Raw genomic sequence first — 56,909 nt, forward strand, 5'->3', positions numbered from 1 at the left:
GGGCTGGAAAGCTATTACCAACACCGCAGCGAAGCCTCGGCCAACCCCGAGGCGCTGCCCGTGCAATTGGTGGACGAGCTGGCGCTGTACGATCGCGCCGATGTGCAAAAACCCTTTGTCCGCCATCAAGGCGACCTGGCCGAAACCACCTTGCTGATGGAAGGCATCAGTTGCGCCGCCTGCGGCTGGTTGATCGAGAAACACCTGCGCAGCCTGCCTGCGGTGGCCGAAGCGCGATTGAACCTGTCCAACCACCGCCTGCACGTGCGCTGGGCCGATGGGCAATTGCCGTTGAGCCAACTGCTCAGCGAGCTGCGCCATATCGGTTACGCCGCCCACCCTTACCAGGCCGACCGCGCCGCCGAACAATTGGCCAGCGAGAATCGCCTGGCCCTGCGACAACTGGGGGTCGCCGGCTTGCTGTGGTTCCAGGCCATGATGGCAACCATGGCCACCTGGCCGGAATTCAATATTGACCTGAGCCCGGAGCTGCACATCATCCTGCGCTGGGTCGCAATGTTTCTCACCACGCCCATCGTGTTCTACAGCTGCGCGCCGTTCTTCAAAGGCGCCCTGCGTGACCTGCGCACCCGCCACCTGACCATGGACGTGTCGGTGTCCCTGGCGATTGGCGGCGCGTACCTGGCCGGCATCTGGACCGCGATCACTGGCGTAGGCGAGTTGTATTTCGATGCCGTGGGCATGTTTGCCCTGTTCCTGCTGGCCGGACGCTACCTTGAGCGCCGCGCCCGGGAGCGTACTGCCGCAGCCACCGCCCAACTGGTCAACCTGTTGCCCGCCTCCTGCCTGCGCCTCAAGGACAATGGCCAGAGCGAACGCATCCTGCTCAGCGAGTTGGCACTGGGTGATCGTGTGCTGGTGCATCCCGGTGCGGTGCTGCCGGCGGATGGGGTGATTCTCGACGGCCAATCCAGCATTGATGAATCCCTGCTGACCGGCGAGTACCTGCCGCAACCTCGGCGCACGGGTGAGAGCGTCACGGCCGGCACGCTGAATGTCGAAGGCGCGCTGACCGTCCAAGTGCGCGCCCTGGGGCATGACACGCGCCTGTCCGCCATCGTGCGCCTGCTGGAGCGCGCCCAGGCCGAGAAGCCGCGCCTGGCGCAGATCGCCGACCGCGCTGCGCAGTGGTTCTTGTTGTGCTCGCTGATCGCCGCCGCACTGATCGGCCTGCTGTGGTGGGAGCTGGACCCCACCCGGGCGTTCTGGATTGTGCTGGCGATGCTGGTGGCGACCTGTCCGTGCGCCCTGTCGCTGGCCACGCCCACCGCCCTTACCGCCGCCACCGGTACATTGCACAGTCTCGGGTTACTGCTGACCCGCGGCCATGTGCTGGAGGGCCTGAACCAGATTGATACGGTGATTTTCGACAAGACCGGCACCCTCACCGAAGGGCGCCTGGCGTTGCGCGCCATCCGGCCCCTCGGCGCGCTGGACAGCGACCAATGCCTGGGCCTTGCCGCCGCCCTGGAGAACCGCTCCGAACACCCGATTGCCCGTGCCTTCGGCCGTGCGCCGCTGGCCGCCGATGAAGTGCTGAGCACGCAAGGCCTGGGCCTGGAGGGTCGTGTGGGAGAATGTCTGTTGCGCATCGGCCAGCCGGGTTTTGTCTGTGAACTCAGTGGCTGCGCGATTCCCGCCTCGCCGGACGAAGCCGGGCAATGGCTGCTGCTGGGCGACCGCAGCGGGGCGCTGGCCTGGTTCGTACTCGACGACCGTCTGCGCAGCGACGCCCCCGCCTTGCTGGCCGCATGCAAGGCGCGGGGCTGGCGCACGCTGTTGCTCTCCGGCGACAGTTCGCCGATGGTAGCCAGTGTCGCCTCTGAGCTGGGTATCGACGAGGCCCACGGCAGCCTGCGCCCTGACGACAAGCTGCAGGTACTGCAAAACCTGCACAAGGAAGGTCGCAAAGTGCTGATGCTGGGCGATGGGGTCAATGATGTGCCGGTGTTGGCTGCTGCCGATATCAGTGTGGCGATGGGCTCGGCCACCGACCTGGCAAAAACCAGCGCCGATGCGGTGCTGTTGTCCAACCGCCTGGATGCGCTGGTGCAGGCCTTCAGCCTCGCGCGGCGCACCCGCCGAGTGATCATCGAGAACCTGTTGTGGGCCGGGTTGTACAATGGCCTTATGCTGCCGTTCGCCGCCCTGGGTTGGATCACTCCGATCTGGGCGGCCATCGGCATGTCCCTCAGTTCGTTGACCGTGGTACTCAACGCGTTGCGCCTGACTCGCCTGCCGAGCGCGCAAGCCCCGGGTACCGCCCCAGCAACCCGCCCGCTGCCGGCCTGAGCCGCGTGGGCATGGAGTACAGATGCCAGCTCTCTATGTGATGATTCCGGCAGCACTGCTGTTAGTGGGCGTGGCCATCTACATCTTCTTCTGGGCCGTGGACAGCGGCCAGTACGAAGACCTCGATGGCCCGGCCCATAGCGTGCTGTTCGATGACCAGGACCCGAACCACCTGGCCGCCATCGATGAAGCCAACAACCCCGAGCAACCGCCCAAAGAGCCCCCTCATGCTTGAGCTGATGCCCTTGCTGGTCTCGGCGCTGATCCTCGGCCTGCTCGGTGGTGGCCACTGCCTGGGCATGTGCGGTGGGTTGATGGGCGCGCTGACCCTGGCGATTCCCAAGGAACAACGCAGCCGCCGTTTTCGCCTGCTGCTGGCGTACAACCTGGGGCGCATCCTCAGCTATGCCACCGCCGGTTTATTGATCGGCCTGGCCGGCTGGGCGGTGGCCAACAGCCCGGCAGCGATGTTCATGCGTGTGCTCGCCGGCCTGCTGTTGGTCTGCATGGGCCTGTACCTGGCCGGCTGGTGGAGCGGCCTCACCCGTATCGAAAGCCTGGGGCGCGGCCTGTGGCGGCATCTGCAGCCAGTGGCCAACCGTTTGCTGCCGGTGGCCAGCCTGCCCCGCGCGTTGTTGCTGGGTGCGCTGTGGGGCTGGTTGCCGTGCGGGCTCGTCTACAGCACCCTGCTATGGGCGGCGAGCCAGGGCAATGCACTGGACAGCGCCTTGCTGATGCTGGCGTTCGGGCTGGGCACCTGGCCGGTGCTGCTGGCCACCGGGCTGGCCGCCGAACGGGTGACGGCGTTGTTGCGCAAGCGCAGCGTGCGGGTGGCCGGCGGGGTGCTGGTGATGATCTTCGGCCTCTGGACCTTGCCCGGCCCCCATCAGCACTGGCTAATGGGGCATTAACAGGCCCTGTGGCATAGCGCCGCTCCCCGTTGATGCAAATCAACATGCCTTGCCTGCCCTGCCCCTAGACTCGGCCCACTAGCCAATCCGGGGGACCGCCCGCATGCTCGACGCCATTCGTTGGGACACAGATCTGATTCACCGCTACGACTTGGCGGGGCCGCGCTACACGTCCTACCCCACCGCCGTACAATTTGACAGCCAGGTCGGCACCTTCGACCTGCTCCACGCCCTGCGTGACAGCCGCAAGGCAGTGCGGCCACTGTCGCTGTACGTGCATGTACCCTTCTGCGCCAACATTTGCTACTACTGCGCCTGCAACAAGGTGATCACCAAGGACCGGGGGCGCGCCCAGGCCTACCTGCAGCGCCTGGAGCAGGAGATCCAATTGGTGGCCTGCCACCTCGACCCGCAGCAACCCGTTGAGCAACTGCATTTCGGCGGCGGTACGCCAACGTTTCTCAGCCACGATGAACTGCGCCAGGTGATGACACGCCTGCGCCAGCATTTCAATTTGCTGGATGATGACTCGGGCGACTACGGCATCGAAATCGACCCGCGCGAAGCCGACTGGGCCACCATGGGCCTGCTACGCGAACTGGGCTTCAACCGCGTGAGCATCGGCCTGCAAGACCTCGACCCCGAGGTGCAACGGGCGGTCAACCGCCTGCAAAGCCTGGAGGAAACCCGCGCCGTGATCGATGCAGCGCGCACCTTGCAATTTCGCTCGATTAATATCGACCTGATCTACGGCCTGCCCAAGCAGTCGCCGTTGAACTTTGCGCGCACCGTGGAGGAAGTTATCCGCTTGCAGCCTGACCGCCTGTCGGTATTCAACTACGCGCACCTGCCGGAACGCTTCATGCCCCAGCGGCGGATCAACACCGACGACCTGCCCTCGCCGGCAGAAAAACTGCTGATGCTGCAAACCACCATCGAACAACTGACCCAGGCCGGTTACCGCTACATAGGCATGGACCACTTTGCGCTGCCGGACGACGAACTGGCGGTGGCCCAGGAAGAAGGCAAGCTGCAGCGCAACTTCCAGGGTTACACCACCCACGGGCACTGCGACCTGATTGGGCTGGGGGTGTCGGCGATCAGCCAGATCGGCGACCTGTATTGCCAGAACAGCAGTGACCTGAACCAGTACCAGAATGCCTTGGCGGGCGCGCAACTGGCGACCAGCCGCGGCCTGGTCTGCACTACGGACGACCGATTGCGACGGGACGTGATCCAGCAGTTGATCTGCAATTTCAGCCTGGCATTCGAGGGAATCGAACAGGCGTACAACATCGATTTTCGCGGCTATTTTGCCGAGTTATGGCCGCAATTGCAGACAATGGCCGATGATGGCTTGATCGAACTGGACGCCCAGGGCATTCGCGTGCTGCCAGCCGGGCGCTTGTTGGTGCGCTCGGTGTGCATGGTGTTCGATGCCTACCTGGAGCACCAGAACAGGCAACGGTTTTCGCGGGTGATTTGATTACATCGCCAGGGAGGCAGCTTTCATCGAATCCTCGGCACTCATGCCTTTCATCGCCTTGGCCAGCGACGTCTGAGCCGACATCAGGCCAGCCTGCAGCGAACCGATCTCGGTCTGCAGCGCGCTGGCCTTGGCACGCGCCTCTTCAGGGGAAAGATTACTGTCCGCGGCCACCGCCGCCAGTTCGGCCTGTTTTTCGGCGATCTGTTGCTTCAGTTGGCGGATCATTTTCAATACCTGTTTGACGTTGTCTTCCAGGCCACTGTCATCGATGTCCGCATTGCTGCGCTGCTCCACGCCTGCCGCTTTGAATGCCGCAGCGGAAATAGTCACTGTCACACCTTCCACGACCTTGGTTTCAGAAGATTTTTCAAGGGTGGGACCTTCGTCCTTGAGCACAGTAACCGGCTTCGCGTCAGGCACAACAGGGATGCGAATAGCCGGGTTGTAGGCCGCTATAACAGACATGATCCGAGCTCCGTCTAAGAGATGTGCTCTCTGTATCGACCTCAAGCAACAAATCTTTATACCTGTGCAGGTTTTCTGTACACGCTGGCCTCGCTGCCCCCCAGTGCGTTACCCTTACGTCTTATGTGTGTTTTCCCACAAGGATTTAAGAAATGTCCGAGCCAGTCAAACTGCGCGCTCACAGCCAGGCCCATTGCAAGGATTGCAGCCTGGCCCCCCTCTGCCTGCCACTTTCGTTGAATCTGGAAGACATGGATGCGCTGGACGACATCGTCAAACGCGGCCGCCCACTGAAAAAAGGCGAGTTTCTGTTTCGCCAGGGCGACAAGTTTGATTCCGTCTATGCAGTACGCTCGGGCGCGTTGAAGACCTTCAGCCTCAGCGACGGCGGCGAAGAGCAAATCACCGGTTTCCACCTGCCAAGCGAGTTGGTCGGGCTGTCGGGGATGGACACCGAGATTCATCCGGTGTCGGCCCAGGCCCTGGAAACCACGTCGGTGTGCGAAATTCCTTTCGAGCGCCTGGATGAACTGGCCCTGCAACTGCCGCAATTGCGCCGCCAGTTGATGCGCGTGATGAGCCGCGAGATTCGTGACGACCAGCAAATGATGCTGCTGCTGTCGAAGAAAACCGCCGACGAGCGTATCGCCACGTTCCTGGTCAACCTGTCGGCGCGCTTTCGCGCCCGTGGGTTCTCGGCCAACCAGTTCCGCCTGAGCATGTCGCGCAATGAGATCGGTAATTACCTGGGCCTGGCAGTGGAGACCGTGTCCCGCGTGTTTACCCGTTTCCAGCAGAACCAGTTGATTGCCGCCGAGGGTAAAGAAGTGCATATCCTCGACCCGATCCAGCTGTGTGCATTGGCTGGCGGTTCGCTGGAGGTCTGATCCAGGCTGCGGCCGCGCCAATCGGCGAGGCCGCAGGTATACTTCGAGTCCGTTTTCCGCTCTGGACTCCTCGACGATGACTTTTGATTCGTTCGACATCAAATCCCTGATTCGCCCCGTTATCGACTTCCCCAAGCCGGGTGTGATCTTTCGTGACATCACGCCGCTGTTTCAATCGCCCCGCGCCCTGCGCCTGGTGGCCGACAGCTTTGCCCAACGCTATGTCGAAGCCGATTTCACCCATATCGGTGCAATGGATGCCCGTGGCTTCCTGATCGGCTCGATCATCGCCTACCAACTCAACAAGCCGCTCATCCTGTTCCGCAAGCAAGGCAAGCTGCCGGCGGACGTGCTGGCTGAGGGTTACCAGACCGAGTACGGCGAAGCGTTCCTGGAAGTGCACGCCGACAGCCTGTGCGAAGGCGACTCCGTGCTGATGTTCGATGACCTGATCGCCACCGGCGGCACCCTGATTGCGGCGGCGAACCTGGTGCGGCGCATGGGGGCAAAGATCTTTGAAGCCGCGGCGATTATTGATTTGCCGGAGCTGGGTGGCTCGCAGCGCTTGGCAGACATGGGGATTCCGACGTATTGCCTGACGCAGTTCGGGCTGACTGAGAGATAAGCGTCGTCAGTACTGACGCCATCGCGGGCAAGCCCGGCTCCCACCTTGGAATGCATTCTCCTGTGGGAGCCGGGCTTGCCCGCGATGAGGCCGAAAGAACACCCCGGCTTACAACCCCATCTGCTTACTGATGATTTCATTCATCACTTCGCGCGTCCCGCCACCAATCGACAAAATCCGGTTATCGCGATACAGCCGCTCCACCAGACTGCCACGCATATATCCCTGCCCGCCCAATATCTGCACCGCGTCATACGTCACCCGATCAGCGGTATCGGTGGCCAGATTCTTGGCCATGGAAATCTCTTTGATTACGCTCTTGCCGGCGGCCATCTTCGCGGCCTGGCGATAGGTGAACTCGCGGGAAACCTCCACGGCGGTAGCCATTTCCGCCAGGCGATGCTTGAGCACCTGGAATTTGCCGATGGGTTTGCCGAATGCTTCGCGCTGGGCGGCCCACTGGAGGCTTTCCTCCAAGGCCAGTTGCGCGGTCATGTTGGCCATGAGGGCCAAGGCCAGGCGCTCGCTCTGGAAGTTGCCCATGATGCAGGCAAAGCCCATGTTCTCGACACCGACGAGATTGCCCACAGGCACGCGGCAGTCATCGAAGAATAACTCGGCGGTGTCCGACGCCCACCAGCCCATCTTCTTCAGTGGCTGGCCGACGGTAAAACCGGGCGTGTCTTTTTCAATCAGCAGCAGGCTGATGCCACCAAAGCCCGGCCCACCCGTGCGCACGGCCACGGTGTAGAAATCAGCGCGAATGCCGCTGGTGATAAAGGTCTTGGCACCGCTCACGCGGTAATGCTCGCCTTCACGTACGGCGCGGGTTTGCAGGTTGGCTACATCTGAGCCGCCGCTGGGCTCGGTGACCGCCAGGGCGATGATCTTCTCGCCGGCGAGCACCAGAGGCGCTATGCGCTCACGCACGTCGGGCCGGGCCCATTTGACGATGGGCGGCAGGCCGATATCCAGGGAGCCGAGCCCTGCCACCACGCCGCCGGAGCCGCAGCGCATCAGCTCTTCGCTGGCGGCGACCTTGGCGAACAGATCGCCTTCGTGGCTGCCACCCAGCGTTTCGGGGTAGCCGATGCCCAGAATGCCCGCCGCACCGGCCTTGAGGTAAAGCTCACGGGGAAAGCTCTCAGCTTCCTCCCAGTGCTCGATGCCCGGCAGCATCTCGCGCTCGACGAAGCGGCGCACGCTGTCGCGGACCAATTGGTGGCTGGGGTCGAAGTATTCCTGATAGGCAGACATCGGCAAGCTCCATGGCGAGATGGAGCGAACTTACCAAGCGCTTGCTTGGTTATCAAGTCATGTGTCTGCGCTAACCCTGTAGGAGCGAGCTTGCTCGCGAAAACCGTCAACGATAACGCGTGCTTCCTGCGTGAACACGGCGCCTATTGGTTTTTCGCGAGCAAGCTCGCTCCTACAGAGTTAGGAAGCTCCAGATTGCAGTGGGTCTTAGAGGGCGATGGGTTTGCGGCCTGCGAACGAGTGCGCCAGGGTGCCGCCGTCCACCAATTCCAGCTCGCCCCCCAACGGTACGCCATGGGCGATCCGTGAAGTAATCAAACCTTTATTGGTCAGCAACTGGGCGATGTAGTGCGCGGTGGCTTCACCTTCCACCGTCGGGTTGGTTGCCAGGATCACTTCGGTAAAGGTGCCCTGCTCTTCGATTCGCGCCACCAGTTGTGGAATACCGATGGCTTCCGGCCCCAAACCGTCGAGCGGCGACAGGTGGCCCGTGAGCACAAAGTAACGCCCGCGGTAACCGGTTTGCTCCACGGCGTACACATCCATCGGCCCTTCCACCACGCACAGCAACGTGTCGTCGCGACGTGGGTCGGCGCATTGCGGGCAGAGTTCTTCTTCGGTGAGGGTGCGGCACTGGCGGCAGTGGCCCACGCCCTCCATGGCCTGGCTCAGGGCCTGGGCCAGGCGGGTGCCGCCGCTGCGGTCACGCTCCAGCAGTTGCAGCGCCATGCGCTGGGCAGTTTTCTGGCCAACGCCGGGCAAGGTGCGCAAGGCGTCGATCAGTTGGCGAATCAGGGGGCTGAAGCTCATGGGCGAAGGGTCCGACAAAACAACGAGACGCGGTTTATACCCGCGCCCCGGATTAGCGTCAAATACTCAATCCTGCGCGACGCGCACCACCAACTTGCCGAAGTTGCGCCCTTCGAGCAGGCCGATAAAGGCTTCGGGCGCCTGCTCCAGGCCGTCGACCACGTCCTCGCGGAACTTGATCTTGCCCTCGCGCACCCAAGGCGCCATGGCACTGAGGAACTCCGGTTGGCGGTCGCCGTAGTCATCGAACACGATAAAGCCCTGGATGCGCACCCGCTTGGTCAGCAAGGTGCGTTGCAGGGCCGGCAAACGGTCAGGGCCGCTGGGCGCTTCATGGGCGTTATAGCCGGCAATCAACCCGCACAGCGGCACGCGCGCTTTGGGGTTGAGCAAAGGCAGCACGGCATCGAAGACTTTACCGCCGACGTTTTCGAAATAAATGTCCACGCCTTTGAAACAGGCCAGGGCCAGCTCATGGGCGAAATCTTCGCTCTTGTGGTCGATACAGGCGTCAAAGCCCAACTCACCCACCACGTAGCGGCACTTGTCTGCGCCACCGGCAATGCCCACCACGCGCAAGCCCTTGAGCTTGGCCACTTGGCCCACCACCGACCCCACCGCGCCAGACGCAGCCGCCACCACCAGGGTTTCCCCGGCCTTGGGCTGGCCGATATCCATCAAGCCCATATAGGCCGTCATGCCCGGCATACCCAGTACGCCCAAGGCCATCGACGGACTCGGCAGGCCCTTGGGCAGCGGGATCAGGTTATGGCCTTCGCAAATGCAGTGGCTTTGCCAGCCGGTGGCGCCGACCACCAGGTCGCCCACTTCGAATTTCGGGTTGCGCGATTGCTCGACACGGCTGACAGCCCCACCGGTCATCACCTCGCCGATTTCCACGGGCGCGGCGTAGGAAGGCGCGTCACTCATGCGTCCACGCATGTAAGGGTCCAGGGACAGGTACAGGGTCTTGAGCAACACCTGACCGTCTGCCAGGTCCGGCAGGCTCACACGTTCCAGGCGAAAGTTTTCCGGCGTGGGTGCGCCTTGAGGGCGTGAGACCAGAACGATGCGTTGGTTGAGCGTCATTTCTTGAGGCATCAGCGGGGCTCCTTTATCGGTGAGTGGTTTCAACGGTATAGGGTGCAGACCATCGGTGAAGGCCTGGGGTTCGATGTTTCGACCGGCCAAAAAAATGCCAGGCGCGATGCCTGGCATTTGAGTCTAGCTAAAGCGTGTATCAGAACGGCAGTTTCATGCCCGGTGGCAGTTGCATGCCAGCGGTCACGCCGGACATTTTGTCCTGGCTGTTGGCTTCGATCTTGCGCACAGCGTCGTTGACGGCTGCGGCGAACAGCGCTTCGAGCATTTCCAGGTCATCTTCACCCACGCCCGGCAATACGCTTGGGTCGATGCTGACACGCTTGATGTCGTGACGACCGGTCATCACCACGCTGACCATATCGCCACCGGCTTTACCGGTGACTTCGGCGTTGGCCAGCTCTTCCTGCATCTTGGCCATTTTTTCCTGCATCTGCTGCGCCTGCTTCATCAGGCCGGCCATGCCACCTTTCATCATGGGAATCACCTCAAAAGTACGTGGATCAATGAGTAGCCCGGTGTCATGACGCTTGGGGCACCGGGGCTTCGACAGGTTCAATAGTATCGTGGCGGACGACCGCACCGAACTGTTGCATCATTTGTTGGATAAGCGGATCTGCGTGGATCGAGTCCTCGGCCTCGCGCTGGCGGTTAAGGCGCCGACGGGTCGCTGCCTGGGCCGGGGTTTCCTGCTCGGGCTTGATCAGCTCGATGGCGATGGTCAGCGTGCGCCCATGGTACTGGTTGAGTGCGTCGTTGAGCCGGCGCTGCTGGGTGGCGTTGAACAAGGCGCTATGGGCCGGGTCCAGGTGCAGCAGCCAGTGGTCGCCTTCGATGGAAATCAGGGTGCAGTTGGCGGCGATACTGCCGGTCATGCCGGAGATCGGCAATTTCGGAAACAATTCCAGCCATTGCAGGGCCAGGCCGGTAGCCGGGGCCGCGGCAGGTTCTGCCTCGGGCTCGGGCGCAGGTTCCGCGGTGTGCTCACTGGCCAAATCGTCCAGGTAGCTGTAGGCCGAATCCATGTCCGGCTCGATGTAGTCTTCGTCCAGCGGCGGTTCGTCGTCCAGGTCAATGCCGGGAGTGGCCGCGTCGACCTGGGCGACCGTCGGTTCAGGAACGGGGGCCGATACCCACTCAGGGGCATCCGGCACCACGCTGTCCGGAGTCGGCGCAGGCATCGGCGTCAGCTCGGGTTGCTCGCCGGTGGTTTCCAGCACGGGCTCCACGGCGGGCTGTTGCTCGGGCTCTACTTGCGCTTCGACCGGGTCATTCCAAGGCAAGTCGACCACGGGCTCGGGCTCGACCACCGGTGCGACGGCAACCGGCGCAGGTTCAGGCTCAGGTGCCGGCGCAACCGGCTCAGGCACAGCAACCGCAGGCGCAGTAACTACTGGCGCGACAACGGCCGCGCCAGCCACTGGTTTGGCGGAATCAACTGTGGCCTGGCTGATCCCCACTGGCTTTAGCGGCTGTCTCGGTGCGTCTGCCGAATCTGCCGGCCGGAATGCCAGCATGCGCAGCAGCACCATTTCAAAGCCACCCCGAGGGTCGGGTGCCAGGGGCAGGTCGCGGCGACCGATGAGGCCCATCTGGTAGTAGAACTGTACGTCTTCGGCCGGCAAGGCCTGGGCCAGGGCCAATACGCGATCTCGGTCGCCATGGCCGTTGTCCACGCCTTCCGGCAGGGCCTGGGCGATGGCGACGCGATGCAATACGTTGAGGATTTCCGAAAGCACGCCATTCCAGTCCGGGCCTTGCTCCGACAGGTGGCGCACCGCTTCGAGCAACGCCTTGGCGTCTCCTTCGATCAGCGCGTGCAGCACGTCGAACACCTGGCCGTGGTCCAGGGTACCGAGCATGGCGCGCACGTCGGCGGCCATGACCTTGCCTTCACCAAACGCGATGGCCTGGTCGGTGAGGCTCATGGCATCGCGCATCGAACCATCAGCGGCGCGGCCCAGCAACCACAGCGCGTCGTCTTCGAACGGTACGTTCTCGACGCCCAGCACATGGGTCAAATGCTCGACCACACGCTCGGGGGTCATGTTTTTCAGGGAGAACTGCAGGCACCGCGACAAAATCGTTGCCGGAAGTTTCTGCGGGTCGGTGGTGGCCAGGATGAACTTGACGTAGGGCGGCGGCTCTTCCAGGGTTTTCAACAAGGCGTTGAAGGAGTGGCTGGACAGCATGTGCACTTCGTCGATCAGGTAGACCTTGAAGCGGCCACGGCTCGGCGCGTACTGCACGTTGTCCAGCAGCTCGCGGGTGTCTTCGACCTTGGTTCGGCTCGCGGCATCGATCTCGATCAGGTCGACGAAACGCCCTTCGTCGATCTCACGGCACACCGAACAGGTGCCACAAGGCGTCGAGGTAATACCGGTTTCACAATTCAGGCACTTGGCGATGATGCGCGCAATCGTGGTCTTGCCCACCCCACGCGTACCGGTGAACAGGTAGGCATGGTGCAGCCGTTGGCTGTCCAAGGCATTGATCAGAGCCTTGAGCACATGGGTCTGGCCGACCATTTCGCGGAACGAGCGCGGGCGCCATTTACGTGCAAGAACCTGATAACTCATCGAAAACCGTCGCAACTGGGAAGCAGAAGCCGGTAATGCTAGCGGAGCAAGGGGGAAATTGCATCCGGCACGCTCTTCTAATCTGACGAAGCTTGTTCGATTGGCCTCCCGGAGGGCACCTGCGGGCGTTTTGCTGGCACCTTGGGGCGCCAATTCCCTTCCAGACTGATAGCGGCGACACTTGCCAGCACGATCACCGCGCCCAGCATCACCTGCAGGGTGACGTGTTCGCCAAGCAGCGTGGCGGCCATCAGCATGGCAACCGGTGGAATCAGGTACATCGCCACCGACGCACGACTGACCTCGACGTGCTTCAACACGTAACCCCAGGCCAGATAGGCCAAGGCACTGGGAAAAATGCCCAGCACCAGCACGGCAAGATTCTCCACCATCGGTGCCTGCACGATGGCGACGGGCAGGCCCGGCAGGTTCACGCACAGCATCAGGGTGCCGGACCACACCATGTAGCACGCCATCGTCAACGGGCTGTAGCGATGGGCGTAATGTCGCTGAATGGCGAAGTACACACTCCATGAGCAAGCCGCCAACAAGATCAGCAAACCCCGTGGGTTGATATCGCCTATGCCCCGGTCGCCCCAGATCACCACCACTACGCCGGCCAACCCCAACAGCACGCAGCCCCAGCGCCAGGCGCTGACCTGCTCCTTCAAGCACAAAAACGCAATCAACACACTGAACAACGGCGCCGACTGTGCCAACACACTCGACGCTGCCGCCGTCACCCATTGCTGCCCGTAATTGAGACTGGTGTGGTGCAGGAACACCCCGAAAAAGCCCAGCACCAACAACCACGGCAGGTCGCGCAATGGTGGCCGTCCAATTCCCAACACCGAGGCCACGCCGCCCATGAATACCGACGCGATCAAAAACCGCAGCAGCGCCAATTGGCCGGGGCTGTAACTGTGCAGCCCCATGTGCACGCCGATGGGGGAATACGCCCAACAGAGGATGACGCTGGCAATGACTAGCGTAAGCTTCAGAGGTGACGGAGTATTCATCGACAGCATCCACGCAAAAGGAATGCTGCCAGTCTTGGCCCAGGCAAGGCATAGGACAATTAAGCGTTTCTGACTTCTGAAATCATTGGAACTGAGCAATGGAACTGGCCCAACTGAAAATGGTGCGAGCCGTGGCGCAAACCGGCAGCGTGGCCCAGGCTGCGCTGCAATTGCACTGCGTGCCGTCCAATATCACCACGCGCATCAAGCAGCTGGAAAGCGAGTTGGGCACACCGCTGTTTATCCGTGCTGGCCGAGGGCTGGCGATCAGCGCCGCGGGAGAGATCTTCCTGGATTACTGCGAACGTATCCTGGCCTTGGTGGATGAATCCAAACGCGCCGTGGATGCCAGCGCCATTCCCCGTGGCACCTTGCGCATCGGTGCGGTGGAATCCAGCGCCAGCGGGCGCTTGCCGCCGCTACTGGCGGAATACCACCGGCGTTATCCCGATGTCAGCCTGGAACTGGTCACCGGTGCCTGGGCGCAACTGCTGGACGACCTGCAGCACCACCGCCTGGATGTGGCGCTGGTGGCTGCCGGCGGCAAACGCACGAAGCTGGAACAGAGCGTGGTCTACAGCGAGCGCCTGGTGCTGATCGCCAGCGCGTGCAGCGCACCTATCAACAGTGCCGAGGACCTGGCCGGCCGAACCCTGCTGGTGTGGCCGCCGGGCTGCCCTTATCGCGCCGCCCTGGAAAACTGGCTCAAGCCCCATGACATCAAGCCAGCAATCGCCAGCTACGCCAGTTGGGGCACGATCATCGGATGCGTGAGCGCGGGGATTGGCGTGGCGTTGGCACCCGAGGGGATCCTGGCGCGCTATGAACAGGCCAATCAACTGGCATCGTATCGCTTTGAAGCACTGGCGCCCGTGGACAACCTGTTGTTCTGGCACACGGACACCCAGCGGCACCTGGCGCGAGATGCGTTTGCCGGGCTACTGCGCGAGACCTTTGGCTGACACAGTCCTAAATGTGCGACGAAAATCGCCCTGATACCAAGTAGGAGCGAGCTTGCTCGCGAAAAAATCACAAGCGCCGCGTTTATTCAGGAGGCACGCGTTATCGTTGACGTTTTTCGCGAGCAAGCTCGCTCCTACAATTCAGGGCTTCGGCGCAGCCAACCGTGCGTACTGGCCCTGGCTGATCCAGCCTGTGAACGAACGGTCATCAGCGTTGATGAACTCCACCTGCGCCCAGCCGTCCTTGAACGCCAGTACGCCCACCACGTCATGCTTGACGATGTAAGGCCGCTTTGCCGCTTTGGCGCCCGGCGTTTTCAGCAAGTAAGCCTTGTCGGCAGACACCGTCACCAAGCCGATCCATTGTTTGCTGGCGGTCTGGCTCAGCTCCAGGCCGGTGGCGATTTCCGGCATCAGCACATTGATGCAGCCGGGGTGTTGACGGCCCTGCGCCACGGTCAGGGTCACCCCGTCGGACGCCGCTGCCACACTGCCTGGGTAGGCAGCGTCCAGCCAGGTGGTGAGCGCTTCGGGCTTGCCTTGCAAGTAGAACGTGCAACCACGTGCCACACCCTCGCCCATCGATTCCTGGTAGAAACCCTCCACCTGATGCCCCGGCGTCACCGCCAGCATCAGCCCTTCATATTTGCCTGAATGCAACGCCGCCGAGCCGGCCAACGCAGGCGCCACGGCGCACCACGACAACACTCCCATCGCCAGATAACGAATCATCTTATTTCTTCCCTTCAAAGGCTTCGTAGGCTTGTTTCATCAGGACGTCATAGTTGCCGTAATCATCGCCGTTATAGTTTCGGGCCATGGCGGTAAAATCCTTGTTTTTCATGGCGCTCAATAATGCCGAGTTGTGGCTGCAAAGGCTGAGATAGGCTTTGAGTTGGTTACCGGCATTGATCTTTAATGACGCCACGAACTCAAACACCGTCTTGAATCCGCACGCAGCAAAATTGAACCCCATGATTTGAAACATGCCCCAGGAGGCCGACATCAAGGCGGCTTCCTGGTCCAGCGCAAAGGCGGTGGCCATGGTCTCCCAGGCCTTGACCTGATCCTTATTGTTCGTCTGCCATTGCGGGCCGGCTTTTTTCTTGTAGATATACGACAGCAACGGCTGCGACTGGTCGTAGATGTGCTTGGTGTACTTGCGAAAGTGGTGCCCTTCAAAAGCGATGATCGGCAACTTGGCGGGCCCGAACCCCACCTTCCCGCCCGACTCCACCGTGGCGAACGCCTTGACCACATTCACCGAAATGCCGTTGCCCAATTGCTTGGCGGCGTTCTGGAAATCCGTGTCGCTCAATGTCGTCCCGCCATCGCAGGTGGACTGCATCATCAACTGCCGGTTACGCCGCTCGGCCTCGATCACCGCACGCACGCGGTCCAGGTACACATTGACCGTGGCCTGTACCGCATCGACGTTGTTATTGCCGAAAATGTTGAGAAACGTCGGAATGCGCGTATTGGGAAAAGCCCGCACCGGTACCTTCAGCGCCTCTTCGATCAGACTGTTGAACGTCCGCCCGGTGGGGTCGATCACGCCATCGGGATGGGCGTACTTGAGATGGCGAAACTGATACTGGCTGATGCATTGCACCAACTGGCCATCGCACTTGCCGTTTTCCAGCAAGGCAAACCCCATCTTGGGAATGATCAAATTGAATAAATACTGGATGCACTGAACATCGGCGGGCAAGTTGCGGGCTTTGCCGGGCGTCCCTACCGACGCGCTGATAAGACGAGGCAACCCTTGCAGGCTTTTCATGACAGACATCCTTGTGAGTGAAAGAAGCGATAGCACTTCAATATCAAATCCAAGCCCTTGTCATATTCTGAAACAAGTGGCCGGCGCAAGCTAACAAGGCGGTCTGCGGATTGTCCAGAGGACGTTATGAAAGTTGTGAAACAGCCGGATTAAATCCGTCAGTAACCGTGGGATTCACGGGTCTTTTGATACTTGTGGTAGTCGAGCCACTCGACCACATCGTAGGGCAGGTACAACTGCACCCTGGCCCGTGAAATCGCGATATACACCGCACAGAGTCGTTGATCGAACGCGTAAGCGTCCTGGAACTTCACATTGGTCAACAATTCCGGGGTGAGCAGTACCCGGTCGAACTCCATGCCGCCCGCATCCTGCGCCAGCATCAACAGGACGCGCTCGTCCGGATGGCCAATCAACCTGTTCAAACGCGTGACATCCGCCACGTTAAAGCCTTTTTCCAGCTCGGCCTCGACCCACAGAAACGCCTCATCGAACTGGCAGGCTTCGCGCACCTGCTGCCAATCGGCCATGTCGCTGAAAAACGCATGGGGGCCGAGGTCATTGAACTCATTGCTATAGAAATCGGGTTTGAACAACGCGATAACCGTGTCCATGAAATGCTTGAGCGACTGCTGGGCCTCTTTGCTCGCGAGGCCGAACGCACAGCGGGCGTGGCTCAACTGGATCGCCCACTGCATGGTGTCCCAATGGGAAGCGGTCAACACCACGCAACCTTGCGGGGGCACGAAACCCTGCGGATAAAACTCAATGCCGACATCGGCATCGCGCGCGCCCTCGAAAAGCGATTTGCTTTTTTCCGAGTGCAAGCTGATCAACGGGTTGACCAGGCGCTCGACATTGCGCCCGGAACGCACGGAGTAGCACACGTCGGTATGGCGAACCTCACGGGCACGCTTGACCACGCCGCCACTGGCCTGCTGATATTCATCCCCCAAAGTGATCAGCACCTGGCGCCCGCGCTCGATGATTTGCAACAGCGGCGCCGGGATGTCCTGGCTCTCATCGATGAGCACGTGGGTATAGCGCTCGGGCACCACGCAGCCTGCAAGGCTGGCGCGCTTGATCATCAACAAGGCTTCAAACCCGGTATGCCGGCCCCAGGCCGGGTTAGCCTCTAGGTAGCCCCATAACCGGCTGGCATATTCGAGCAGCGCCCTGGCATCGACGCCGGCGAGCGGTTGCTTGAAATGCGGCAAATGCTGGGCCGACAAGCTGTACTCCCAGGAGCGGCAGTAGGCCTCAAGCACCTTGAGGCACACCTCCACCACCGCTTGCCCTTCCAGGCGGCGGAAACCAAAGATATTCAGTTCTTGAGCGAGCGCCTGCTTGGTCGGCACCCTCACCGGCGTATTCAGCGGCTTTGGCCTCGGGCCATGCAATAGAGCATGGGCGAAGTCCTGGAAGGTATGCCCGGCCTTACGCTCCCGCGCTCCCACCATGCGCGCACGCAGGGTTTCGAGTTTTGCCGGGGTGCGTGCCAACAGTAAGGTCTTTTCCGGGCGCAGGTGCTCCAGCAAGGCCACCAGCAGGTGACTCTTGCCAATGCCTGCATAGCCTTGAACATGCAGGTCTTCGTTCAGGTTGGCGCGGAAGGTTCTGAGCAGCTTGTCTTGCTCGGCGCTCAACCAGCGCTCGCGATGCCTGGGCGTGATTACCTGCTGGCTGAACGGATCATTGGCCTTGAGGTGGCGGACTTTATACTCGACGTCCCATTTGCCACTGGGCAACAGATAGTCCCGAGCCTGTACTTCCTCCTCCAGCAGAAAGCGCAGCTTCAGGCTTTTGACCACATTGAGGCCGAAGTACAGCTTCCTCTGATCGAACAGCCGCTGCGCTTCAGAGAGCAGGGACACACTGGCCGAATGGCTGGCATCGACTGCCCAGTCAACCAGTTTGGCCAACACTTTTTCAGCACCATTGGCGCTCAGCTCGCTTTCCGGCACCTGCGCCAGGTTCTGGATCACCAGCACCGCCGCCAATTCGGGCTCACTCAGGGCTACAAGCGCATCGAAACCCTCGCCGCCCAACAAACCCGCACAGGTGTGCTCGGTGATCGGCAAGAATACGGGGCTGGATAAGTCGAAATGTTCCGAGTGCATAGAGCCTCGTAGCCTGGGGAAGAGACGCTTGGGAGTATGCCACTAGACGCGAAATGACCGTCATGCACTGTGCAGGAAGCATCACAGATGACTGGCTGAAAATAACTTGAGTTTTAGAAGGGACTGCAGGAGGGAGCGTTATGGAGGCAACCCCACCAGCCACACCCCGGCACACAATGTTCCCGCTGTGGCTGCTGCCTTCCGGCTCTGACCAGGTTCACGGGTAATCGTTGCGGGGGGACCGATGGGGTCACCATAACGACGCTGCCTCTCGGCAAGCCGCGCCATTGTACCCATCTCATCGGAAGTTACAACCGTTGGTTCCGGATTAAAAAATGAGAAGGCTCAAGCACTTGCCATAACCCCATCGGCCCTGCCGCCCTCTTCCTGGATGACCAGGTGAATAAAGTGCAGCTTGGCAATCACCGCGGGCGGCAGCACGAAGGGGTAGAAATCCGGCTGGCCCATGGCGCGGGACAGTTCGTTGAGCATGCCGGCCAGTTCGATCCAGGCATTGACGAAGCAGAGGAATGCCGGGCCGCCAGGGTGTTGCGGGTCGTAGAGCGTGGTCAGGGGGAATGGCTGGTAATCCAGGTCCATCTCGCGGGCGCTCATACCAAAGCCCAGGGCCGTGTCCACGGCGTCCATCATGTGCAAGTAGTGGGCCCAGGTTTCGGCCCAGTCTTCCCAGGGGTGCATGGTGGCGTAGGCGCTCACGCAGGTGAGTTGCCAGTCCGGGCGCGGGCCGTTCTGGTAGTGCCGGTCGAGGGCCTCGGCATAACTGGCACGTTCATCGCCGAACAGGTTGCGAAAAGGTGTGAGCCAGTGACTGTTGGCGATCAGGCGATCCCAGTAGTAATGGCCGACTTCATGGCGAAAATGGCCAAGCAAGGTCCGGTATGGCTCGCGCATCTGTACACGGACTTTTTCGCGGTGGGCGTCATCGGCTTCCTTGATGTCCAGGGTGATCAGCCCATTGGCGTGGCCAGTGGTGGGCGCGCTGCCTTCCAGGTCGATACCGATAAAGTCGAAGGCCAGGCCAGTCTCTTCGTCAACGCTTTTGGGCACCACTTGCAGGCCTAGACTGATCAGTTGCGCCACCAAGCGGCGCTTGGCGGTTTCAACCTTGCGCCAGCGTTCGGGGTTTTCCGGAACCGAGAGATCAGGAATGGTGCGGTTCAGGCTACAGGCCACGCACAACGGCGCGGTGCTGTGGGCAGGAATCAGCCAGTTGCAGGCGGCGGGTGAATCGAGGTTTGCACAGCGCCGGAATGCGCCGGCATCGAGATTATCGTCCGCCAGCCAAGTACCGACCGCCGGCCCAGGTTGCAAGGACGACAAGCGGCTTTGCTGCGGCTGGTAACCCAATGCCGCCTGGCAGGCCAGGCACTGGCTGTTGCGAAAAAACAGCGACTGGCCACACCGGCATTGCCACACCTTGCTGTTGCGCGAGGTTTCGGCCATGAACGGAGCGGCGATGCGCGTGCTGAGTTGCTCGAAGTAGCGGAACATGGCGATCTCTCCCTGGGTGACAGAGACTAGATCATTTCTCGCTCGGGATCGTTCAACTGCTCCCTGTAGGAGCGAGCTTGCTCGCGAAGATCGTCAACGATAACGCGGGCTGCCTGGTTCACAGCGGCGTCCTCCGGTTCTTCGCGAGCAAGCTCGCTCCTACAGTGTTGAGAGATCGTTCCCACGCTCCGCGTGGGAATGCCGCCTTGGACGCTCTGCGTCTGCGCGAAGGCCGTGACGCGGAGCGTCACAGGATGCGTTCCCACGCGGAGCGTGGGGACGATCAATCAGACGGTGATGTTGTGCTTGGCCAGGAAGGCGACGAAGGCCTCTTCGTCCAGTACTTTCAGGCCCAGCTCATTGGCCTTGGCCAGTTTCGAGCCAGCGCCCGGTCCCGCCACCACACAGTGGGTTTTCGCCGAAACGGAACCGGCCACCTTGGCCCCCAGGCTTTCGAGCTTGTCCTTGGCCACATCGCGGCTCATCAGCTCCAGGGAGCCCGTGAGTACCCAGGTGTGCCCGGCTTCGGGCAAGCCTTCAACGACCTTTTTCTCGCTCTGCCAATGCATACCAAAGTCCTTGAGCTGCTGCTCGATGGCCAGGGCATGGCTAGCGTTGTCGGCATTATCGAAAAAGTCCCGCACAGCCTTGGCTTGCTTCTCGGGCAGCGCCTGGCGCATATCGAGCCAGTCAGCCTTGATGACGCCTTCCAGCGAACCGAACTTGTCCGCGAGTTTCTGCGCAGCACCTGGACCCACCGACGGCACGTGCAGCTTGTCGAGCAAACCGCCCAAGGTGGTGCTGGCGGCGAATTCCGCGCTGAGTTCGCCCTGCTCCTGCAATTGCAAACCGCATTCGTCCGGTGACAATAGCGCGCCAATCACCTGCTGGTTGTGCCCGTCTTCAAAGAAGCTATGGATCTCATGGGCCACTTCCAGACCTACATCCGGCAAGTACGTCAGCACCTCTGGCAACGCCTTTTGAACGCGCTCCAGGGACGCCAGCGAGCGCGCCAGGACCTTGGCCGTCTCCTCGCCCACATCGGGAATGCCCAAGGCGTAGATAAAGCGTGCCAGGGTCGGGGTCTTGCTGTTTTCGATGGCACTGATCAGCTTCTTGCTGGAGATATCGGCAAAGCCTTCCAGGTCGATGATCTGTTCATATTTGAGTTTGTAGAGATCGGCCGGCGAACCAATGAGCTGTTCATCCACCAGTTGCTCGATGGTCTTGTCGCCCAGGCCGTCGATGTCCATGGCCCGGCGCGAGACGAAATGAATGATTGCCTGCTTGAGTTGCGCACCGCAGGCCAGGCGCCCGACGCAACGGTACACCGCGCCTTCGCTGACGGTTTCCTTGCCCTTGCTACGCTTGACCAGTTGCGTGCGCTCCACATGGGAACCGCACACCGGGCAATTCTGCGGGATCTGCACGGCGCGGGCGTTTTCCGGGCGGCGCTCGGTGACCACCGAGACCACCTGCGGAATCACATCACCGGCGCGGCGGATGATCACGGTGTCGCCAATCATCAGCCCCAAGCGTGCCACTTCGTCCATGTTATGCAGGGTGGCATTGGACACGGTCACGCCGGCCACCTTGACCGGCTTGAGGCGCGCCACCGGCGTGACCGCACCGGTACGACCGACCTGGAACTCCACGTCGAGCAGCTCAGTGAGTTCTTCCATGGCCGGGAATTTGTGCGCGATCGCCCAGCGCGGCTCGCGGGCACGGAAGCCTAGTTCACGCTGGTAGGCAATGCTGTTGACCTTGAACACCACGCCGTCGATTTCATAGCCCAGCGCATTGCGGCGCTCGCCGATGTCGCGGTAGTAGTCCAGACATTCCTGGATACCCTTGGCCAGCTTCAATTCGTGGCTGATCGGCATACCCCACTTCTGCAACTGCTTGAGGTTGCCGATATGGGTGTCGCTGATATCCGCGGTCACCTGGCCGATGCCATAGCAGCAGAATTCCAGCGGGCGACTGGCGGTGATCTTCGAATCCAGTTGGCGCAGGCTGCCCGCCGCGGCGTTGCGCGGGTTGGCGAAGGTCTTGCCGCCCACTTCCAGTTGCGAGGCGTTCAACCGCTCGAAACCGGCCTTGGACATGAACACTTCACCGCGCACTTCCAGGGTGGCTGGCCAGCCCGTGCCGTGCAGTTTCAGGGGGATATTGCGCACGGTGCGCACATTGACGCTGATGTCCTCGCCGGTGGTGCCGTCGCCCCGGGTGGCACCGCGCACCAGCTCGCCATCCTGGTACAGCAGGCTGACCGCCAGGCCATCCAGCTTCGGCTCGCAGCTGTATTCCACCGCCGCGCCAGCGCCAAATAGATCGCCCACCGGCAGATCAAGGCCCTCGGTGACCCGGCGATCAAACTCCAGCATGGTGGTTTCATCGAAGGCGTTGCCCAGGCTGAGCATCGGGATCTCGTGTTTGACCTGGGTGAACGCCGACAATGCCGCACTGCCGACCCGCTGCGTCGGTGAGTCACGCGTCACCAGTTCCGGGTGCTCGGCCTCCAGGGCCTTGAGCTCGTGGAACAGGCGGTCGTATTCGGCGTCCGGAATGCTCGGCTCGTCGAGGACGTGGTAGCGATAGTTGTGCTGATCCAGCTCAGCGCGCAGTTCGAGGATGCGGGTTTGGGCGGCGGTCATGGGTGTTCTCTCATAAAGCAAAAGAGCAGCCGAAGCTGCTCAATATGTTAGTGCACGGATTCTACAGACAACGCTTAAGATCGATCCTCAGCGTTTCTGTGTCAGGGCGCGACGCTCGAACTCGACGATGCGCTGACGGTAGTGTTCGATGGTCTGGGCGGTGAGCACGCTGCGCTGGTCGTCCTTGAGCTCGCCGTTGAGCTCCTGGGACAGCTTGCGGGCAGCGGCCACCATCACGTCGAACGCTTGTTTGGGGTGACGCGGGCCTGGCAGGCCAAGGAAGAAACTCACCGCCGGGGTGCTGAACAGGTCGATATCGTCCAGATCGAACGTGCCCGGCTTGACCGCGTTGGCCATGGAGAACAGCACTTCGCCGTTACCGGCCATGCTTTCGTGACGATGGAAGATATCCATCTCGCCAAAACGCAGGCCGCTTTCGAGAATGTTCTGCAACAGCGCAGGGCCCTTGAAGCCACCGGCATCGCGGCAGATCACGCTGATGACCAGGACTTCTTCGGCAGCCGGCTGATCGTTGACCGATTGGCGCGCCGCACTCTTGGCGGACGTCTCGTCCGGGAAATCGTCATCGCGGCTGCTGAAGCTCGGGCCATCATCGACGTCGAGGTTCAGGTCGCCCTGGTGCGGCTCGGCAACCGCCGCGCTACCGCGCTTGCCACGCTTGGACGACGGCTCGCGGGCTTCACGCAGCGGGGCGCTCATCGACGGCAGGTCGTGCTCGTCCAGTTGCGGCTCTTTATGGGTATCCAGCACACGGGGCGGCCCCAGCAGCTCGGCGGCGCCGTCGTCATCAGGCAAGTTGGACAGGTTTCGGTCCAGCCGGAACTTGAGCTTGCCCTTGCCACCGCGCATGCGGCGCCAGCCATCAAAAAGAATACCGGCAATGACAATAATGCCGATGACGATCAGCCACTCGCGCAGACCGATTTCCATGTAATCCCGTGCCTCTAATAAAAAATGCTGAAAAATAAGGGGTTTAGCACCGTGCAAACCGCTTTAAAACGTGGCGCCAACTCTATGTTCTGACTGACGTTTTGCCCACGCACACGAAAAATTGACATTAAACTAGCACGACCAAAGATAACTTTACACCGTCTGTCAAAATGCCTTGAACAAATATGTCCATTTGCCACTTTCCCCAGACCGGTAAATCGCCCTACAGCGTGCTGTAAATTCTCTCTCCCGGCGTGGCTCAGGATTCCACCATCGCCATCGCCTCTTCCACATCCACCGCTACCAATCGCGAACATCCAGGCTCATGCATCGTCACCCCCATCAACTGGTCGGCCATTTCCATGGCGATCTTGTTGTGGGTGATATAGATGAACTGCACGGTCTGGGACATCTCTTTGACCAACCGAGCGTAGCGTCCAACGTTAGCGTCATCCAGCGGCGCGTCAACTTCGTCGAGCATGCAGAACGGCGCCGGGTTCAACTTGAAGATGGCAAATACCAGGGCCAATGCGGTCAGGGCTTTTTCGCCGCCAGACAATAAATGGATGGTGCTGTTCTTCTTGCCCGGAGGCCGCGCCATGATCGTTACCCCTGTATCGAGTAGATCTTCGCCCGTCAGTTCCAAGTAGGCGCTGCCACCACCGAAAACTTTTGGGAATAACGCCTGTAAACCGCCATTAATCTGATCAAAGGTATCTTTGAAGCGGTTGCGGGTTTCCTTGTCGATCTTGCGGATCACGTTTTCCAGGGTGTCCAGGGCTTCAACCAGATCGGCGTCCTGGGCATCCAGATAACGTTTACGCTCGGACTGCTGCTGGTACTCATCGATAGCGGCGAGGTTGATCGCGCCCAGGCGTTGAATACGTGCGGCAATCCGTTCAAGTTCTTCTTCGGCGTCTTTCTCGTTGGCCTGGGCGGTCAGGGTGTTGAGCACGCCGTGCAGGTCATAGCCGTCTTCCAGCAATTGGTCTTGCAAGGTCTTGCGGCGCACGGTGAGGGCTTGCCATTCCATACGCTGTTGTTCGAGCTGGCCGCGGATCAACTGCGATTGCTGCTCGGCCATGGTGCGACGCTTTTCGGCGTCGCGCAGTTCACGGTCGGCGTCTTCCAGGGCGATCTGGGCGGTCTTGAGTTCGACATCGACGGTCATGCGCTTGTCGAGCAACTCCTCAAGCTTGAGGCGCAGCTCTTCCAGCGGCGCCTCGCCCTCCTCCAGGTTGAGGCTCAGTTGCTCGCGCTTTTCGGTCAGGCGTTCGGACTGCATCTCCAGGCGCTCAAGGGCCTGGCGCGTGGAATCATGCTGGGCGCGCAACGAGCCCAGGCGTACGGCCAACTGATGGGCGTGGTCCTTGTGCTGCCGGGCTTCCTGGCGCACGCGGTCAAGGCGCTCGCGCAGGCTGTCGCGCTGGGCCAGCAGCAACTCGCGCTGTTCGGTGTCCAGGGCCATGCTGTCGAGGGCCTCCTGCAAGTGCAGGCGCGCTTCACCGATCTGTTCATGTTCCAGGGCGCGCTGTTCGCCCATCTCGGCCACTTCTTCGTCAAGACGGGTGCGGCGCAGGGTCAATTGCTCGACCTTGGCCCTGCTCGCGGAAAGTTGGGCTTTCAACTCGCCTTGCTGGCGCGCTTCGTCCTGCAACAGCCGACGCAGGTGTTCGCGGCCGGTTTCCTGCTGGCGCTGGGTAGCGCGCAGGGTTTGCAGTTCGGTTTCCAGGCTTTCCAGTGTGGCTTCGCGTTCTTCACGCTCGGCGCTCAGGTTGACGATTTCCTGGCCACGGGCCAATACGCCACTTTCCGCCTCACTGGCGCGGCGCACGCGCAGGAAGTGGCGGCCGACCCAATAACCATCGCGGCTGATCAAGCTTTCGCCGGTCGCCAATTGGCCGCGTTGGGCCAAGGCTTGCTCAAGGGTCTCCACGGGCCTGACCTGGCCCAGCCATGGCGACAGATCCATCGCCGCCTCGACCTTGTCCAGCAAGCTGCCCGGCACCCGTGCACCCTCGGGCGCCGGGCTGAGCAGGCGCAAATCGCCCTGGGCAAACCCGACCAGGTCGAAACCCGCAAAATCATCCACCAGCACCGCTTGCAGATCGGCACCCAACACGGTTTCCACCGCCAGTTCCCAGCCGGCTTCGACTTTCAAGCCTTCAGCCAGGCGCGGGCGCTCGGCCAAATGCTGGTCGCGCAGCCATTCGGCGGTGCCGGTGCCTGGGTCGAGCGCGGCCTGCTGCAAGGCTTCCAACGAAGCCAACCGACCATTGAGCCGCTGCAAGTCGCCCTGGGCTTGCTGCTGCGCCTGGGTCGCGGTGTGCAATTGCTGGCGCAGTTGCTCCAGGCGCTCCACTTGCTGTTCTTCGCTGGCCTCCAGCTCTTCCAGGGTCATTTCGCTTTCGGCCAGCTGTTCGCTCAGCGCCATGATCGCCGCGTCTTCCGGATCGGCAGCGAGCAATACGCGCTCCTCCTGCAACCGACGCTGGCGCTCGGCCAGACGTTCCATGCTGGTTTCCAACTGCTGGATGCGCGACTGCTGCACCTCGGCCTGGCGGCGTGGCTCGGCGGATCGCAGGTTGAAGGCGTCCCACTGTTCCTGCCAGCCGTGCATGGTGGCTTCGGATTCTTCCAGGGCGGCGGCGGCTTCTTCGGCGGCGGCGCTGGTGATTTCCTGCTCGGGGGTGAGCATGTCCAGCTCTTCGCCCAGGGTCAGCAGCAAGGTACGGTCATGGCCCAGGTGCGACTCGGTCTCCAGGCGTGCGCGCTCGGCTTCCTTCAAGTCATCCTGCAACTGGCGCAAACGCTGCTGGCCGTGCTGGATACTCTGCTCGACCCGGGCAATATCACCGCCCACCGAATAGAAGCGGCCTTGCACCAGATTGAAGCGTTCGGACAACTCATGGTGGCCGTCACGCAGGCGCTCAATGCTGGCGTCGGCATTACGCTGCTCGGCCACCAGCGCTTCAAAACTGACTTCCTGGGTGCCAATAATCGCTTCGCGCTGGCCCACCTGGTCATTCAATGCTTGCCAGCGCAGCGCCGACAATTGCGCCTTGAGCTGGCGCTCTTCACCCTTGTATTCCTGATACTTCTCGGCGGCCTGGGCCTGGCGGTGCAGGCGTTCGAGCTGGCGCTCCAACTCTTCGCGCAGGTCGGTGAGGCGGGCGAGGTTTTCATGGGTGCGGCGAATACGGTTTTCGGTCTCGCGGCGGCGCTCCTTGTACTTGGAGATACCGGCCGCTTCTTCGATAAAGTTACGCAGGTCTTCGGGCTTGGCCTCGATCAGCTTGGAGATCATGCCCTGCTCGATGATCGAGTAGCTGCGCGGGCCCAGGCCAGTGCCAAGGAAGATATCGGTGATATCGCGACGGCGACACTTGGTGCCGTTGAGGAAGTAACTGTTCTGGCTGTCGCGGGTGACTTTACGACGGATGGAAATTTCCGCGTAGGCTGCGTATTCGCCGATCAGGGTGCCGTCGGAATTATCGAATACCAGTTCGATACTGGCCTGGCTCACCGGCTTGCGGCTGGTGGAGCCGTTGAAGATGACGTCGGTCATCGACTCGCCGCGCAGGTTTTTCGCCGAGCTCTCGCCCATCACCCAGCGCACGGCGTCGATGATGTTCGACTTGCCGCAGCCATTGGGCCCCACCACCGCCGCCATGTTGCTGGGGAAGTTGACGGTGGTCGGGTCGACAAAGGATTTGAACCCCGCCAACTTGATGCACTTGAGCCGCACGCTTAGGCGTCCGCCAAGGCTGCGATGACCAGCGAACTGCTGCGCTGGCAATAGGCTGTGAGCACCAGGCGAATCTGCACCAGGTCACGGGCCAGTACTGCGGCGAGCAATTGCTCGAACAGCGCCAGGAACTCGCTCATGGACGCCTTGCGCTGATCCAGCGCCAGGTAATAGGCGCGGTTCATCGCCGGTTGCAGGTTTTCGACGGTTTCCTGCAAATACGGGTTGTTGGCGAAGGGGTACGCAGCGCGCATCACATTGAAGCTTTCTTCGACGAAAGCGCGGATGTCCTCACGCTCCAGGCTCAATTGAAGGCGTTGCTGGATCTGCAGAAACGGCGCCATGTCGGCCTGGGTCTGCCAGCCTTCGGCAACCGCATTGCCGAGCAGGATGTACATCTCGCCCATCAACGTACACAGGCTCTGCACCTTGTGCGCGGTGAGTTCGGTGACGTGGGCGCCACGGCGCGGCAGGATCGCAATCAGATGGCGGCGCTCAAGGATCAGCAAAGCTTCGCGCACGGAACCACGGCTGACGTTGAGCGCCAGCGTGACTTTCTGTTCCTGGATTCGCTCCCCAGGCATGAGATCGCCGCGAATGATACGTTCGGCGAGGTGGTGAGCAATTTGCTCGGCGAGACTGTCCGGCGCCTTGAACGTCATGTTTTCCCTTCGAAATCTGCTATCGGTACAAGCGCGGCAGTGTAGCGCATTGGCCCGCTGATGGCGCTACGCCCACCTTGGCGAATTTGGCACGAAATAAGCAACGTTGAAAGCCTGTAAGCCGCCAAAAACGCCGGTTCCAGAAGACTGGACCATAATTGAAAGTGTTGTGATCGTATTTTCTTGACCCTTAGGTCAGAAAACCATTGACCGAAAAGTCAGACATGACTAGATTCGGCGCAAAGCGGTTAACAACAATAATGAGTCTGCGAGGCCTTCCGTGATCCAGTTTTTACTTAACCAGGAACTCCGTAGCGAGCACGCCCTGGACCCCAACCTGACCGTGCTCAATTATCTGCGCGAGCATGTGGGCAAATCCGGTACCAAGGAAGGTTGCGCCAGCGGCGACTGTGGCGCGTGCACCGTGGTGGTCGGCGAGTTGCACACCGACGAGCAAGGCGTCGAGCAGATTCGTTATCGCAGCCTCAATTCCTGCCTGACGTTCGTGTCGTCACTGCACGGCAAACAACTGATCAGCGTCGAAGACCTCAAGCACCAGGGCCAACTGCACAGCGTGCAACAGGCCATGGTCGAGTGCCACGGTTCGCAGTGCGGCTTTTGTACCCCAGGTTTTGTGATGTCGCTGTTTGCCCTGCAAAAGAACAGCGATGCACCCGACAGCCAGAAAGCCCATGAAGCCCTGGCCGGCAACCTGTGTCGTTGCACCGGTTATCGCCCGATCCTCGCCGCCGCCGAACAGGCCTGCTGCAACAAACCCCAGGATCAATTCGACAGCCGCCAGGCTGAAACCATCGCCCGCCTCAAAGCCATCGCGCCGACGCAAACCGGTGAACTCAACAGCGGTGACAAGCGCTGCCTGGTGCCACTGACCGTCGCCGACCTGGCCGACCTCTATGACGCCTACCCGCAAGCCCGCCTGCTGGCCGGCGGCACTGACCTGGCGCTGGAGGTCACCCAGTTCCACCGCACCCTGCCGGTGATGATCTACGTCGGCAACATTGAAGCCATGAAGCGCATCGAGCAGTTCGACGACCGCCTGGAAATCGGCGCGGCCACCGCCCTCTCCGACTGCTACGCCGCGCTGCACCACGAATACCCGGACTTCGGCGAACTGCTGCAGCGCTTCGCCTCCCTGCAAATCCGCAACCAGGGCACCCTGGGCGGCAATATTGGCAACGCTTCGCCCATTGGTGATTCGCCGCCGCTGCTGATTGCCCTGGGCGCCCAGATCGTGCTGTGCAAAGGCAACACCCGCCGCACCCTGGCGCTGGAAGACTACTTCATCGACTACCGCGTCACCGCGCGCCAGGACAGCGAGTTCATCGAGACCATCATCGTGCCCAAGGGCCACACGCTGTTCCGGGCCTACAAGGTGTCCAAGCGCCTGGACGACGATATTTCCGCGGTGTGCGCAGCGTTCAACCTGAACATCGACAACGGTGTGATCAGCGCGGCTCGCGTTGCCTTCGGAGGCATGGCCGCCACACCAAAACGCGCAAAAAATTGCGAGGCCGCGTTGGTGGACGCCATCTGGAACTTGGCCACGGTCGAGAAAGCCTGCGCCGCCCTGGCACAGGACTTCACCCCACTCTCGGACTTCCGCGCCAGCAAGGAATATCGCCTGCTCAGCGCGCAAAACCTGCTGCGCAAATACTTCATCGAACTGCAAACGCCGCACATCGAGACTCGGGTGACCGCTTATGTCTAACCATCACGCCGTGGTAAAAACCCAGGCCGAACTTGCCGCACTCTTTGCCCAGGACCTCACCACCGGGGTAGGTCGCAGCGTCAAGCATGACAGCGCCGCCAAGCACGTCAGCGGTGAAGCGCAGTACATCGACGACCGCCTGGAATTTCCCAACCAGTTGCACCTGTATGCGCGCATGTCCGACCGCGCCCATGCCCGGATCATCAGCATCGACACCGCGCCCTGCTACGCCTTCGACGGCGTACGCATTGCCATCACCCATGAAGACGTACCGGGACTGAAAGACATTGGCCCGTTGATGCCCGGCGACCCGCTGCTGGCCATCGACACCGTGCAGTTCGTCGGCCAGGTGGTACTGGCCGTGGCCGCCCGCGACCTGGAGACCGCACGCAAGGCGGCGATGGCGGCGGTGATCGAATATGAAGACCTGGAACCGGTACTGGATGTGGTCGAGGCGTTTCGCAACAAGCACTTCGTGCTCGACAGCCACACCCACCAGCGCGGCGATTCGGCCACTGCGCTGGCAAGCGCCAAGCACCGTATCCAGGGCACCTTGCATATCGGTGGCCAGGAACACTTTTATCTGGAAACCCAGATCTCTTCGGTGATGCCCACCGAAGACGGCGGCATGATCGTCTACTGTTCCACGCAAAACCCCACCGAAGTGCAGAAGCTGGTGGCCGAAGTGCTGGATGTGTCGATGAACAAGATCGTGGTCGACATGCGCCGCATGGGTGGTGGCTTTGGCGGCAAGGAAACCCAGGCCGCCAGCCCGGCGTGCCTGTGCGCCGTGGTGGCGCGCCTCACTGGCCAGCCGACCAAGATGCGCCTGCCACGGGTCGAAGACATGCTGATGACCGGCAAGCGTCACCCCTTCTATATCGAATACGACGTGGGGTTTGACGACAACGGCCGACTGCACGGCATCAACCTGGAACTGGCGGGTAACTGCGGTTGTTCGCCGGACCTGTCCAACTCGATTGTCGACCGCGCCATGTTCCACGCCGACAACTCATATTACCTGGGCGACGCCACGGTCAATGGCCATCGCTGCAAGACCAACACTGCCTCCAACACGGCCTATCGCGGCTTCGGCGGCCCCCAAGGCATGGTCGCCATCGAAGAGGTAATGGACGCCATCGCGCGCCATCTGGGCCAAGACCCGCTGGCGGTGCGCAAGGCCAACTACTACGGCAAAACCGAGCGCAACGTCACCCACTACTACCAGACCGTCGAGCACAACATGCTCGAAGAAATGACCGCTGAGCTTGAGGCCAGCAGCCAGTACGCAGAGCGCCGCGAAGCAATCCGCCTGTACAACGCCCACAGCCCGATCCTAAAAAAAGGCCTGGCGCTGACCCCGGTGAAATTCGGTATTTCGTTCACCGCCAGCTTCCTCAACCAGGCCGGCGCGCTGATCCATATCTACACCGATGGCAGCATCCACCTGAACCACGGCGGCACCGAGATGGGCCAGGGCTTGAATACCAAGGTCGCGCAAGTCGTGGCCGAGGTATTCCAGGTCGAAATCGACCGCGTCCAGATCACCGCCACCAACACCGACAAGGTACCCAACACCTCGCCCACCGCTGCCTCCAGCGGCGCCGACCTGAACGGCAAGGCCGCGCAGAATGCGGCCGAAACCATCAAGCAGCGCCTGGTGGAGTTTGCGGCGCGCAAGTACGACGTAAGCGAGGCGGACGTGGAGTTTCGCAACGGCCATGTGCGCGTGCGCGAGCAGATCCTGAGCTTCGAGGCGTTGATCCAGCAGGCGTATTTCGCCCAGGTATCGCTCTCCAGCACAGGTTTCTACAAAACCCCGAAAATTTTCTACGACCGCAGCCAGTCACGCGGGAGACCGTTCTACTACTACGCCTTCGGGGCGGCTTGCTGCGAAGTGATCGTCGACACTCTGACCGGTGAATACAAGATGCTACGCACCGACATCCTGCATGACGTCGGCGCTTCGCTGAACCCGGCCATCGACATCGGCCAGGTGGAAGGCGGCTTCATCCAGGGCATGGGCTGGCTGACCATGGAAGAGCTGGTGTGGAACAACAAGGGCAAGCTGATGACCAACGGCCCGGCCAGCTACAAGATCCCGGCCGTGGCCGACATGCCGCTGGACCTGCGGGTGAAGCTGGTAGAGAACCGCAAGAACCCGGAGGACACGGTGTTCCATTCCAAGGCCGTGGGCGAGCCGCCGTTCATGCTCGGGATTGCTTCGTGGTGTGCGATCAAGGATGCGGTAGCGAGCTTGGCTGACTATCGCCAGCAGCCCAGGATCGATGCGCCGGCCACGCCCGAGCGGGTGTTGTGGGGGTGTGAACAGATGCGGCAGTTGCGGGCGCTAAAGGCTGTTGATCGTTCCCACGCTCCGCGTGGGAATGCCGCCCTGGACGCTGTGCGTCCGCTCTAGTGACGCTGAGCGTCACGGTATGCATTCCCACGCGGAGCGTGGGAACGATCTGACTGGAGGTAGACATGGACAACTGGATCAGCGCCCTCGCCACCCTGCAAAACCAGGGCGAACCCTGCGTGCTCGTCACCATCATCGAAGAACTCGGCTCAACCCCGCGCAACGCCGGTTCCAAAATGGTCATCAGCGCCGCGCACACCTTCGACACCATCGGCGGCGGGCACCTGGAATACAAGGCGATGCAGATCGCCCGGGACATGCTGGTGCGCGGCCAGCAGAACACCCATCTGGAGCGCTTCAGCCTCGGCGCCAGCCTGGGCCAGTGCTGCGGCGGCGTGACCGTGCTGCTGTTCGAACCCATGGGCCAGGCGCAAGCGCACATCGCCGTGTTTGGCGCCGGCCACGTCGGCCGTGCGTTGGTACCATTGCTGGCGAGTCTGCCCTGCCGGGTGCGCTGGATCGATTCCCGCGAGCAGGAATTCCCGCAGCACATCCCCGAAGGCGTGCGTAAAATTGTCAGCGAAGAGCCGGTCGACGAAATTGCCGACCTGCCTGCAGGCAGCTACTGCATCGTCATGACCCACAACCACGCGCTGGACCTGGAACTGACCGCCGCCCTGCTCAAGCGCAACGACTTCGCCTACTTCGGCCTGATCGGCTCGAAAACCAAGCGGGTCAAATTCGAACACCGCCTGCGTGATCGCGGCTTTGACGCCGCGCAGTTGCAACGCATGCGTTGCCCCATGGGCCTCCCCGAGGTCAAGGGCAAGCTTCCGGTGGAGATCGCCATCTCCATCGCCGGTGAAATCATCGCCACCTATAACGCCAATTTCGGCCAGCATCTTGCCGGCGCCGAACCTATTGCCAAACTGCTGCCGGCTTCGCGCCGCAGCCACGCTATCTGAATTGAGACGATCATGCCTTTGACTCGCAAAGCCTACCGTGCCGCCATCCTGCACAGCATCGCCGACCCTGCCATCGTGGGGATCGAAGCCTCTTATGAATATTTCGAGGACGGCCTGCTGGTGATCGACAACGGCCAGATCAGTGCCCTCGGGCACGCCAGCGACCTGCTGCCGAGCCTGCCCGCCGATATCGACATCACCCATTACCAGGACGCGCTGATCACCCCTGGCTTGATCGACACCCATATCCACCTGCCGCAGACCGGTATGGTCGGCGCCTATGGCGAGCAGTTGCTGGACTGGCTCAACACCTACACCTTCCCCTGTGAAAGCCAGTTTGCCGACAAGGCTCACGCCGAAGAAGTCGCCGATATCTTCATCAAGGAACTGCTGCGCAACGGCACCACCACAGCGCTGGTGTTCGGCAGCGTGCACCCGCAATCGGTGAATGCATTCTTTGAAGCGGCCGAGAAACTCGACCTGCGCATGATCGCCGGCAAGGTGATGATGGACCGCAACGCGCCGGACTACCTGACCGACACCGCCGAATCCGGCTACCAGGAAAGCAAGGCGCTGATCGAGCGCTGGCACGGCAAGGGGCGCCTGCATTACGCGGTGACGCCACGCTTCGCCCCTACGAGCACGCCGGAGCAACTGACGCTGGCCGGTCAGCTGCTGGGCGAGTACCCGGATTTGTACATGCAGACCCACATCAGCGAGAACAAGCAGGAAATCGAGTGGGTCAATGAGCTGTTCCCGGAGCGCAACGGCTACCTGGATGTCTACGACCACTACAAGCTGCTCGGCGAGCGCTCGGTGTTTGCCCACGGCGTACACCTGTGCGACGACGAATGCGCACGGCTGGCAGAGACTGGTTCGGCGGTGGCGTTCTGCCCGACTTCGAACTTCTTCCTCGGTAGTGGGTTGTTCAACCTGCCGATGGCCGAGAAACACAACTTGAACGTGGGCCTGGGCACCGACGTGGGTGGCGGCACCAGCTTCTCGCTGCTGCAAACCCTCAACGAAGCGTACAAGGTCATGCAGCTGCAAGGTGCGCGCTTGAGCCCGTTCAAGTCGCTGTACCTGGCAACCCTGGGCGGCGCTCGAGCGCTGCGCCTGGAAGACAAGATCGGCACGTTGCAGCCGGGTACCGATGCAGACTTCCTGGTATTGGATTACAACGCCACGCCGCTGCTGAGCTATCGCCTGAAACAGGCCAATAACATTGCCGAGACGTTGTTTGTGCTGATGACGTTGGGGGATGACCGGACGGTGTTGCAAACCTATGCAGCCGGGCAACTGGTGCACCAGCGCTGATTCAAGCTACATACAACCAATGTGGGAGCTGGCTTGTGTGGGAGCTGGCTTGCCTGCGATAGCATCACCGCGGTGTAACTGATACACCGCGGCGCCTGCATCGCGGGCAAGCCCGGCTCCCACACAAGCTCGCTCCCACATTTGATTGGGTTTACAACTTTACAGACGAGCGCCCAGGTTTTTTAGTCTGTAAAAGATGCGAAAACACCGCATGCAAATCATCCGACGCACTCTCTTCATCGAGGTTGAGCTTGCTGTCGATGTGATCCATGTGATGCATCATCAAGTTCACCGCCAACGTCGCATCCCGGGCTTCGATCGCGTCGATCAACTGGGTGTGCTCATCGTAGGAACAGTGCGAGCGGTTGCCGCTTTCGTACTGGGCGATGATCAATGACGTCTGGGACACCAGGCTGCGCTGGAAGCTGATCAGCGGCGCGTTCTTCGCGGCTTCGGCCAGCTTCAAATGGAATTCGCCAGAGAGACGGATACCGGCGCCGCGATCACCGCGCGAGAAGCTGTCGCGCTCGTCGTTGACCATCTGGCGCAACTCGGCCAACTGCTCGGCCGTGGCGTGCTGCACCGCCAACTCCGTGATCGCCCGCTCCACCAGGCGCCGTGCCATGAACACCTGGCGCGCTTCTTCGACGCTTGGGCTGGCAACCACCGCACCGCGATTGGGCCGCAGCAGTACCACGCTTTCATGGGCCAGGCGCGACAGCGCACGGCGAATGATGGTGCGGCTCACGCCGAAGATCTCGCCCAGTGCCTCTTCACTCAATTTGGTTCCGGGCGCCAGGCGTTGTTCAAGGATCGCCTCGAAGATATGCGCATAGACGATATCGTCCTGGGTTCCGCTGCGACCGGCCTTGCCGGCTCGCGGTTGTTTCTTGAGAGGTTGCAACTGTTCGTTCATGAGCACTCGGGTTTGAGAACGGCGAATTAACGGTAATACGGCAACAGCGTGTCGCTGGCAAGTATCACCTAAAAACAGCGCACATTGTACACAACCCACTGCGCCAACACACTGTACGGCTGTTTGCGGCCTCGGCTGTATTGCAATGACTCGTTACGTTTGAGTTTAGGCTTGATTCCACGATTTCCCATGAACGACATCCCACTGTAGGAGCGAGCTTGCTCGCGAAGAACCCAAGGGCGCCGCGTTTAATCTGATTGCCCGCGTTATCGTTGGCGATTTTCGCGAGCAAGCTCGCTCCTACAGCGTGCGGAGTCAGGTAAAAAGGAACACCTCTCCATGACCGACGCCACCCAAGCGCCCTTGCGCCCGCTGGCCGACACTTCTGCGTCGGCCGTCGTCGCCGGCTTTATCGCCATGATGACCGGCTACACCAGCTCCCTGGTGCTGATGTTCCAGGCCGGCCAGGCCGCCGGCTTGACCACCGCGCAGATTTCTTCGTGGATCTGGGCGATTTCCATCGGCATGGCGGTGTGCAGCATCGGCCTGTCCCTGCGCTATCGCACACCGATCACCATCGCCTGGTCTACCCCTGGGGCGGCGCTGCTGATCACAAGCCTGGGTGGGGTGAGCTATGGCGAGGCCATCGGTGCCTACATCACCTGTGCGGTACTGGTGACGCTCTGCGGGTTGACCGGCAGCTTTGAGAAGCTGGTCAAGCGGATTCCGGCGTCATTGGCGGCGGCGCTGCTGGCGGGGATCCTGTTCAAGATCGGCAGCGAGATTTTCGTCGCCGCCCAGCACCGTACCGGGCTGGTGCTGGGGATGTTTTTCACCTACCTGATCATCAAGCGTGTGTCACCGCGCTATGCCGTGCTGGCCGCCCTGCTCATCGGCACCGCCTTGTCAGGGCTGATGGGGCTGCTGGACTTCAGCGGCTTTCATCTGGAGGTGGCGACGCCTGTGTGGACCACGCCGCATTTCTCGCTGGCGGCGACCATCAGCATCGGCATCCCGCTGTTCGTGGTGGCCATGACCTCGCAGAACATGCCCGGCGTAGCCGTACTGCGGGCCGATGGCTACACCGTGCCGGCTTCGCCGTTGATCACCATCACCGGCCTGGCGTCACTGGTGCTGGCACCGTTCGGCTCCCACGGCATCAACCTGGCGGCGATCAGCGCCGCGATCTGCACCGGGCCGCACGCCCATGAAGACCGCAACAAGCGCTACACCGCTGCGGTGTGGTGTGGGGTGTTCTATGGGATTGCCGGGGTATTCGGCGCCACGCTGGCAGCATTGTTCGCAGCCCTGCCCAAGGAACTGGTGCTGTCGATTGCGGCGTTGGCGTTGTTTGGCTCGATCATCAATGGCTTGAGCATCGCCATGAATGAGCCGAAGGAACGAGAAGCGGCGCTGATTACCTTTATGGTCACGGCGTCAGGCTTGACGTTGTTTTCCATCGGGTCGGCGTTCTGGGGGATTGTGGCGGGGGTGTTGACGCTGCTGATTCTGAATTGGCGCAAGGCATAAAAAAACGGCGACCCTCAGGTCGCCGTTTTTTTCAGTATCACTTAGCCGCGTTGATCGGCTTTTCCGGATACCACACGTCCAGCAACGGGCTGACTTCAGCCTTGGTCAGCTCGGAACGGGTTTTCAGCCAGGCTTCGACCGCAGCACGCTGCTCTTCGGAGACCGAGCCACGCTTTTGCAGGCAAACCAGACCGTAGTCATCGCCGCCGACATAGCCCAGGCCATTGGCTTCCATGGCTTCTTTGATGAATGCTTCGAGGAAAGCGTCGATAGCTTCTTCACTCAGGCCTTCGTTGAAGTCCAGGTTCAGTTCGAAACCCAGCTCTTGAAATTCATCAACGCACAGTTTTTTGCGCAGACGCTGGGAACGGTTAGTCGCCATTGGAACAATCCTCATAAGTATTAACGGGCGGCACTTTAGCAGTTTAAGGCGGCAATTGCCCGACTCTCTGGGACCGACGGGCAAATGCGCGCAAAAAAACCGCAATTAGCGGCTATCGTTCAGCTACAAGCAGCGCCAGCTTGGGGCATAATGCCGACACTTTCGTGACCAATGAGGGATTTTCTTCCGTACCCCTCGCCTTTTTCACCCTCCTCAGCAGTAGGGTTTTATTTCTTATGATCAAATCTTTGCGTTCAGTGTTACTTGCCAGTGTTGTCTTGCCCCTGGCCTTTTCCGTTTCCGCTGCTCCCGTCAATAACACCCTGCCACCCAGCGTTGCGCAGGCCTTGCAGAAAGCCAAGCTGCAAAATACCGCGTTGTCCCTGGTGATGCTGCCCCTGAACGGCCCTGGTACCCCTACGGTTTTCAACGCCGACGTCTCGGTGAACCCGGCTTCCACCATGAAGCTGGTCACCACTTACGCGGCCCTGGAAATGCTCGGCCCCAACCATCAGTGGAAGACCGAGTTCTACACCGATGGCACCCTCAGCGGCGGCGTATTGCGTGGCAACCTGTACCTCAAGGGCGGCGGCGATCCCAAGCTGAACATGGAAAAACTCTGGCTGCTGATGCGCGACCTGCGCGCCAATGGCGTGCAGCAAGTCACCGGCGATCTGGTCCTGGACCGTAACTTCTTCAACCAGCCGCAATTACCCGAGTTCAACGACGACGGCAACGATGAGAACAAGCCGTTCCTGGTCAAGCCCGACGCCTTGCTGGTCAACCTCAAGGCCTTGCGCTTCGTGACCCGCAATGATTCGGGGCGGGTGATCGTATCGGTCGAGCCGCCGATTGCCAGCATTCGCATCGACAACCAGGTGAAAGTCACCAACGCCAAGCAGTGCACCGGTGACGTGCGCTACAGCCCGGTGACCGCCGCCGACGGCAGCGTGACCGTGACCGTCAGCGGCCAATTGGGTGATGGCTGCAGCTCGCAGACTTACCTGTCGCTGCTCGACCACGCCACCTACACCGCAGGCGCCGTGCGGGCGATCTGGAAAGAGTTGGGCGGTACCATCCAGGGCCGTGATATCCAGGCTCCGGTGCCCAAGGATGCCAAGGTGCTGGCGCGCGCCTTCTCGCCGGACCTGGCGGAAATCATCCGTGACATCAACAAATACAGTAACAACACCATGGCCCAGCAGTTGTTCCTGAGCCTGGGTGCACAGTTTCGCAACGATGCCGATGGCGACGATGCCAAGGCCGCGCAACGTGTCGTGCGCCAGTGGCTGGCCAAAAAAGGCATCACCGCGCCGCACCTGGTGATGGAAAACGGCTCCGGCCTGTCACGCGCCGAACGGGTCAGCGCCCGCGAGATGGCGGCCATGCTGCAAGCCGCGTGGAAAAGCCCTTATGCGGCGGAGTACATCAGCTCGATGCCGATCGCCGGCACCGACGGCACCATGCGTAAACGCCTGAAAACCACAGCCCTGCGCGGCGAAGCCCATGTGAAGACCGGCACCTTGAACACCGTACGCGCCATCGCCGGCTACAGCCGCGACAACAATGGCAATACCTGGGCGGTGGTGGCGATTCTCAACGACTCCAAGCCTTGGGGGGCGTCATCGGTGTTGGATCAGGTGCTGCTGGACCTGTATCGCCAGCCGAAGGCCGTTGCGGCCGCGCCGGTCCTCTAAGCACCCCTCTGATCGTTCCCACGCTCTGCGTGGGAATGCTTTTTTGGACGCTCTGCGTCCGCGCTCAAGGCGTGACGCGGAGCGTCTTAGGATGGATTCCCACGCGGAGCGTGGGAACGATCATTCAAGCATCAGGGCTTCCTCGACCCGATCCCTGCCCGCCTGCTTGGCCACATACACCGCCGAATCAGCGCGCAGCAGCAACCCATCGATGCCTTCGTCAACCCGCCAACTGGCCACGCCGAAGCTGGCGGTGACCACTCCCACCGGTTCCATCGCCGCATCGCGCAACGACTGCCACAACTGTATCGCCAGGCTGTAGGCCTGAGCGCCATCGGTGTTGGGGCACAGCACCACGAACTCTTCCCCGCCGATCCGGCAAAACACATCGGTGCGGCGCAAGCGTTGGCCGATACGCTTGCACAACTCCTGCAACACGCTGTCGCCCACGGCATGGCCGTGCTGATCGTTGATGCGCTTGAAGTGGTCGATATCGAGCATGATCAACGACAGCGCGCCAGATATACGGTTGAGCCGAAGCATTTCGCCCTTGAGACGATCCTGGAAATAGCGCCGGTTATAGATCCCTGTCAGGGAGTCGGTGATGGACAACGCGCGCAGTTCTTCCTCGACCCGTTTGAGATCAGAAATATCCGATACATAACCGTGCCAAAGCGTACCGCCTCCCGGCAACTCTTCCGGCGTCGCTTCGCCGCGAATCCAGCGCAGGCCTCGCTGGGGTAATTGCACGCGGTACTCTTCTCGCCAATGGCTCATTTGCAACGCAGAAAGGCGTATCGACGCACGCACTCGCTCCAGATCCAAAGGGTGAATGCGCTCCAGGACCGTGCGCGCATCCTTCTGCAGCATGCCCAGCTCGATTTCATAGATATCGCGCATGCCTTCGCTGGCATAGATGAAACGCCCGTTGTCCTGGGGCTCCAGGGTGAACTGGAAGATGCCACCAGGCACATGGGCGCTGAGTTTTTTCAGCAGGCGGTCGCGGACGGCAAGGGCCTCATAGGCGCGCTTTTGCTCGGTGACATCCAGGTAAATCGCCAGGTGCCCGACCCATAGGCCATGGTCATCCAAGAGCACGGTCGGCAACATGTTGACCGTCAACTGGCTGCCATCCTTGCGCACCAGCGTCCACTCACGTCCTGCATGTTGACTGTCCGGGCTCTCCACCAGCATCGCCTGACTCGCTGGAATGCGCTTGCCCAGCGCCCTGCTCAACGGCTCGGCGCGGGCGTCGAGTTCCACGGCCACATGCAAACGGTCCAAGGTCATATGCCCCAGCACCTCCTCGGCCTTGAAGCCCAACATCTGTTCGGCACCGGCATTAAAGGTGTTGATCACACCGCGCAGGTCAGTGGCAATGATCGCCACTTGAGTCGCCGCATTCAACACGCTGCGCAGTTGCCCATGGGCGCCACGCAACTCCTGCTCACGGGCACGTAATTGAACGGTGCGTTGCTCCACCAGTTTCAGTGCGCGCTGGCGCTGGCTGACCAGCATGTAAAGCAGCGCACTGAGCAAGGCGCTGAGCAACACGCCCATCGTCAGAATGGCGTGCATCGAAGAATGGTTGGCCCTGTCGAACACTTCGCTGGCGCTCAGGCTAAGAGCGTAGACATGATCGCCCAGGGAGAGGCGCCGTGCAGCCGTCAAGCCACTGCTGCCCAAGGCGTTACTGGACGCATATAACACCCGTTGCTGGGTGTCGGAGGTGTCTACGATCTGCATCACCAGGTTGTCACGGTTGGGCCTGGGCAACCCCTCGGCCACCAGCTGGCGCATGCTGATCACCGCCATCACAAAACCATAAGGCTCGGCCCCCGCGACTTTGCTCACGGGCGCCACCAATAACACGCCTGCCGCATAAGCGGGCTCCACCCCCACCAATTGCATGGGCTGTGACACCGCCAACTGGCCGCTTTGTTGCGCACGCTCCAGCGCTGCACGGCGTAGGGGCTGCGCCAGCAGATCAAAGCCCAGCGGCGAGCCCAGCAAACTTTGCGTCTGGCTGTACAGCACCGGTACGTATTCATCGCGCTCGGCCGCTGGCGCCAATTCACCGGAGGTATTCAGTTCGCGGATACTGAAGGGAATGCCACGCTGGCGAGAAATGTCCTGTTCAAACAGGCTGCGCTGCGTGCGAAATATCCGTGGTGCCCAGGCATAAGCACGGGCATGCAACAACAGCGGTTTGGCGAAACCGTCGAACTCGTTGCGGGACACCTCGCCGGAATTGACGAAGAAACGCTGCAGGCTGCCCAGGCGTTGCTCCTGGTCTTCAAAACGTTCCTGGATGCGGCTGTAGCGCTCGTTGACCAGCAACTGGAACCGCTGGCGTACCTGTTGCTGATACAGGTCGGACGCCGCCCACGCGACGACAACCGTCAGCGCGCTACCAACCACTAACACCACCAATGCCACCAGCCAAGCCGATGCCTGCTCACTGATAAAACCAAGGATTTTCGGGCGAACGACTTGCATCGGCATAGGCAACACTCACAGCGCCAGTGTGCGGGGGTGTCACTTTGGCTAGGGCTTAAGTTATAGCCATCGGTCATGGGTTTGACCAGCGCAAAACCGTCAACTGGCTTATTGTGGCGAGGGAGCTTGCTCCCGCTCGGGTGCGAAGCGCCCGCAAGTTTCCGGGGCCGCTGCGCACCCCAGCGGGACCAGCCTCCCTCGCCACAGGGTTGCCCTTAAGATCAGGCCTGGTTTTCCTGCTCGGTAAACAAATCGCTGAACAACATGCTCGACAGGTAGCGCTCACCGGAGTCCGGCAAGATCACCACAATAGTCTTGCCCTGCATCTCCGGCTTCTCGGCCAGGCGCACGGCCACGGCCATGGCGGCGCCACAGGAGATCCCGCACAAGATGCCTTCTTCCAGCATCAAGCGTCGGGCCATGGCTTTGGACTCCTCGTCGGTCGCCAGCTCCACGCGGTCGACCATCGACAGGTCGAGGTTTTTCGGCACGAATCCGGCGCCGATACCCTGGATCTTGTGGGGGCTGGGTTTGATCTCTTCACCCGCCAAGGCCTGGGTGATCACCGGGGAAACCATGGGTTCCACGGCCACCGACAGAATCGGCTTGCCCGCCGTGTTCTTGATATAGCGTGATACTCCGGTGATCGTGCCGCCGGTCCCCACGCCTGCCACCAGCACGTCCACGGCGCCATCGGTGTCGTTCCAGATTTCCGGGCCGGTGGTTTTCTCGTGGATCGCAGGGTTTGCCGGGTTATCGAACTGGGCCGGCATAAAGTAGGTGGCCGGGTCGCTGGCGACGATCTCGGCAGCCTTGTCGATGGCGCCCTTCATGCCCTTGGCCGGCTCGGTCAGCACCAGTTCGGCGCCCAGAGCCTTGAGCACTTTACGGCGCTCAAGGCTCATGGACGACGGCATGGTCAGCAGCAATTTGTAGCCACGGGCGGCGGCGACAAACGCCAGGCCGATACCGGTGTTGCCCGAAGTCGGCTCGACAATGGTCATGCCCGGCTTGAGCTTGCCGCTGCTTTCTGCATCCCAGACCATGCTGGCGCCAATGCGACACTTGACCGAATAACTCGGGTTGCGCCCTTCGATCTTGGCCAGGATCGTCACGCCACGCGGTGCGATGCGGTTGATCTGAACCAGAGGCGTATTACCGATGGAGTGCGCGTTGTCTGCGAAGATGCGGCTCATGACGATTCCTGTTGTCGAGACTTTGGGAAAGGCCCCAAGGGTATGCCTCGTGCTCCCAAGCGTCCAGAAGGAGGAACGTTGCGACGATCAGAACAGTCAATCCCCTACAAGCTAGGAGAACTGCCCAATGAAACGTCGCTACAGTTGGCCGTTAGGGACAATCGCCGCTCTGGTGCTAGTCCTGATTGCCGTGCACATCGCGCTGCCCTACCTGGTGCGCAACTACCTGAACGACAAACTCGCCAACATGGGCGATTACCGTGGCGAGATTGCCGATGTGGACCTTGCGCTATGGCGCGGCGCATACCGGATCAACGGCCTGCAAATCGTCAAGGTGGACGGCAAGGTCCCGGTGCCGTTCGTCAAGGCGCCGCTGATCGAGTTCGCGGTGAGCTGGCATTCGCTGTGGTACGACCATGCCGTCGTGGCCGAGGGGCATTTTGTGCGCCCGCAGATCAACTTCGTCGATGGCGGGGCCAACAAACAGGCGTCGCAGACCGGTAAGGGCACCGACTGGCAGGAACAACTGCGCAAGCTGCTGCCGATTACCCTCAATGAAGTGCGCATCGAAGACGGCGAGATCGCCTTCCATAACTTCAGCTCCAAGCCCCAGGTGAACATCAACGCCACCGCGGTCAACGCCAGCTTCTATAACCTGACCAATGTGGTGGATGTCAAAGGCAAGCGCGATGCACGCTTTGAAGGCAAGGCACTGCTGCAAGGCCAGGCGCCTCTGGAAGCCAACGCCACCTTTGACCCGCTGAGCGATTTCGAAGAGTTCGAGTTCCGCTTCCGCGCCCGCGACCTGCAACTAAAACGCATGAATGACTTCGCCTCTGCCTATGGCAAGTTCGACTTCAAGGCTGGCACAGGCGATGTGGTGATTGAAGCCCAGGCTGAAAATGGCCGGCTCACCGGCTACATCAAGCCGCTGCTGCGCGATGTGGAGGTGTTCGACTGGCAACAAGACGTTGAAAACCAGGACAAGAATATCTTCCGTTCGATCTGGGAAGCCGTGGTGGGCGCCAGCGAAACCGTGCTGAAAAACCAGCGTAAAAACCAGTTCGCCACCCGTGTAGAGCTGAGCGGTAGCGTGCATCAGCAAAATGTCAGTGCGTTTTCTGCGGTGATCGCGATTCTGCGCAATGGGTTCATCCAGGCGTTCAATGCTCGCTACGAACAGCCCAAGCCCAGCGCTGATTAACCTTGTGGGAGCTGGCTTGCCTGCGATGGCGGTGGGTCAGCCAACTCATCTGTCACTGATACACCGTCATCGCAGGCAAGCCAGCTCCCACACTTCCTGCATGGGCCAGGGCTGATGTGACCCGCCATTCAGAGACTGAATGCCCCGTCTGCGTTCACAGTCGCCGGGGCTGCGCGGTATAGTCAGGCCATTGATGAATTCGAGGAATGACCGATGAAGTTCGAAGGCACCCAGGCCTATGTGGCTACCGATGACCTGAAACTGGCCGTCAACGCCGCCATCACCCTGGAGCGGCCGCTGCTGGTCAAGGGCGAACCGGGCACCGGCAAGACCATGCTTGCCGAACAACTAGCCGAATCCTTCGGCGCCAGGTTGATTACCTGGCACATCAAGTCCACCACCAAGGCGCACCAGGGCCTGTACGAGTACGACGCGGTCAGCCGCCTGCGCGACTCGCAACTGGGCGTGGACAAGGTGCACGACGTGCGTAACTACCTGAAGAAGGGCAAGCTGTGGGAGGCCTTCGAGTCCGAAGAGCGGGTCATCTTGCTGATCGATGAAATCGACAAGGCCGACATCGAGTTCCCCAACGACCTGCTGCAAGAACTCGACAAAATGGAGTTCTACGTCTACGAAATCGACGAGACCATCAAGGCCAAGAAGCGCCCGATCATCATCATTACCTCCAACAACGAAAAAGAGCTGCCGGACGCGTTCCTGCGCCGCTGCTTCTTCCACTACATCGCCTTCCCCGACCGCACCACCCTGCAAAAGATCGTGGACGTGCACTACCCAGACATCAAGAAAGACCTGGTCAGCGAAGCGCTGGACGTGTTCTTCGATGTGCGCAAGGTGCCGGGCCTGAAGAAAAAACCTTCCACCTCCGAGCTGGTCGACTGGCTCAAGCTGCTGATGGCCGACAATATTGGCGAAGCGGTGCTGCGCGAGCGCGACCCGACCAAGGCCATCCCTCCCCTGGCTGGCGCCCTGGTGAAGAACGAGCAAGACGTGCAGTTGCTGGAGCGTCTGGCGTTCATGAGCCGTCGCGGTAATCGCTGATGCTGCTCAACCTGTTCAACGAAATGCGTGCCGCCAAGGTACCGGTGTCGGTGCGCGAGCTGCTCGACCTGATCAACGCGCTCAAACAGCGCGTGACCTTCGCCGACATGGACGAGTTCTACTACCTGGCCCGGGCGATCCTGGTCAAGGACGAGCGGCATTTCGACAAGTTCGACCGGGCCTTCGGCGCCTATTTCAACGGCCTGGAAAAGCTCGACGACCACCTGCAGGCGCTGATCCCCGAAGAATGGCTACGCAAGGAATTCGAACGTTCCTTGAGCGATGAGGAACGCGCGCAGATCCAGTCCCTGGGTGGCCTCGACAAGCTGATCGAGGAGTTCAAGAAACGCCTGGAAGAACAGAAAGAACGCCACGCCGGTGGCAACAAGTGGATCGGCACCGGCGGCACCAGCCCCTTTGGTTCTGGCGGCTACAACCCTGAAGGCATTCGCGTCGGTGACGCCGGCAAGCGTCAGGGCAAGGCGGTGAAAGTCTGGGACCAGCGCGAGTACAAGAACCTCGACGACCAGGTGGAACTGGGCACGCGCAACATCAAGATCGCCCTGCGCCGCCTGCGCAAGTTTGCCCGCCAGGGCGCGGCCGAAGAGCTGGATATCGACGGCACCATTGACCACACCGCCCGCGATGCCGGCTTGCTGAATATCCAGATGCGCCCCGAACGGCGTAACACCATCAAGCTGTTGCTGCTGTTCGACATCGGCGGCTCGATGGATGCCCACGTGAAGATCTGCGAAGAGCTGTTCTCCGCGTGCAAGACCGAGTTCAAGCACCTGGAGTATTTTTACTTCCACAACTTCGTGTACGAATCGGTGTGGAAGAACAACCAGCGCCGTACTTCCGAACGCACCTCCACCCAGGACCTGCTGCACAAATACGGCGCCGACTACAAAGTGATTTTTATCGGCGATGCGGCCATGGCGCCCTATGAAATCACCCAGGCCGGTGGCAGCGTCGAGCATTGGAACGAGGAGCCCGGGTATGTGTGGATGCAGCGCTTCATGGCCAAGTACAAGAAGCTGATCTGGATTAACCCCTACCCGAAAGATACCTGGGGCTATACGGCGTCGACGGGGATTGTGCGGGAGTTGGTGGAGGATCAAATGTATCCGCTGACGCTGCGCGGGCTTGAAGAGGGCATGCGTTTTCTATCCAAGTGAACCCTGGCCTGTAGCCGATGCTATCGGCTACAGGCACGGCACTCAGCAGTGCTCGTTGTCGATCCAGGAAAACCTGAGAAAGAGCGCAGCGAACTGTTTGATCAGTTCAGAATCCTGGCGGTCTACTTTCCCGTCGTTGTTCACATCCTGATTGATCGAAACACTGGCCCCTTGACCATTTCCGTCGCTGTATACCGCCGCCGAATAGACGATGGTTTCATCTCGAGGGTCTCCCTCGCCCTGATGGAAGTGCAGCCGTACCGTATCAGGAATCCCGTTGTCATCGAAGTCGCCGGCAAACACCTTCAGGTATTTGTCAAAGGGCTCATCGAGACTGAACCACTGAAACGCCAGAAACAGCTGGGAAAACTCCAGTGCCATCTCCCGGTCAACCTTGTCGACAATGCCGTCTTGATTGAGATCATCCGCAATAATCCAGTCAAACTGGCCATCGTCAGTAATATCAAATGCCGTTGCCCGATGCACAAGCGCGGGGGTTTGGGCGGTGTCATAAAACTCCAGATAGACCACATCCGGAATATCGTTATCGAGTACATCCTGGGCATATATCTTCAAATAGCGCATAGCAAAGCCTGATAGTGAATAAGCCAATCAAGGCTTGCATGGCTGTGCGCTGGGGCAAAGACGACAAAATTCTGCAATGTCGTAGGACTCATCTTTAAAACCCACTTACGCTGAAAACCTGCGTAAATACTCTATGTGCTGCCGATGCGCTGTTTCCTGCACCACCGGGGCCAACCGGACTTTCTCCCCCGGCAAACACTGCGCCAGCCGCGCCAAGGATAAAGGCGTCAACGCGCCCAACCGCGGATAACCACCGATCGTCTGCCGGTCATTGAGCAACACAATCGGCTGCCCATCCGGGGGCACCTGGATCGCGCCCAACGGTATCCCTTCGGAAATCAACGACGGCCCCTGATACTGCAACGGCGTGCCGAGCAAACGCACGCCCATACGGTCGGCACGGCTGTCCAGAGACCATTCGGCGTTGAAGGCATCAAACAGACTCTGCCCGCTGAACTGGCCTATCTGCGCGCCGATGATCACGTCCAGTGATGCAGCGGATTGCACATCCGGGTTGACCAGCACCTTCATTGCACCGCCCGTACCGGAATAGGCCAACCGCCCGCCTTGGGCCAGTGCCTTGCCGCAACCGTCCACCCCGCCCAACGCTTCGCGCACGACCGTGGCACAACTGCCCAGTACCGCCTGCGCATCAAAGCCACCGGGCGCGGCCAGATAAGCGCGTGCCCCATTGAACGGCTGGGTGAAGCGCAGTCGCTGGCCCTTTTGCAGGATAAAACTGCGACCGGGGCTTATCGCTCGCTCATCGACATAGGCGCCCAGGTCCGCACCGGCCAAGGCCAGCAGGCAATAATCCTCGGCCTGTACGGTAAAGCCCCCCAGGGTAATTTCCACCACCGGGGCGTCCAGGGCATTGCCCAAAAGCCAGTTGGCCCAGGACATCGACACCCAATCCAGCGCGCCGCCCTGGGTCACGCCCAGGTGGCGTACGCCAAAACGACCGGCGTCCTGCAACAGGCACAGTGGCGTGCTGGCCTCGATGATCAAGCGGCTCATGCTTGCGCCTCCAACGGCGTGTCATCGCCACCCAAGTTGATGAATTCGGCGTGGCTGACCGAGGCGAAGCGCACCGTGTCGCCGGGCTGCATCAGGCTGTAGCCGTCGCGCTCACGGTCGAACAGTTTGGCCGGGGTGCGGCCGATCAGGTTCCAGCCGCCTGGGGACACCACCGGGTACGCGGCGGTTTGCCGTTCGGCGATACCGACACTGCCAGCGGCCACGCGTTTGCGCGGCGTGTTCAGGCGCGGCGTGGCAAGTATCTCGTCCACCAGCCCCATAAAGGCAAACCCAGGGGCAAAACCGAGGGCGAACACTTGGTACTCGTGGGCGCTGTGGCGGCGGATCACCTCCTCCACGGCCAGCCCGCTGCGCTGGGACAGCAAGGTCAGTTCCGGGCCGACACTCAGGTCGTACCACACTGGCAACACATGGCATTGGCCGCTGCCCTGGGCCTGGGGTTGCAGGTCGGTAAGGGCCTGGTCAATCAGCGCCCGGGCCTGGGCCGGGGTTAGCGCAGTGAGATCGTAATGCACCATCAAGGTGGTGTAGGACGGCACCAGGTCCACCAATGCCAAGCCAAAGCCATTGCGCAGGCGCTCGGTAGCCGCGAGCATCCACGGCATGTTGGCTTCGGCGATCACGTCAAACAGACGCACCATCAGGCAGTCGATCGCCACCACTTCGATGCGTGGGTTCATGCTGTTTTCAACGCTTCGCGGATCCGCTGCACGGCAGCCACCGAGCTGGCGTTGTCGCCATGCACACACAGGGTATTGGCCTGGAGTACCAATGGACTGCCGTCGCTGGCAATCAGCGATTCGCCACGGGAAAGGGTCAGGGCCTGCTGCACAATGGTTTCGCTGTCATGGTGCACCGCGCCGGGCAACTGGCGGGAAACCAGATGGCCCTTGCTGTCATAGGCACGGTCGGCAAAGGCTTCGAACCACAGCGTCACCCCGTATTCATCACCCAACGCTTGGGCCGCGCGGTTATCCCGGGTGGCCAGCAGCATCAGCGGCAGGTCGCCGTAGGCGGCCACGGCCTGGATCACCGCACGCAACTGCGCGGGGTTGGCCATCATGTCGTTGTACATCGCACCATGGGGTTTCACATAGCTGACGCGCCCGCCCTGAGCGCGGCAGATGCCGTCCAGCGCACCGATCTGGTAGTGCAACAGGTCCTGGATTTCCTGCGGCGTGTAGTTCATGGAGCGCCGGCCGAAGCCTTGCAGGTCCTGGTAGGCCGGGTGGGCGCCCACTTGTACGCCGTGCTTGAACGCCAGGCTGACGGTCTTGCGCATGATGCTCGGGTCGCCGGCATGGAAGCCGCAGGCCACGTTGGCGCAATCAATGAACGGCATGACTTCGGCATCCAGACCCATGGTCCAGTTACCAAAGCTTTCGCCGATGTCGCAGTTCAGTAGCAGGCGGCTCACGGTGGTCGCTCCTGTAGGCTTTGTTTTCTTGTAGTGTGGGATTTTTTACACAGAACTCGCAACTTGTCCTGACACCCCGACGACGCTTATCGTGGAATAGCTCGATTTTTGGCGCTTGCCCGCTGCGACGTCCAACTAATAAAAACCGATCCATGCATAAGAAAAAGTTGATCCCATGAATTTGAAGTTCCTCGAAACCTTCGTCTGGGTGGCCAGGCTCAAGAGCTTCCAGCTCACGGCCGAGAAGCTGTTCACCACCCAGGCCTCGATTTCCAGCCGCATTGCCGTGCTTGAAAGCGAGCTGGGCGTGAAGCTGTTCCTGCGTGACTCGCGAGGCGTGAGCCTGACCCCGGAAGGCTTGAAAGTGCTCGACTATGCCGAGCAAATGATGGTGACCATGCAGGGTTTGAAGCAGTCTCTGGAGACCACCAGCAGCAAGGTCGGGCGCATTCGGATCGGCGCGATGGACACGGTGATCCACACCTGGCTCAGCCCGCTGGTCGCTGAACTGATGAAACTGTTCCCGCTGGTGGAGATCGAGCTGATCGCCGATACCGCGCTGAACCTCAGCGATCAGCTACAAAAAGGCTTTCTTGACCTGATCCTGCAAACCGACCTGCTGCGCCTGGAAACCGTGCGCAGCCTGGAACTGGCCAGCCACCCCATGGCCTGGATCGTGGCCAGCCAGTCGATCTACAACCGCGACTACGCCTCCCTCGCCGAACTGGCCCAGGAGCGCATCATCACCTACTCGAAAAACTCTCACCCGCATCAGGACGTGTTGAGTTTGATGCAGGCCAATGGCGTGGCCGCACCGCGCATGAACTGCGTGAACTCGGTGTCAGCGATTACCCGGTTGCTGCGCGATGGCTTCGGTATCGGCGCACTGCCGCCGGTGCTGGTGAGCGAAGAGCTGGAGCGAGGGGAATTGGTGATGCTGCCAATGGCCCAGCGCCTGCCGAACTTGCAGGTGGTGGTGTCGTGGCGCGTAGGAGTGGAGTTGGTGGAGGAAATTGTGGGGTTGTGCCAGAAAGTCGTCGCCCGCTATGCCGAGCAAGTCGGTGCAGAACGCATGCAACTGCATAAACCCGATTAATCGTTCCCATGCTCTGCGTGGGAACGCAGCCTAGGGCGCTCTGCGCCTCCAAGCGCGACGCGGAACGTCAGAAAAAGCATTCCCACGCGGAGCGTGGGAACGATCAGTGGGTCGTTAGAGGCCCTTGAGGTCCCGTTCTTCGATGGGCCGGCTCTGGCGCAGGCGCCGGCCGCCCAACACCACCCAGTCGATCAAGCGGTACAGGCACTCGATGCCGAACGACAACAGCATCGCCCCGCCCAGGCCCCAGCCCATGGCTTCAGGCGTCAGCAGAATCTGGTAGCTGTAGCCATTCCAGGTCTCCGAACGGATATCCGGGTCGGCAGCCACCGCCACTTGCAGGGCACGGATGTACCAGGGGCCTTGCATGGCCTGGTATTGCTTGTCCAACTCGAGTTGGCGATCGAGCATAGCGCCCAGGCTGCTGGCGTCGCTCTGGAATACCGGGTCATCGCTGGCACGGTAATGCGCCACCAAGGCTTGCATATCACCGTTGAAAAACTGCTGCGCCGTGGACTCGAAACCGCGCAAGCCGGTCTGGGCCTCGATCAAGTGGGCTTCGACGCGCTTGGCGTAGTCATTGATAAACCCCGGCACCTGCACGCCGACCAACAAGCCAACGGCAAACAGCACCAACCGCAGATAGCTAAGCAACATGCTCGATTCCTTACTCGGTAACGCCCTGGCTGACACATTCACCGCGTCGCCACAGGCTCCATTGGCCCGGTTCGTAGCGGGTCCAGTTTTCGTTGTCGGTCAACGGCTCGGTGGCGATCACCGTTACCACATCATTGGGGGAGGTTTCGGCCTGAAAATCGACGATCACGTCGACATCTTTCAACCGAGCCGGGCCAAAAGGCGCCCGCCGGGTGATCTGTGCCAGCTTGGTCGAGCAATAGCAGAACAGCCAGTCGCCGTCGCTGAGCAGGCAGTTGAATACGCCCTTGCTGCGGTATTCGGCGCAGGCGGCGATCAGGTCGGGCAGCACCTGTTCGATGTCCACCGGCTCTGGGAAGGCTTCGCGCACACGGTTGAGCAAGTCGCAGAACGCCGCTTCGCTGTCGGTATCGCCCACCGGGCGGTAGAAGGTGGCGCGGGGATTGAAGTCCGCCAGTTGGCCGTTGTGGGCAAAACACCAGTTACGCCCCCACAGTTCGCGCACGAACGGATGAGTATTGGCCAGGCTGACCTTGCCCACATTGGCCTGGCGGATATGGCCGATCACCACTTCGCTCTTGATGGGGTAACGCTGAACCAGCAATGCAACTTCCGACTCGCTACTGGCAGCCGGGTCCTGGAACAGGCGCAGGCCACGGCCTTCATAGAAGGCAATACCCCAGCCGTCGCGGTGCGGGCCAGTGCGCCCACCGCGCTGCATCAGCCCGGTAAAGCTGAACACGATATCGGTGGGGACGTTGGCACTCATGCCCAATAATTCACACATGCCAGGGCTCTCGCTGCAGGGCAGACAACGTTAAAGGCGCGGTTCGACCCGCATACCACCGGCAGGCGCCGGACGACGGAACGGTTCGTCGTCTTCCGGCTCGGCGGCCAAGGCCGCATCCGCAGCAGCCTTGCGCTCACGGCGAGCATTGGCGGCGCGCTCGATGGGCCAGCGGATCAGCACAAACACGATGTACAGGGCAAACGCGATCATCGTGTACATGAACAGGTCGGAAATGGCGCGCCAGGCGTTGTTGCCGACCTTGAGCACCAGGTCCAGGGCGGTAATGGCCACGGCCGGCGCAAACTGGGTCTTGACCGGGTCGACAATGGTCGGGCTGAGCAGCAACACCGCCATCAGCAATTGCAGGGGCTCGCGCAGCCAGCGCCAGATCCAGCGGGTCATGCGCCACCACACCAACAGGCAGCCCAAAGCGGCGAAGGCGTAAAGGCCCCAAGCGGTCAGATAGTCGTTCTCGGTCATGGTGTCCATGGCAAGGTTGGCAAACAGGCGGCTATGATAACGGCTTTTGCGTGTCGCGGCTGCAATGCCTGCCACCGTCTGCCAGATAGGGAATTATCCATGCCTATTTCCACCGCACCGATTGCCCGCAAGGCCCCAGGCCCAGACCCGTACGCCTGGCTGCAAGAACGCGACAACCCTGAGGTGCTCGACTACCTCAAGGCCGAAAACGCCTGGCAGGAAGCCCAACTGGCCGATCAGCAGGCGTTGCGCGAGACCCTGTTCGACGAGATCAAGGGCCGCATTCTGGAAACTGACCTGTCCCTGCCCTCCCCTTGGGGCCCGTACCTGTATTACACCCGCACCACCGCCGGCGACGAATACGCCCGCCACTACCGCTGCCGCCGCCCGGCCGATGACAGCAACCAGGTGGACACCAGCAGCGAAGAGCTGTTGCTGGACCCAAACGTGCTGGCCAATGGCGGCTTTTTCTCCCTGGGCGCGTTCAGCATCAGCCCCGATCACCAACGCCTGGCCTACAGCCTCGATACCAGCGGCGAAGAGATTTACACCCTGTTCGTGAAGGAATTGGCGACCGACAAGGTCAGCGAACTGGCGTTCGACAACTGCGATGGCAGCATGACCTGGGCCAATGACAGCCTGACGCTGTTTTTCGGCGAACTGGACGACACCCATCGCCCGCACAAGCTGTATCGCTATCGCCTGGACGGCACCGCAGCGCAGGAAGTCTTCCACGAGCCCGACGGCCGTTTCTTCCTGCATTGCTACCGCTCAAGCTCCGAACGCCAACTGTTGCTGGCCCTGGGCAGCAAGACCACCAGCGAAGTCTGGGCGCTGGACGCCGAGCAACCGCACCTGGCCTTCACCTGCCTGGCGCCACGGGTCGAAGACCACGAATACGACGTCGACCACGGCAAGCGCAATGGCCAGTGGACCTGGTTTATCCGCAGCAACCGCGACGGCATCAACCATGCGCTGTACGTGGCCGCCGACACCGGCACGCCGCCCACCGAAGCCGACTGGCAGAACCTGATCCCCCACAGCGACGAGGTCATGCTTGACGGCGTGAGCCTGAACGCCAGCGCCATGACCTTGAGCCTGCGCATCGGTGGCCTGCCGGTCATCGAAGTGCACCCGGAGGATGTGCCGGCCTATCGGGTGCAATTGCCTGACGCCGCCTACAGCCTCTACGTGCAGAACAGCCTGGAGTTCCCCAGCGACAAGATCCGCCTGCGCTATGAGGCCTTGAATCGCCCGGCCCAAGTGCGCCAGCTCGACCTGGCGACAGGCGCGCAGGTCGTGCTCAAGGAAACCCCGGTGCTGGGCGTCTTCAACGCCGACGATTACATCAGCCAACGCCTGTGGGCCACTTCTGCCGATGGCACCCAGGTACCCATCAGCCTGGTGGTCAAGCGTGACCAGCTCGGCAAGCCGACGCCGCTGTACCTGTATGGCTACGGTGCCTACGGCTCAAGCCTGGACCCGTGGTTCTCCCATGCGCGCCTGAGCTTGCTGGACCGTGGCGTGGCGTTTGCCATCGCCCATGTGCGCGGCGGCGGTGAGCTGGGGGAAGCCTGGTATCGCAACGGCAAGCAGGAACACAAGCAGAACACCTTCAGCGACTTTATCGCCTGCGCCGAACATTTGATTGCCGAGGGCCTGACCACCTCCCCACAACTGGCGATCAGCGGCGGCAGTGCCGGCGGCCTGCTGATCGGCGCGGTGCTCAACCAGCGCCCGGAATTGTTCCAGGCGGCGATTGCGGAAGTACCGTTCGTCGATGTGCTCAATACCATGCTCGACCCGGAACTGCCGCTGACCATCACCGAGTACGACGAGTGGGGCAACCCCGAGGACCCCGAGGTGTACGCCCGCATCAAGGCTTACGCGCCGTACGAGAACGTCAGCGCCCAGGCTTACCCGGCCACGCTGGTGATCGCCGGCTATAACGACAGCCGCGTGCAGTACTGGGAAGCCGCCAAGTGGGTGGCCAAGCTGCGGGATATCAAGACGGACGACAACCTGCTGCTGCTCAAGACCGAGCTGGGTGCCGGCCATGGCGGCATGAGCGGGCGCTATCAGGGCTTACGTGACGTCGCCCTCGAATATGCCTTTGTGTTCAAGGCCCTCGGTCTGGTCTAACCGCCCGGCGTTTTCGGCTTGCTGTCGTTCTGCTGCAGGCCGGGGACCGTCTGGTCCTTGGGCGGCGCCGGCAGCACGATGGGCGCCAGCGGCGGCGAGCCATTCTGGGTCTTGGGCGCAACGGGCGGTGTGACTTGCGGGTACAACGTGGGTGTTGGCGTGCCCGGCGCGCCTGGGGTTGGCGTGGGCGCGACCGGTACGGTTTGTAACTCCTGAGCCTGCGCGGTACCCAATGCGAGCGCGCTCAACACAATGACCGTTAGAATGCTGCACTTCATCGATGGCTCCATGGCCTGACCGGAATGCCCTAAGGCTACTCCCAACCGCGCAAGAATGCCCTTCCCAATGAGATTTCCATGAAACGTTTTGTTCTGCTGGACACCACCCCAATCCCCGACAACGGCGGTGCCTTGTGCCTGTTCGAATACGGCGAGGACTTCGTCATCAAGATCCAGGGCGGTGACGGTGGCCAGTTGATGAACACGCGCATGCATGGCTCCGAAGATGCCCTGGCGGAGATTCCCTGCCGAAAAGTGGCCGGGCGCCCGGGTTCACGTGTGCTGATCGGCGGCCTGGGCATGGGCTTTACCTTGGCCGCGGCGCTCAAGCATTTGGGCAAGAGCGCCGAAGTGGTGGTGGCCGAACTGGTGCCCGGCGTCGTGGAATGGAACCGTGGGCCGCTGGGGGAGAAATCCGGACGCCCGCTGCTGGACCCGCGCACCGTGGTCCGCCTGGAAGACGTGGCCAAGGTACTGCAGGCCGAGCCCCAAGGCTTTGATGCGATCATGCTCGACGTCGACAACGGCCCCGAGGGGCTCACGCAAAAAGCTAACAGTTGGCTGTACTCGGCCAGTGGCCTGGCCGCGTGCGCCAAGGCCCTGCGGCCCAAGGGTGTGCTGGCGGTGTGGTCGGCCAGCGCCGACAAGCTGTTCAGTGACAAACTGCGCAAGGCCGGTTTCAAGGCCGAGGAAGTGCAAGTGTTTGCCCATGGCAACAAGGGCACGCGGCATACCATCTGGATTGCAGAGAAGCTCAAGGGCTGATCACGGTTGATTCAATAGCGCCAATCCCCTGTGGGAGCGGCTAGAATCAACCTTGTCCGTGAACCACCCAATAATAGCCAGGAGCCATGATGAGCTCGAATAACCCACCCTCCCACACCGCCAAGCTGGACCGCATCCTCGCCGATGCCCAGCGCGACCGCGAAATGGGCTACCGCGATAAAGCCTTGAAGATGTACCCCCACGTGTGTGGCCGCTGCGCCCGTGAGTTTTCCGGCAAGCGCTTGAGTGAACTGACCGTTCACCACCGCAACCACAACCATGATGACAACCCCCAGGACGGTTCCAACTGGGAGTTGCTGTGTCTGTACTGCCACGACAACGAACACTCGCGCTACACCGACCAGCAGTACTTCGGCGAAGGCTCCACCAGCAGCCCGAGCATTGCCAAGGCGACGCACAACCCGTTTGCGGCGTTGGCGGGGTTAATGAAGAAGGACGACTGAAGCTTTTCTTTGCCTGCTTCGGCCTCATCGCAGGCAAGCCAGCTCCCACAGTAGGAATGCATTTCCCGGTGGGAGACGGGCTTGCCCGCGATGACGATCGTCCAAGCACTGCATCCCCCCAGGCCGTATAATCGCCGTTTTTCTCAAGGCACCCTTCCCCGTGGGCAATAAACGCTACAGCTGCATCGGTCTGTACAACCCCAAATCCCCCGAAAACGTCGGCTCGGTGATGCGTGCCGCCGGCTGTTACGGCGTGGCCTCGGTGTTCTACACCGGCGTGCGTTACGAGCGCGCCCGGGATTTCATCACCGACACCAAGAAGGTGCACCACGATATCCCGCTGATCGGCATCGACGACCTGAAAAAGATCCTGCCCTTAGGCTGCATCCCGGTCGCCGTGGAATTGGTCGACGGCGCCCGCCCGTTGCCTGAATACACCCACCCCGACCGCGCGCTGTATATCTTCGGCCCCGAAGACGGCTCCCTGGACAAAGAGATCCGCGACTGGTGCGAGGATGTGGTGTACATCCCCACCACCGGCTGCATGAACCTGGCGGCCACGGTCAACGTGGTGCTCTACGACCGACTGGCCAAGGGCAATAACACCCGTTCGGGCCCCAAGTACTGACATTGCGGGAACATCCGGCACATGCGCGCAGTCAGCTAATAACACTTGCCCTTGTTGGAGACTGATCATGAGCGACAGCAAAACCTTGCGACCTATCATCGAAGCCGCCCCCTTGAAGCCTCAACCCACCCAGAACGTGCATGGCTGGGAGCGCATCGGCTCGGTGGCCGGCGGGGTAATGATGGTGGGTAAAGGCTTGCGCCGCGGCGGGATTTTCGGCTTGATCCAGGTGGCGATTGGTGGCGTGGCACTGGCCCGTGGCTTTACCGGGCACAGTTCGCTCAAGGACAAACTGGAACAGGGCCGCCAGGAAATGAACAGCGTGCGCACCAAGATCGAACGGGCCGGTGAAGAGTTGAAGAACCTGAAGACCAAGGCCGAAGTGGCGGCTGAAAAGGCGGTGAAACCTAAAGCCTGACCTGAGACTTGGACATGCTGGAGATTCAAATGTGGGAGGGGGCTTGCCCCCTCCCACATTTTGAATTGCACAGGGGTTTGGATCAGCGCAGCAGTTTGCTGTCCAGTACCACCGACGACTCACCGATCACACTCTCGGCCAACTGCACGAATTCTTTGGTGTTGACGCTGTTCACCCGCATCAACGCCTGCGCCAGATCGTCCAGGGAGCGTTTGTTGTGGGTCTTCACGCGGATCTCACGGTCCAGCTCCTGCAATACCACCACCGAACGCGCC

At 61.1% G+C, this 56,909-nt stretch carries 50 protein-coding genes, 1 other RNA gene and 1 pseudogene (1 of these 52 running past the window's edge); 23 read left to right on the top strand and 29 right to left on the bottom strand.

Going from position 1 to position 56,909, the window contains the following annotated elements:
- The 4 genes from GIW79_RS15385 to hemN all read left to right on the top strand — a co-directional run.
- A partial coding sequence (locus GIW79_RS15385) for a heavy metal translocating P-type ATPase (RefSeq protein ID WP_236477385.1) occupies window positions 1–2,313 on the top strand: 2,313 nt, incomplete at its 5' end.
- A 22-nt stretch (window positions 2,314–2,335) separates the two neighbouring features.
- The gene (gene ccoS / locus GIW79_RS15390) at window positions 2,336–2,548 is read left to right on the top strand and encodes a cbb3-type cytochrome oxidase assembly protein CcoS (protein WP_054898601.1); all 213 of its coding nucleotides are present in this window, start codon (window positions 2,336–2,338) and stop codon (window positions 2,546–2,548) included.
- Window positions 2,541–3,224, top strand: a complete 684-nt coding sequence (locus tag GIW79_RS15395) for a sulfite exporter TauE/SafE family protein (RefSeq protein WP_198791449.1) — start codon at window positions 2,541–2,543, stop codon at window positions 3,222–3,224. Before ccoS ends, GIW79_RS15395 begins: the two co-directional genes overlap by 8 nt.
- A 103-nt stretch (window positions 3,225–3,327) precedes the next feature.
- Window positions 3,328–4,710, top strand: a complete 1,383-nt coding sequence (gene hemN / locus GIW79_RS15400; RefSeq protein ID WP_200583187.1) for an oxygen-independent coproporphyrinogen III oxidase — start codon at window positions 3,328–3,330, stop codon at window positions 4,708–4,710.
- Here hemN and GIW79_RS15405 read toward each other — a convergent pair whose 3' ends face one another.
- Window positions 4,711–5,178, bottom strand: a complete 468-nt coding sequence (locus tag GIW79_RS15405; protein WP_236452930.1) for a FlxA-like family protein — start codon at window positions 5,176–5,178, stop codon at window positions 4,711–4,713.
- Window positions 5,179–5,330: 152 nt separating this feature from the next.
- Here GIW79_RS15405 and fnr point away from each other — a divergent pair, with 152 nt between their 5' ends.
- Both fnr and GIW79_RS15415 read left to right on the top strand, forming a co-directional pair.
- Complete coding sequence (gene fnr / locus GIW79_RS15410) at window positions 5,331–6,065, top strand: fumarate/nitrate reduction transcriptional regulator Fnr (RefSeq protein WP_005790290.1); 735 nt, start codon at window positions 5,331–5,333, stop codon at window positions 6,063–6,065.
- A gap of 76 nt (window positions 6,066–6,141) precedes the next feature.
- Window positions 6,142–6,690: an adenine phosphoribosyltransferase gene (locus GIW79_RS15415; protein ID WP_034128393.1), complete on the top strand. Its 549-nt coding sequence runs from the start codon at window positions 6,142–6,144 to the stop codon at window positions 6,688–6,690.
- Between the two features lie 108 nt (window positions 6,691–6,798).
- On the opposite strand, the gene GIW79_RS15420 is transcribed toward GIW79_RS15415, so the two are convergent.
- From GIW79_RS15420 to GIW79_RS15445, 6 genes are all read right to left on the bottom strand, one after another.
- On the bottom strand, window positions 6,799–7,947 hold the full coding sequence (locus tag GIW79_RS15420; RefSeq protein WP_060764193.1) for an acyl-CoA dehydrogenase family protein: 1,149 nt from the start codon (window positions 7,945–7,947) through the stop codon (window positions 6,799–6,801).
- Window positions 7,948–8,154: 207 nt separating this feature from the next.
- Window positions 8,155–8,757 carry a recombination mediator RecR gene (gene recR, locus GIW79_RS15425; protein WP_236452941.1) on the bottom strand — a complete coding sequence of 201 codons (603 nt, stop codon included), beginning with the start codon at window positions 8,755–8,757 and terminating at the stop codon, window positions 8,155–8,157.
- Window positions 8,758–8,823: 66 nt separating this feature from the next.
- The gene (locus tag GIW79_RS15430; RefSeq protein ID WP_057976405.1) at window positions 8,824–9,858 is read right to left on the bottom strand and encodes an NADP-dependent oxidoreductase; all 1,035 of its coding nucleotides are present in this window, start codon (window positions 9,856–9,858) and stop codon (window positions 8,824–8,826) included.
- 139 nt (window positions 9,859–9,997) lie between these two features.
- On the bottom strand, window positions 9,998–10,336 hold the full coding sequence (locus tag GIW79_RS15435; protein ID WP_003193199.1) for a YbaB/EbfC family nucleoid-associated protein: 339 nt from the start codon (window positions 10,334–10,336) through the stop codon (window positions 9,998–10,000).
- Between the two features lie 43 nt (window positions 10,337–10,379).
- On the bottom strand, window positions 10,380–12,437 hold the full coding sequence (gene dnaX, locus GIW79_RS15440) for a DNA polymerase III subunit gamma/tau (protein ID WP_236452953.1): 2,058 nt from the start codon (window positions 12,435–12,437) through the stop codon (window positions 10,380–10,382).
- Window positions 12,438–12,514: 77 nt separating this feature from the next.
- Entirely contained in the window at window positions 12,515–13,456 is a 942-nt protein-coding gene (locus tag GIW79_RS15445; protein WP_057976235.1) for a DMT family transporter, read from the bottom strand.
- Window positions 13,457–13,554: 98 nt separating this feature from the next.
- On the opposite strand from GIW79_RS15445, the gene GIW79_RS15450 reads away from it, so the two are divergent.
- On the top strand, window positions 13,555–14,418 hold the full coding sequence (locus tag GIW79_RS15450; RefSeq protein WP_060772981.1) for a LysR family transcriptional regulator: 864 nt from the start codon (window positions 13,555–13,557) through the stop codon (window positions 14,416–14,418).
- Window positions 14,419–14,559: 141 nt separating this feature from the next.
- Here the strand turns inward: GIW79_RS15450 and GIW79_RS15455 are convergent, their stop codons facing one another.
- The 5 genes from GIW79_RS15455 to GIW79_RS15475 all read right to left on the bottom strand — a co-directional run bounded on the left by GIW79_RS15455 (window position 14,560) and on the right by GIW79_RS15475 (window position 19,830).
- Window positions 14,560–15,150 (bottom strand): hypothetical protein, encoded by a 591-nt coding sequence (locus GIW79_RS15455; protein WP_034128387.1) that lies wholly within the window; start codon window positions 15,148–15,150, stop codon window positions 14,560–14,562.
- Window position 15,151: 1 nt separating this feature from the next.
- Entirely contained in the window at window positions 15,152–16,198 is a 1,047-nt protein-coding gene (locus tag GIW79_RS15460; protein WP_034128386.1) for an N-acetylmuramidase family protein, read from the bottom strand.
- 158 nt (window positions 16,199–16,356) lie between these two features.
- Window positions 16,357–18,318, bottom strand: a complete 1,962-nt coding sequence (locus GIW79_RS15465; RefSeq protein ID WP_200583189.1) for a hypothetical protein — start codon at window positions 18,316–18,318, stop codon at window positions 16,357–16,359.
- A gap of 150 nt (window positions 18,319–18,468) precedes the next feature.
- Window positions 18,469–18,565: signal recognition particle sRNA small type (gene ffs, locus GIW79_RS15470), an RNA gene on the bottom strand.
- 98 nt (window positions 18,566–18,663) lie between these two features.
- Window positions 18,664–19,830 (bottom strand): zinc-binding metallopeptidase family protein, encoded by a 1,167-nt coding sequence (locus GIW79_RS15475; protein WP_236452964.1) that lies wholly within the window; start codon window positions 19,828–19,830, stop codon window positions 18,664–18,666.
- 77 nt (window positions 19,831–19,907) lie between these two features.
- On the opposite strand from GIW79_RS15475, the pseudogene GIW79_RS15480 reads away from it, so the two are divergent.
- Window positions 19,908–19,997 (top strand): annotated as a pseudogene (locus GIW79_RS15480) (outer membrane lipoprotein carrier protein LolA); the annotation flags it as partial.
- 120 nt (window positions 19,998–20,117) lie between these two features.
- Here GIW79_RS15480 and ligA read toward each other — a convergent pair.
- The 4 genes from ligA to GIW79_RS15500 all read right to left on the bottom strand — a co-directional run bounded on the left by ligA (window position 20,118) and on the right by GIW79_RS15500 (window position 27,845).
- Entirely contained in the window at window positions 20,118–22,484 is a 2,367-nt protein-coding gene (gene ligA, locus GIW79_RS15485; RefSeq protein WP_034128382.1) for an NAD-dependent DNA ligase LigA, read from the bottom strand.
- A gap of 87 nt (window positions 22,485–22,571) precedes the next feature.
- A complete protein-coding gene (zipA, locus tag GIW79_RS15490) occupies window positions 22,572–23,435 on the bottom strand; it encodes a cell division protein ZipA (protein ID WP_054898611.1) in 864 nt (287 codons plus the stop codon).
- 259 nt (window positions 23,436–23,694) lie between these two features.
- Window positions 23,695–27,183, bottom strand: coding sequence for a chromosome segregation protein SMC (gene smc / locus GIW79_RS15495; protein WP_198791446.1), 3,489 nt, complete (start codon window positions 27,181–27,183; stop codon window positions 23,695–23,697).
- 2 nt (window positions 27,184–27,185) lie between these two features.
- Window positions 27,186–27,845: a GntR family transcriptional regulator gene (locus tag GIW79_RS15500; protein ID WP_034128379.1), complete on the bottom strand. Its 660-nt coding sequence runs from the start codon at window positions 27,843–27,845 to the stop codon at window positions 27,186–27,188.
- Window positions 27,846–28,125: 280 nt separating this feature from the next.
- Here GIW79_RS15500 and xdhA point away from each other — a divergent pair, with 280 nt between their 5' ends.
- From xdhA to guaD, 4 genes are all read left to right on the top strand, one after another.
- Window positions 28,126–29,574, top strand: a complete 1,449-nt coding sequence (gene xdhA / locus GIW79_RS15505; protein WP_072447425.1) for a xanthine dehydrogenase small subunit — start codon at window positions 28,126–28,128, stop codon at window positions 29,572–29,574.
- Window positions 29,567–31,993, top strand: a complete 2,427-nt coding sequence (gene xdhB / locus GIW79_RS15510; protein ID WP_072447422.1) for a xanthine dehydrogenase molybdopterin binding subunit — start codon at window positions 29,567–29,569, stop codon at window positions 31,991–31,993. Before xdhA ends, xdhB begins: the two co-directional genes overlap by 8 nt.
- 65 nt (window positions 31,994–32,058) lie before the next feature.
- Window positions 32,059–32,898 carry a xanthine dehydrogenase accessory protein XdhC gene (gene xdhC, locus GIW79_RS15515; protein WP_034128376.1) on the top strand — a complete coding sequence of 280 codons (840 nt, stop codon included), beginning with the start codon at window positions 32,059–32,061 and terminating at the stop codon, window positions 32,896–32,898.
- Window positions 32,899–32,910: 12 nt separating this feature from the next.
- Window positions 32,911–34,215: a guanine deaminase gene (gene guaD, locus GIW79_RS15520; protein WP_034128375.1), complete on the top strand. Its 1,305-nt coding sequence runs from the start codon at window positions 32,911–32,913 to the stop codon at window positions 34,213–34,215.
- Between the two features lie 151 nt (window positions 34,216–34,366).
- On the opposite strand, the gene GIW79_RS15525 is transcribed toward guaD, so the two are convergent.
- The gene (locus tag GIW79_RS15525; RefSeq protein WP_014719469.1) at window positions 34,367–35,131 is read right to left on the bottom strand and encodes a GntR family transcriptional regulator; all 765 of its coding nucleotides are present in this window, start codon (window positions 35,129–35,131) and stop codon (window positions 34,367–34,369) included.
- A 339-nt stretch (window positions 35,132–35,470) separates the two neighbouring features.
- Between GIW79_RS15525 and GIW79_RS15530 the strand changes: the two genes are divergently transcribed.
- The gene (locus GIW79_RS15530; protein WP_197900413.1) at window positions 35,471–36,661 is read left to right on the top strand and encodes a benzoate/H(+) symporter BenE family transporter; all 1,191 of its coding nucleotides are present in this window, start codon (window positions 35,471–35,473) and stop codon (window positions 36,659–36,661) included.
- 37 nt (window positions 36,662–36,698) lie between these two features.
- On the opposite strand, the gene GIW79_RS15535 is transcribed toward GIW79_RS15530, so the two are convergent.
- Window positions 36,699–37,043, bottom strand: a complete 345-nt coding sequence (locus tag GIW79_RS15535; protein WP_003193255.1) for a YggL family protein — start codon at window positions 37,041–37,043, stop codon at window positions 36,699–36,701.
- 236 nt (window positions 37,044–37,279) lie between these two features.
- On the opposite strand from GIW79_RS15535, the gene dacB reads away from it, so the two are divergent.
- Complete coding sequence (gene dacB / locus GIW79_RS15540; RefSeq protein ID WP_034128373.1) at window positions 37,280–38,740, top strand: D-alanyl-D-alanine carboxypeptidase/D-alanyl-D-alanine endopeptidase; 1,461 nt, start codon at window positions 37,280–37,282, stop codon at window positions 38,738–38,740.
- A 120-nt stretch (window positions 38,741–38,860) separates the two neighbouring features.
- On the opposite strand, the gene GIW79_RS15545 is transcribed toward dacB, so the two are convergent.
- On the bottom strand, window positions 38,861–41,245 hold the full coding sequence (locus tag GIW79_RS15545) for a sensor domain-containing diguanylate cyclase (protein WP_236452977.1): 2,385 nt from the start codon (window positions 41,243–41,245) through the stop codon (window positions 38,861–38,863).
- 215 nt (window positions 41,246–41,460) lie between these two features.
- Entirely contained in the window at window positions 41,461–42,435 is a 975-nt protein-coding gene (gene cysK / locus GIW79_RS15550) for a cysteine synthase A (protein ID WP_003189630.1), read from the bottom strand.
- A gap of 127 nt (window positions 42,436–42,562) precedes the next feature.
- On the opposite strand from cysK, the gene GIW79_RS15555 reads away from it, so the two are divergent.
- From GIW79_RS15555 to GIW79_RS15565, 3 genes are all read left to right on the top strand, one after another.
- Window positions 42,563–43,639, top strand: a complete 1,077-nt coding sequence (locus GIW79_RS15555; RefSeq protein WP_054898991.1) for a DUF748 domain-containing protein — start codon at window positions 42,563–42,565, stop codon at window positions 43,637–43,639.
- 213 nt (window positions 43,640–43,852) lie between these two features.
- Complete coding sequence (locus GIW79_RS15560; protein ID WP_003189627.1) at window positions 43,853–44,698, top strand: AAA family ATPase; 846 nt, start codon at window positions 43,853–43,855, stop codon at window positions 44,696–44,698.
- Window positions 44,698–45,876: a vWA domain-containing protein gene (locus GIW79_RS15565; protein ID WP_003189625.1), complete on the top strand. Its 1,179-nt coding sequence runs from the start codon at window positions 44,698–44,700 to the stop codon at window positions 45,874–45,876. The genes GIW79_RS15560 and GIW79_RS15565 overlap by 1 nt, the downstream gene beginning before the upstream one ends.
- Before the next feature lie 42 nt (window positions 45,877–45,918).
- Here the strand turns inward: GIW79_RS15565 and GIW79_RS15570 are convergent, their stop codons facing one another.
- The 4 genes from GIW79_RS15570 to GIW79_RS15585 all read right to left on the bottom strand — a co-directional run bounded on the left by GIW79_RS15570 (window position 45,919) and on the right by GIW79_RS15585 (window position 48,916).
- Window positions 45,919–46,461 (bottom strand): hypothetical protein, encoded by a 543-nt coding sequence (locus GIW79_RS15570; protein WP_054898993.1) that lies wholly within the window; start codon window positions 46,459–46,461, stop codon window positions 45,919–45,921.
- A 105-nt stretch (window positions 46,462–46,566) separates the two neighbouring features.
- Window positions 46,567–47,478, bottom strand: coding sequence for a biotin-dependent carboxyltransferase family protein (locus GIW79_RS15575; RefSeq protein WP_200582816.1), 912 nt, complete (start codon window positions 47,476–47,478; stop codon window positions 46,567–46,569).
- Window positions 47,475–48,179: a 5-oxoprolinase subunit B family protein gene (locus tag GIW79_RS15580; protein ID WP_236454493.1), complete on the bottom strand. Its 705-nt coding sequence runs from the start codon at window positions 48,177–48,179 to the stop codon at window positions 47,475–47,477. The genes GIW79_RS15575 and GIW79_RS15580 overlap by 4 nt, the downstream gene beginning before the upstream one ends.
- The gene (locus tag GIW79_RS15585; RefSeq protein ID WP_034126630.1) at window positions 48,176–48,916 is read right to left on the bottom strand and encodes a 5-oxoprolinase subunit PxpA; all 741 of its coding nucleotides are present in this window, start codon (window positions 48,914–48,916) and stop codon (window positions 48,176–48,178) included. Before GIW79_RS15585 ends, GIW79_RS15580 begins: the two co-directional genes overlap by 4 nt.
- Window positions 48,917–49,091: 175 nt before the next feature.
- Here GIW79_RS15585 and GIW79_RS15590 point away from each other — a divergent pair, with 175 nt between their 5' ends.
- Window positions 49,092–50,012 carry a LysR family transcriptional regulator gene (locus GIW79_RS15590; protein ID WP_236454496.1) on the top strand — a complete coding sequence of 307 codons (921 nt, stop codon included), beginning with the start codon at window positions 49,092–49,094 and terminating at the stop codon, window positions 50,010–50,012.
- A gap of 114 nt (window positions 50,013–50,126) precedes the next feature.
- On the opposite strand, the gene GIW79_RS15595 is transcribed toward GIW79_RS15590, so the two are convergent.
- Genes GIW79_RS15595 through GIW79_RS15605 form a run of 3 tightly spaced genes read right to left on the bottom strand, consistent with a single transcriptional unit; the run spans window position 50,127 to window position 52,014 of the window.
- Entirely contained in the window at window positions 50,127–50,669 is a 543-nt protein-coding gene (locus GIW79_RS15595; protein WP_034126628.1) for a DUF2937 family protein, read from the bottom strand.
- Between the two features lie 10 nt (window positions 50,670–50,679).
- Window positions 50,680–51,456, bottom strand: coding sequence for a class II glutamine amidotransferase (locus GIW79_RS15600; RefSeq protein WP_236454499.1), 777 nt, complete (start codon window positions 51,454–51,456; stop codon window positions 50,680–50,682).
- Between the two features lie 30 nt (window positions 51,457–51,486).
- A complete protein-coding gene (locus GIW79_RS15605; RefSeq protein WP_034126627.1) occupies window positions 51,487–52,014 on the bottom strand; it encodes a hypothetical protein in 528 nt (175 codons plus the stop codon).
- A 24-nt stretch (window positions 52,015–52,038) separates the two neighbouring features.
- Between GIW79_RS15605 and GIW79_RS15610 the strand changes: the two genes are divergently transcribed.
- On the top strand, window positions 52,039–54,081 hold the full coding sequence (locus GIW79_RS15610; protein WP_236454502.1) for a S9 family peptidase: 2,043 nt from the start codon (window positions 52,039–52,041) through the stop codon (window positions 54,079–54,081).
- Here the strand turns inward: GIW79_RS15610 and GIW79_RS15615 are convergent.
- Window positions 54,078–54,359 (bottom strand): hypothetical protein, encoded by a 282-nt coding sequence (locus GIW79_RS15615; protein WP_034126625.1) that lies wholly within the window; start codon window positions 54,357–54,359, stop codon window positions 54,078–54,080. The genes GIW79_RS15610 and GIW79_RS15615 overlap by 4 nt on opposite strands.
- Before the next feature lie 78 nt (window positions 54,360–54,437).
- Here GIW79_RS15615 and GIW79_RS15620 point away from each other — a divergent pair, with 78 nt between their 5' ends.
- From GIW79_RS15620 to GIW79_RS15635, 4 genes are all read left to right on the top strand, one after another.
- Window positions 54,438–55,124: a spermidine synthase gene (locus GIW79_RS15620; protein WP_034126624.1), complete on the top strand. Its 687-nt coding sequence runs from the start codon at window positions 54,438–54,440 to the stop codon at window positions 55,122–55,124.
- An 89-nt stretch (window positions 55,125–55,213) separates the two neighbouring features.
- Window positions 55,214–55,588, top strand: a complete 375-nt coding sequence (locus GIW79_RS15625) for a YajD family HNH nuclease (protein WP_003189609.1) — start codon at window positions 55,214–55,216, stop codon at window positions 55,586–55,588.
- A 160-nt stretch (window positions 55,589–55,748) separates the two neighbouring features.
- Window positions 55,749–56,216, top strand: a complete 468-nt coding sequence (locus tag GIW79_RS15630) for an RNA methyltransferase (RefSeq protein WP_014717486.1) — start codon at window positions 55,749–55,751, stop codon at window positions 56,214–56,216.
- Window positions 56,217–56,283: 67 nt separating this feature from the next.
- Window positions 56,284–56,634 (top strand): YgaP family membrane protein, encoded by a 351-nt coding sequence (locus GIW79_RS15635; protein ID WP_014717485.1) that lies wholly within the window; start codon window positions 56,284–56,286, stop codon window positions 56,632–56,634.
- 82 nt (window positions 56,635–56,716) lie between these two features.
- On the opposite strand, the gene GIW79_RS15640 is transcribed toward GIW79_RS15635, so the two are convergent.
- Window positions 56,717–56,909 carry the 3' portion of a hypothetical protein gene (locus tag GIW79_RS15640; protein ID WP_057975680.1) on the bottom strand. The gene runs 1,028 nt beyond the window's last position, so only the last 193 of its 1,221 coding nucleotides appear in the window; its start codon lies off the right edge, out of view; its stop codon occupies window positions 56,717–56,719.

Source organism: Pseudomonas sp. PA-7-1E (assembly GCF_021605325.1).
In the GTDB taxonomy this organism is placed as follows: Bacteria; Pseudomonadota; Gammaproteobacteria; order Pseudomonadales; family Pseudomonadaceae; genus Aquipseudomonas; species Aquipseudomonas fluorescens_BV.

What these genes read in the sequence shown, in the direction of transcription:
- GIW79_RS15555 (WP_054898991.1), top strand. Translation starts at nt 42,563, where the DNA reads ATGAAACGTCGCTACAGTTGGCCGTTAGGGACAATCGCCGCTCTGGTG.
- GIW79_RS15530 (WP_197900413.1), top strand. Translation starts at nt 35,471, where the DNA reads ATGACCGACGCCACCCAAGCGCCCTTGCGCCCGCTGGCCGACACTTCT.
- zipA (WP_054898611.1), bottom strand. Translation starts at nt 23,435, where the DNA reads ATGGAAATCGGTCTGCGCGAGTGGCTGATCGTCATCGGCATTATTGTC.
- GIW79_RS15610 (WP_236454502.1), top strand. Translation starts at nt 52,039, where the DNA reads ATGCCTATTTCCACCGCACCGATTGCCCGCAAGGCCCCAGGCCCAGAC.
- GIW79_RS15595 (WP_034126628.1), bottom strand. Translation starts at nt 50,669, where the DNA reads ATGTTGCTTAGCTATCTGCGGTTGGTGCTGTTTGCCGTTGGCTTGTTG.
- GIW79_RS15460 (WP_034128386.1), bottom strand. Translation starts at nt 16,198, where the DNA reads ATGAAAAGCCTGCAAGGGTTGCCTCGTCTTATCAGCGCGTCGGTAGGG.
- GIW79_RS15455 (WP_034128387.1), bottom strand. Translation starts at nt 15,150, where the DNA reads ATGATTCGTTATCTGGCGATGGGAGTGTTGTCGTGGTGCGCCGTGGCG.
- GIW79_RS15565 (WP_003189625.1), top strand. Translation starts at nt 44,698, where the DNA reads ATGCTGCTCAACCTGTTCAACGAAATGCGTGCCGCCAAGGTACCGGTG.
- GIW79_RS15615 (WP_034126625.1), bottom strand. Translation starts at nt 54,359, where the DNA reads ATGAAGTGCAGCATTCTAACGGTCATTGTGTTGAGCGCGCTCGCATTG.
- GIW79_RS15415 (WP_034128393.1), top strand. Translation starts at nt 6,142, where the DNA reads ATGACTTTTGATTCGTTCGACATCAAATCCCTGATTCGCCCCGTTATC.
- recR (WP_236452941.1), bottom strand. Translation starts at nt 8,757, where the DNA reads ATGAGCTTCAGCCCCCTGATTCGCCAACTGATCGACGCCTTGCGCACC.
- GIW79_RS15395 (WP_198791449.1), top strand. Translation starts at nt 2,541, where the DNA reads ATGCTTGAGCTGATGCCCTTGCTGGTCTCGGCGCTGATCCTCGGCCTG.
- GIW79_RS15545 (WP_236452977.1), bottom strand. Translation starts at nt 41,245, where the DNA reads ATGCCGATGCAAGTCGTTCGCCCGAAAATCCTTGGTTTTATCAGTGAG.
- GIW79_RS15450 (WP_060772981.1), top strand. Translation starts at nt 13,555, where the DNA reads ATGGAACTGGCCCAACTGAAAATGGTGCGAGCCGTGGCGCAAACCGGC.
- ccoS (WP_054898601.1), top strand. Translation starts at nt 2,336, where the DNA reads ATGCCAGCTCTCTATGTGATGATTCCGGCAGCACTGCTGTTAGTGGGC.
- GIW79_RS15560 (WP_003189627.1), top strand. Translation starts at nt 43,853, where the DNA reads ATGAAGTTCGAAGGCACCCAGGCCTATGTGGCTACCGATGACCTGAAA.
- GIW79_RS15580 (WP_236454493.1), bottom strand. Translation starts at nt 48,179, where the DNA reads ATGAACCCACGCATCGAAGTGGTGGCGATCGACTGCCTGATGGTGCGT.
- GIW79_RS15435 (WP_003193199.1), bottom strand. Translation starts at nt 10,336, where the DNA reads ATGATGAAAGGTGGCATGGCCGGCCTGATGAAGCAGGCGCAGCAGATG.
- xdhC (WP_034128376.1), top strand. Translation starts at nt 32,059, where the DNA reads ATGGACAACTGGATCAGCGCCCTCGCCACCCTGCAAAACCAGGGCGAA.
- GIW79_RS15635 (WP_014717485.1), top strand. Translation starts at nt 56,284, where the DNA reads ATGAGCGACAGCAAAACCTTGCGACCTATCATCGAAGCCGCCCCCTTG.
- dnaX (WP_236452953.1), bottom strand. Translation starts at nt 12,437, where the DNA reads ATGAGTTATCAGGTTCTTGCACGTAAATGGCGCCCGCGCTCGTTCCGC.
- ligA (WP_034128382.1), bottom strand. Translation starts at nt 22,484, where the DNA reads ATGACCGCCGCCCAAACCCGCATCCTCGAACTGCGCGCTGAGCTGGAT.
- GIW79_RS15420 (WP_060764193.1), bottom strand. Translation starts at nt 7,947, where the DNA reads ATGTCTGCCTATCAGGAATACTTCGACCCCAGCCACCAATTGGTCCGC.
- dacB (WP_034128373.1), top strand. Translation starts at nt 37,280, where the DNA reads ATGATCAAATCTTTGCGTTCAGTGTTACTTGCCAGTGTTGTCTTGCCC.
- GIW79_RS15430 (WP_057976405.1), bottom strand. Translation starts at nt 9,858, where the DNA reads ATGCCTCAAGAAATGACGCTCAACCAACGCATCGTTCTGGTCTCACGC.
- GIW79_RS15620 (WP_034126624.1), top strand. Translation starts at nt 54,438, where the DNA reads ATGAAACGTTTTGTTCTGCTGGACACCACCCCAATCCCCGACAACGGC.
- GIW79_RS15575 (WP_200582816.1), bottom strand. Translation starts at nt 47,478, where the DNA reads ATGAGCCGCTTGATCATCGAGGCCAGCACGCCACTGTGCCTGTTGCAG.
- fnr (WP_005790290.1), top strand. Translation starts at nt 5,331, where the DNA reads ATGTCCGAGCCAGTCAAACTGCGCGCTCACAGCCAGGCCCATTGCAAG.
- cysK (WP_003189630.1), bottom strand. Translation starts at nt 42,435, where the DNA reads ATGAGCCGCATCTTCGCAGACAACGCGCACTCCATCGGTAATACGCCT.
- GIW79_RS15590 (WP_236454496.1), top strand. Translation starts at nt 49,092, where the DNA reads ATGAATTTGAAGTTCCTCGAAACCTTCGTCTGGGTGGCCAGGCTCAAG.
- GIW79_RS15500 (WP_034128379.1), bottom strand. Translation starts at nt 27,845, where the DNA reads ATGACGTTCAAGGCGCCGGACAGTCTCGCCGAGCAAATTGCTCACCAC.
- GIW79_RS15405 (WP_236452930.1), bottom strand. Translation starts at nt 5,178, where the DNA reads ATGTCTGTTATAGCGGCCTACAACCCGGCTATTCGCATCCCTGTTGTG.
- GIW79_RS15445 (WP_057976235.1), bottom strand. Translation starts at nt 13,456, where the DNA reads ATGAATACTCCGTCACCTCTGAAGCTTACGCTAGTCATTGCCAGCGTC.
- GIW79_RS15570 (WP_054898993.1), bottom strand. Translation starts at nt 46,461, where the DNA reads ATGCGCTATTTGAAGATATATGCCCAGGATGTACTCGATAACGATATT.
- GIW79_RS15600 (WP_236454499.1), bottom strand. Translation starts at nt 51,456, where the DNA reads ATGTGTGAATTATTGGGCATGAGTGCCAACGTCCCCACCGATATCGTG.
- GIW79_RS15465 (WP_200583189.1), bottom strand. Translation starts at nt 18,318, where the DNA reads ATGCACTCGGAACATTTCGACTTATCCAGCCCCGTATTCTTGCCGATC.
- guaD (WP_034128375.1), top strand. Translation starts at nt 32,911, where the DNA reads ATGCCTTTGACTCGCAAAGCCTACCGTGCCGCCATCCTGCACAGCATC.
- xdhB (WP_072447422.1), top strand. Translation starts at nt 29,567, where the DNA reads ATGTCTAACCATCACGCCGTGGTAAAAACCCAGGCCGAACTTGCCGCA.
- hemN (WP_200583187.1), top strand. Translation starts at nt 3,328, where the DNA reads ATGCTCGACGCCATTCGTTGGGACACAGATCTGATTCACCGCTACGAC.
- GIW79_RS15625 (WP_003189609.1), top strand. Translation starts at nt 55,214, where the DNA reads ATGAGCTCGAATAACCCACCCTCCCACACCGCCAAGCTGGACCGCATC.
- GIW79_RS15475 (WP_236452964.1), bottom strand. Translation starts at nt 19,830, where the DNA reads ATGTTCCGCTACTTCGAGCAACTCAGCACGCGCATCGCCGCTCCGTTC.
- GIW79_RS15525 (WP_014719469.1), bottom strand. Translation starts at nt 35,131, where the DNA reads ATGAACGAACAGTTGCAACCTCTCAAGAAACAACCGCGAGCCGGCAAG.
- GIW79_RS15535 (WP_003193255.1), bottom strand. Translation starts at nt 37,043, where the DNA reads ATGGCGACTAACCGTTCCCAGCGTCTGCGCAAAAAACTGTGCGTTGAT.